This window comes from Corynebacterium silvaticum (genome assembly GCF_004382825.2).
In the GTDB taxonomy this organism is placed as follows: Bacteria; Actinomycetota; Actinomycetes; order Mycobacteriales; family Mycobacteriaceae; genus Corynebacterium; species Corynebacterium silvaticum.
The window spans coordinates 746,762-804,432 of the sequence record NZ_SDQO02000002.1; the positions used below are offsets into that span (position 1 = coordinate 746,762).

At 54.1% G+C, this 57,671-nt stretch carries 48 protein-coding genes, 1 tRNA gene and 4 pseudogenes (2 of these 53 running past the window's edge); 35 read left to right on the top strand and 18 right to left on the bottom strand.

Going from position 1 to position 57,671, the window contains the following annotated elements; translation table 11 throughout:
* From secA to ET810_RS07740, 6 genes are all read left to right on the top strand, one after another.
* A protein-coding gene (secA, locus tag ET810_RS07715; RefSeq protein WP_134316240.1) for a preprotein translocase subunit SecA crosses the window boundary here: on the top strand, positions 1–34 show its 3' end. The gene continues 2,510 nt to the left of window position 1, outside the view; the window shows 34 of its 2,544 coding nt (coding positions 2,511–2,544); its start codon lies off the left edge, out of view; the stop codon is at positions 32–34.
* Between the two features lie 88 nt (positions 35–122).
* A complete protein-coding gene (locus ET810_RS12030; protein WP_171483296.1) occupies positions 123–425 on the top strand; it encodes a hypothetical protein in 303 nt (100 codons plus the stop codon).
* 207 nt (positions 426–632) lie between these two features.
* The gene (locus ET810_RS07725) at positions 633–1,043 is read left to right on the top strand and encodes an HAD-IA family hydrolase (RefSeq protein WP_013241381.1); all 411 of its coding nucleotides are present in this window, start codon (positions 633–635) and stop codon (positions 1,041–1,043) included.
* A complete protein-coding gene (locus ET810_RS07730) occupies positions 1,043–1,549 on the top strand; it encodes a DUF6912 family protein (RefSeq protein WP_087453506.1) in 507 nt (168 codons plus the stop codon). The genes ET810_RS07725 and ET810_RS07730 overlap by 1 nt, the downstream gene beginning before the upstream one ends.
* Before the next feature lie 189 nt (positions 1,550–1,738).
* Positions 1,739–2,797: a ferredoxin reductase gene (locus ET810_RS07735; protein ID WP_087453507.1), complete on the top strand. Its 1,059-nt coding sequence runs from the start codon at positions 1,739–1,741 to the stop codon at positions 2,795–2,797.
* A gap of 16 nt (positions 2,798–2,813) precedes the next feature.
* Positions 2,814–4,088 carry a fatty acid desaturase family protein gene (locus tag ET810_RS07740; RefSeq protein WP_087453508.1) on the top strand — a complete coding sequence of 425 codons (1,275 nt, stop codon included), beginning with the start codon at positions 2,814–2,816 and terminating at the stop codon, positions 4,086–4,088.
* Between the two features lie 9 nt (positions 4,089–4,097).
* Here the strand turns inward: ET810_RS07740 and rsgA are convergent, their stop codons facing one another.
* Both rsgA and aroA read right to left on the bottom strand, forming a co-directional pair.
* The gene (gene rsgA / locus ET810_RS07745) at positions 4,098–5,114 is read right to left on the bottom strand and encodes a ribosome small subunit-dependent GTPase A (RefSeq protein WP_087453509.1); all 1,017 of its coding nucleotides are present in this window, start codon (positions 5,112–5,114) and stop codon (positions 4,098–4,100) included.
* Positions 5,114–6,388 (bottom strand): 3-phosphoshikimate 1-carboxyvinyltransferase, encoded by a 1,275-nt coding sequence (gene aroA / locus ET810_RS07750; protein ID WP_087453510.1) that lies wholly within the window; start codon positions 6,386–6,388, stop codon positions 5,114–5,116. Before aroA ends, rsgA begins: the two co-directional genes overlap by 1 nt.
* Positions 6,389–6,408: 20 nt before the next feature.
* Here aroA and ET810_RS07755 point away from each other — a divergent pair.
* Positions 6,409–7,076 (top strand): annotated as a pseudogene (locus ET810_RS07755) (SOS response-associated peptidase).
* Here ET810_RS07755 and ybaK read toward each other — a convergent pair.
* Positions 7,035–7,538, bottom strand: a complete 504-nt coding sequence (ybaK, locus tag ET810_RS07760; RefSeq protein ID WP_087453511.1) for a Cys-tRNA(Pro) deacylase — start codon at positions 7,536–7,538, stop codon at positions 7,035–7,037. The pseudogene ET810_RS07755 and the gene ybaK sit on opposite strands and share 42 nt — an antisense overlap.
* A gap of 47 nt (positions 7,539–7,585) precedes the next feature.
* Between ybaK and ET810_RS07765 the strand changes: the two genes are divergently transcribed.
* Both ET810_RS07765 and rsrA read left to right on the top strand, forming a co-directional pair.
* Positions 7,586–8,254, top strand: coding sequence for a sigma-70 family RNA polymerase sigma factor (locus ET810_RS07765; protein ID WP_134316241.1), 669 nt, complete (start codon positions 7,586–7,588; stop codon positions 8,252–8,254).
* The gene (gene rsrA, locus ET810_RS07770; protein WP_087453513.1) at positions 8,254–8,535 is read left to right on the top strand and encodes a mycothiol system anti-sigma-R factor; all 282 of its coding nucleotides are present in this window, start codon (positions 8,254–8,256) and stop codon (positions 8,533–8,535) included. Before ET810_RS07765 ends, rsrA begins: the two co-directional genes overlap by 1 nt.
* A gap of 72 nt (positions 8,536–8,607) precedes the next feature.
* On the opposite strand, the gene ET810_RS13345 is transcribed toward rsrA, so the two are convergent.
* The gene (locus ET810_RS13345; protein WP_014300525.1) at positions 8,608–8,682 is read right to left on the bottom strand and encodes a 50S ribosomal protein bL37; all 75 of its coding nucleotides are present in this window, start codon (positions 8,680–8,682) and stop codon (positions 8,608–8,610) included.
* Positions 8,683–8,762: 80 nt separating this feature from the next.
* Positions 8,763–9,023 carry a WhiB family transcriptional regulator gene (locus tag ET810_RS07775; RefSeq protein ID WP_013241391.1) on the bottom strand — a complete coding sequence of 87 codons (261 nt, stop codon included), beginning with the start codon at positions 9,021–9,023 and terminating at the stop codon, positions 8,763–8,765.
* 618 nt (positions 9,024–9,641) lie between these two features.
* On the opposite strand from ET810_RS07775, the gene ET810_RS07780 reads away from it, so the two are divergent.
* Complete coding sequence (locus ET810_RS07780) at positions 9,642–10,064, top strand: hypothetical protein (RefSeq protein ID WP_087453515.1); 423 nt, start codon at positions 9,642–9,644, stop codon at positions 10,062–10,064.
* A 66-nt stretch (positions 10,065–10,130) separates the two neighbouring features.
* Here the strand turns inward: ET810_RS07780 and ET810_RS07785 are convergent, their stop codons facing one another.
* From ET810_RS07785 to ET810_RS07795, 3 genes are all read right to left on the bottom strand, one after another.
* A complete protein-coding gene (locus tag ET810_RS07785) occupies positions 10,131–10,991 on the bottom strand; it encodes a GDSL-type esterase/lipase family protein (RefSeq protein ID WP_087453516.1) in 861 nt (286 codons plus the stop codon).
* A 105-nt stretch (positions 10,992–11,096) separates the two neighbouring features.
* Positions 11,097–12,302: an Rv3212 family protein gene (locus ET810_RS07790; RefSeq protein ID WP_087453517.1), complete on the bottom strand. Its 1,206-nt coding sequence runs from the start codon at positions 12,300–12,302 to the stop codon at positions 11,097–11,099.
* Positions 12,299–13,624, bottom strand: a complete 1,326-nt coding sequence (locus tag ET810_RS07795; RefSeq protein WP_087453518.1) for a DEAD/DEAH box helicase — start codon at positions 13,622–13,624, stop codon at positions 12,299–12,301. The genes ET810_RS07790 and ET810_RS07795 overlap by 4 nt, the downstream gene beginning before the upstream one ends.
* A gap of 286 nt (positions 13,625–13,910) precedes the next feature.
* On the opposite strand from ET810_RS07795, the gene ET810_RS07800 reads away from it, so the two are divergent.
* The 8 genes from ET810_RS07800 to ET810_RS07835 are packed head-to-tail and all read left to right on the top strand — an operon-like array spanning position 13,911 to position 26,189.
* Positions 13,911–14,138 (top strand): DUF3107 domain-containing protein, encoded by a 228-nt coding sequence (locus ET810_RS07800; protein WP_087453519.1) that lies wholly within the window; start codon positions 13,911–13,913, stop codon positions 14,136–14,138.
* Between the two features lie 2 nt (positions 14,139–14,140).
* Positions 14,141–15,031, top strand: coding sequence for a DUF3152 domain-containing protein (locus ET810_RS07805; RefSeq protein ID WP_134316242.1), 891 nt, complete (start codon positions 14,141–14,143; stop codon positions 15,029–15,031).
* Between the two features lie 54 nt (positions 15,032–15,085).
* Positions 15,086–15,925, top strand: a complete 840-nt coding sequence (locus ET810_RS07810; RefSeq protein WP_087453521.1) for a TIGR02569 family protein — start codon at positions 15,086–15,088, stop codon at positions 15,923–15,925.
* A gap of 3 nt (positions 15,926–15,928) precedes the next feature.
* Positions 15,929–19,093 (top strand): ATP-dependent helicase, encoded by a 3,165-nt coding sequence (locus tag ET810_RS07815; RefSeq protein ID WP_087453522.1) that lies wholly within the window; start codon positions 15,929–15,931, stop codon positions 19,091–19,093.
* Entirely contained in the window at positions 19,090–22,314 is a 3,225-nt protein-coding gene (locus tag ET810_RS07820) for an ATP-dependent helicase (RefSeq protein ID WP_087453523.1), read from the top strand. The genes ET810_RS07815 and ET810_RS07820 overlap by 4 nt, the downstream gene beginning before the upstream one ends.
* A 36-nt stretch (positions 22,315–22,350) precedes the next feature.
* Positions 22,351–23,430, top strand: a complete 1,080-nt coding sequence (locus ET810_RS07825) for a potassium channel family protein (RefSeq protein WP_013910978.1) — start codon at positions 22,351–22,353, stop codon at positions 23,428–23,430.
* A gap of 55 nt (positions 23,431–23,485) precedes the next feature.
* Positions 23,486–24,145: an NAD(+) diphosphatase gene (locus ET810_RS07830; protein ID WP_134316253.1), complete on the top strand. Its 660-nt coding sequence runs from the start codon at positions 23,486–23,488 to the stop codon at positions 24,143–24,145.
* A complete protein-coding gene (locus ET810_RS07835) occupies positions 24,138–26,189 on the top strand; it encodes an ATP-dependent DNA helicase UvrD2 (RefSeq protein WP_087453524.1) in 2,052 nt (683 codons plus the stop codon). The genes ET810_RS07830 and ET810_RS07835 overlap by 8 nt, the downstream gene beginning before the upstream one ends.
* Positions 26,190–26,194: 5 nt before the next feature.
* Here the strand turns inward: ET810_RS07835 and ET810_RS13195 are convergent.
* Positions 26,195–27,079 (bottom strand): annotated as a pseudogene (locus ET810_RS13195) (hypothetical protein).
* Between ET810_RS13195 and ET810_RS07845 the strand changes: the two are divergent.
* Complete coding sequence (locus ET810_RS07845; protein ID WP_087453525.1) at positions 27,078–27,593, top strand: M48 metallopeptidase family protein; 516 nt, start codon at positions 27,078–27,080, stop codon at positions 27,591–27,593. The pseudogene ET810_RS13195 and the gene ET810_RS07845 sit on opposite strands and share 2 nt — an antisense overlap.
* Positions 27,594–27,661: 68 nt before the next feature.
* Here the strand turns inward: ET810_RS07845 and ET810_RS07850 are convergent, their stop codons facing one another.
* Positions 27,662–29,050 (bottom strand): zinc-dependent metalloprotease, encoded by a 1,389-nt coding sequence (locus ET810_RS07850; protein WP_087453526.1) that lies wholly within the window; start codon positions 29,048–29,050, stop codon positions 27,662–27,664.
* 81 nt (positions 29,051–29,131) lie between these two features.
* On the opposite strand from ET810_RS07850, the gene ET810_RS07855 reads away from it, so the two are divergent.
* Complete coding sequence (locus tag ET810_RS07855; protein ID WP_134316243.1) at positions 29,132–30,187, top strand: YlbL family protein; 1,056 nt, start codon at positions 29,132–29,134, stop codon at positions 30,185–30,187.
* Positions 30,188–30,197: 10 nt separating this feature from the next.
* Here the strand turns inward: ET810_RS07855 and ET810_RS07860 are convergent, their stop codons facing one another.
* A complete protein-coding gene (locus tag ET810_RS07860) occupies positions 30,198–30,866 on the bottom strand; it encodes a hypothetical protein (protein ID WP_087453528.1) in 669 nt (222 codons plus the stop codon).
* A gap of 44 nt (positions 30,867–30,910) precedes the next feature.
* On the bottom strand, positions 30,911–31,414 hold the full coding sequence (locus tag ET810_RS07865) for a PPA1309 family protein (RefSeq protein WP_087453529.1): 504 nt from the start codon (positions 31,412–31,414) through the stop codon (positions 30,911–30,913).
* Positions 31,415–31,555: 141 nt separating this feature from the next.
* Between ET810_RS07865 and ET810_RS07870 the strand changes: the two genes are divergently transcribed.
* From ET810_RS07870 to ET810_RS07880, 3 genes are all read left to right on the top strand, one after another.
* On the top strand, positions 31,556–34,522 hold the full coding sequence (locus tag ET810_RS07870) for a UPF0182 family protein (protein ID WP_087453530.1): 2,967 nt from the start codon (positions 31,556–31,558) through the stop codon (positions 34,520–34,522).
* Between the two features lie 126 nt (positions 34,523–34,648).
* A tRNA-Met gene (locus tag ET810_RS07875) sits at positions 34,649–34,722 on the top strand.
* Between the two features lie 293 nt (positions 34,723–35,015).
* Positions 35,016–35,387, top strand: coding sequence for a PH domain-containing protein (locus ET810_RS07880; protein ID WP_014525451.1), 372 nt, complete (start codon positions 35,016–35,018; stop codon positions 35,385–35,387).
* Between the two features lie 307 nt (positions 35,388–35,694).
* On the opposite strand, the gene ET810_RS07885 is transcribed toward ET810_RS07880, so the two are convergent.
* From ET810_RS07885 to ET810_RS07900, 4 genes are all read right to left on the bottom strand, one after another.
* The gene (locus ET810_RS07885; protein ID WP_087453531.1) at positions 35,695–36,207 is read right to left on the bottom strand and encodes a hypothetical protein; all 513 of its coding nucleotides are present in this window, start codon (positions 36,205–36,207) and stop codon (positions 35,695–35,697) included.
* Positions 36,208–36,735: 528 nt separating this feature from the next.
* Positions 36,736–37,578 carry a hypothetical protein gene (locus tag ET810_RS07890; protein WP_225870254.1) on the bottom strand — a complete coding sequence of 281 codons (843 nt, stop codon included), beginning with the start codon at positions 37,576–37,578 and terminating at the stop codon, positions 36,736–36,738.
* Between the two features lie 17 nt (positions 37,579–37,595).
* Complete coding sequence (locus tag ET810_RS07895) at positions 37,596–38,963, bottom strand: heparan-alpha-glucosaminide N-acetyltransferase domain-containing protein (RefSeq protein WP_134316244.1); 1,368 nt, start codon at positions 38,961–38,963, stop codon at positions 37,596–37,598.
* Between the two features lie 33 nt (positions 38,964–38,996).
* On the bottom strand, positions 38,997–43,001 hold the full coding sequence (locus ET810_RS07900) for a Pls/PosA family non-ribosomal peptide synthetase (RefSeq protein WP_134316245.1): 4,005 nt from the start codon (positions 42,999–43,001) through the stop codon (positions 38,997–38,999).
* 693 nt (positions 43,002–43,694) lie between these two features.
* Here ET810_RS07900 and ET810_RS07905 point away from each other — a divergent pair.
* The 11 genes and pseudogenes from ET810_RS07905 (at position 43,695) to ET810_RS07955 (ending at position 55,634) form a co-directional block, all read left to right on the top strand.
* The gene (locus tag ET810_RS07905; protein WP_241656039.1) at positions 43,695–45,119 is read left to right on the top strand and encodes an Ig-like domain-containing protein; all 1,425 of its coding nucleotides are present in this window, start codon (positions 43,695–43,697) and stop codon (positions 45,117–45,119) included.
* On the top strand, positions 45,097–45,825 hold the full coding sequence (locus ET810_RS12685) for a DUF5979 domain-containing protein (protein ID WP_219588553.1): 729 nt from the start codon (positions 45,097–45,099) through the stop codon (positions 45,823–45,825). The genes ET810_RS07905 and ET810_RS12685 overlap by 23 nt, the downstream gene beginning before the upstream one ends.
* 92 nt (positions 45,826–45,917) lie before the next feature.
* Positions 45,918–46,352, top strand: a complete 435-nt coding sequence (locus ET810_RS07915; protein ID WP_241656040.1) for a DUF5979 domain-containing protein — start codon at positions 45,918–45,920, stop codon at positions 46,350–46,352.
* Positions 46,265–47,710 (top strand): annotated as a pseudogene (locus ET810_RS13200) (DUF5979 domain-containing protein); the annotation flags it as partial. The gene ET810_RS07915 and the pseudogene ET810_RS13200, both read left to right, overlap by 88 nt.
* 546 nt (positions 47,711–48,256) lie before the next feature.
* Positions 48,257–48,475, top strand: a complete 219-nt coding sequence (locus ET810_RS07925; protein WP_225870253.1) for a hypothetical protein — start codon at positions 48,257–48,259, stop codon at positions 48,473–48,475.
* Between the two features lie 421 nt (positions 48,476–48,896).
* Positions 48,897–50,320 (top strand): annotated as a pseudogene (locus ET810_RS07930) (amino acid permease).
* Between the two features lie 320 nt (positions 50,321–50,640).
* The gene (locus ET810_RS07935) at positions 50,641–52,122 is read left to right on the top strand and encodes a methylmalonyl-CoA carboxytransferase subunit 5S (RefSeq protein ID WP_013910997.1); all 1,482 of its coding nucleotides are present in this window, start codon (positions 50,641–50,643) and stop codon (positions 52,120–52,122) included.
* A gap of 15 nt (positions 52,123–52,137) precedes the next feature.
* A complete protein-coding gene (locus tag ET810_RS07940; protein WP_013910998.1) occupies positions 52,138–53,694 on the top strand; it encodes an acyl-CoA carboxylase subunit beta in 1,557 nt (518 codons plus the stop codon).
* A 9-nt stretch (positions 53,695–53,703) separates the two neighbouring features.
* Positions 53,704–53,967, top strand: a complete 264-nt coding sequence (locus tag ET810_RS07945; RefSeq protein ID WP_087453535.1) for a hypothetical protein — start codon at positions 53,704–53,706, stop codon at positions 53,965–53,967.
* 24 nt (positions 53,968–53,991) lie between these two features.
* Positions 53,992–54,354 (top strand): biotin/lipoyl-containing protein, encoded by a 363-nt coding sequence (locus tag ET810_RS07950; protein WP_013911000.1) that lies wholly within the window; start codon positions 53,992–53,994, stop codon positions 54,352–54,354.
* Positions 54,355–54,449: 95 nt separating this feature from the next.
* Complete coding sequence (locus ET810_RS07955) at positions 54,450–55,634, top strand: S1 family peptidase (protein ID WP_087453536.1); 1,185 nt, start codon at positions 54,450–54,452, stop codon at positions 55,632–55,634.
* A 74-nt stretch (positions 55,635–55,708) separates the two neighbouring features.
* Here ET810_RS07955 and hisN read toward each other — a convergent pair whose 3' ends face one another.
* Entirely contained in the window at positions 55,709–56,515 is an 807-nt protein-coding gene (gene hisN / locus ET810_RS07960; RefSeq protein ID WP_087453537.1) for a histidinol-phosphatase, read from the bottom strand.
* A gap of 44 nt (positions 56,516–56,559) precedes the next feature.
* Positions 56,560–57,444, bottom strand: coding sequence for an inositol monophosphatase family protein (locus tag ET810_RS07965; protein ID WP_087453538.1), 885 nt, complete (start codon positions 57,442–57,444; stop codon positions 56,560–56,562).
* Between the two features lie 190 nt (positions 57,445–57,634).
* Here ET810_RS07965 and prfB point away from each other — a divergent pair, with 190 nt between their 5' ends.
* Positions 57,635–57,671 carry the start of a peptide chain release factor 2 gene (prfB, locus tag ET810_RS07970; protein ID WP_134316249.1) on the top strand. It continues 1,067 nt past the right edge of the window, so the window shows 37 of its 1,104 coding nt (coding positions 1–37); the start codon lies at positions 57,635–57,637; its stop codon lies beyond the right edge, outside the window.

Genomic DNA, 57,671 nt, shown 5'->3' on the forward strand with positions numbered 1-57,671 from the left:
GGCGCCAGCCGTAGATGAGACCGTAGAGGCTTAACGAGCCACACTCTAGATAACCCGCAGGCTTCGCATTCGCAGCCTGCGGGTTGTTGCGTCGAGAGGCAAAAACTGGGCGAGGTAGCCGAGTGCTTGTTGTCTATGTTGGCGGAACCGAGGGCGTCGATAAGCTGCCCGCGCGGGCGCAGATGGAGTGCTTCCATGACGAGGCGCCCGCGTACGGCTGGCATCGAGCGTCGACGAGCGGCAATGAGCCGGTGCACTTGATCGTCGAATTGCTCGTGGCACAGTGGGGTGATCGAGCGGATGCCAAAGGCGGCGTTCAAGGCCATAAAAAGCAGGGACTTGGATTCTTTGTGCACGTAATCGGGCAGCTGCAGGCGTTGACAATCCGTTGGCGCGTAGGAAGACTCGCTGGAATGTTGCGATGAATCCACTGTGAAAGTTTTGAGATAGCTGAGTCCAGGAATCGGGACAAGCATGTAGTCTTTCCTTAAGAGAACACGATTCCAAGGCAGGCTCTGTGTGTTTTGCGGCCAAAAAAGACGCGTGGGCGTGCGTTTCCTTTGACTAATGTGAAACAATAGCCAAGGTCAATTCTTTTTTCCAGAAATAATTACGTGAGGTGTAGGCAAGCTGTGCGCGGCTTAATCGTCGATTATGTAGGTGTCCTTGATGGGCCGGTAGAAGACCAGCGACGCTGGCGCAATCTCTTATCCGCTGCGCGGGCGAATGGGATCGGCACTGCGGTGCTGTCGAATGATCCGGGCGGCCCTGGTGCAGACCCTATTCGTGTTCTTCAGACGCAAGGAATCGTCGATGCCGTCATCCTCAGCGGTGAGATCGGCGCAGAGAAGCCTGAAGAGGCTGCGTTCCAGGCCGCTGCTGATGCAATTGGTTTGCCTATGCGCGACTGCGTGATGGTTGATGATTCGATTCTGAACGTCCGTGCAGCAGTAGAGTGCGGCCTTGTGGGAGTCTTCTACCAGCAATTTGACCGTACCGTCGTTGAGCTTTCAGGGCTGTTTGGCCTAAGCGGTGACTTCTGATGCGCGTCTATGTTCCTGCGACTTTCTCTCTGCTCAAAGAACTGAGTGAGCAAGGGGAAATTTCTGCACGCTCGGGGTACGGATTTGCGGTGACTCCTGCGCTTCGGGAATTTTATACGTCGGGCGATGAAGACGAGATAGCTCATTCGGCGTTCGAGGATGCGGCCTTGGCTTCCATCAGGTTGCTCGCGGTCGGGGATGAGGAAAAATTCCCGCACCGTCGTGTCGTGATTTCTGCAGATATTGCGGATAAAAACGTCTCCTTAGAGCCAGAGCTAGGGGAGTCCGTGGTCAAGCTGTCTCCGTCCGCTGTGTCTTTGGATTCGGTAGCTGCGATCCACGTAGACGTTGAATCGTCTGAGGAGGCTACGGCTAAGGCTATCGAGGCCATCGATGAGGCTGATTTAGGCGTAGAGGATGCTGAATTGATCGTGGGGGACGCGCTGGATAATTTCCTTGCGTGGTATGACCCCAGTGAGTTGGGTGCTCTGGTTGAGCTGCTCTAACTTCTGAGAAAACCGTGTTATATCGGAGAATATAGCGGGTTTTAGTTTTTTCAACCGTTGTGTTGGTCCTTAAAAGGGCTGTACACAACGGTTTTTCTTTATTTTTTATGGATCAGTGGACAATGAACCTACGGATACGTAAGCTACTGCAAAGTAACTTTTTCTAGGAAAACAATCTGAGGTTTATCCATGGCACGTGACCGCCTAGCATCTCTTCGGGGAGTGCTCAAAAGATTCACCACACCGCTTTTGCCCGATGACTACTCTGTCCTGGTCAATCCTTTGTGGAGTACCCGCGAACTACGCGGACAAATCCAGGAAGTGCACCGCGATCGCGATGTTGTTCACCTCTCCATCATTCCGGGATGGGGAGTGGAAACAGATTTCCACGCAGGCCAGTACATCGGGATCGGGGTGGAAATTGATGGGCGCTTTGTGTGGCGCAGCTACTCTTTGACCAACGCGCCAGGCCCTCATGCGCACACGCTGAAAATCACTGTTCGCGCTGTAGAAAAGGGAAAGCTTTCCAACCATTTGGTGGGTTCTGTGCGCCCCGGCACCACGATTCGGCTGCTTGCTCCAGCAGGGGACTTTCATCTGAGTGAGCCGGTTCCCAGCAAGATTGCTTTCTTGGCCGCCGGGACTGGAATCACCCCGATTATTTCTATGGTGCGCACGATGGCTGAGCGCAAACAGCTAGAGCGGTGCCATGCAGTCTTGGTGTATTGCGTCCACGACACCGACCAGCTTCTCTTTGACCAGGAGCTCACACGACTGGAACAAGAAAATCCACAGCTTCAGGTCATTCGCCGGATTACGGCTCGCGAGGGACGCCTCACCCCGCAGGATTATGAACACGTTATACCCGACATCACGTCACGCGCGATCTTTGCTTGTGGTCCTTCGCGCATGCTTGACGACGCCCACGCGTGGGCAGAAGAACGCGGCGTCACCATCACCTCGGAGAGGTTTACTATCGACCGCGCCAGTGACGCACAGGGCGGGGTGATCACTTTTGGTGATCGAGGAAATACTCACGCAGATGGCGCGACAACCCTTTTGGAGGCTGGCGAAAAATCAGGGGTTAACCTTCCGTTCGGCTGCCGCATGGGGGTGTGCCATACCTGCGTCAGACCGTTGATTGAGGGGCATGCTCACAACTTAGTCACAGGGGAAACCCATGAGCCGGGCAGCCGCGTACGAACATGCGTATGCGTAGCGGCTGGCGATCTCACCATAGGCGTATAAAAGGAGTCTTGACACAGTGGCGATTGATAACATTCAGGCATACTCGCATCTCAGCGACGAAGACATCGAGGAAATCGGAAAGCGTCTCGACGCGATCAAACTAGAGGTCACCGAATCTTTAGGCGAACGCGACGTCGCCTACATTAGAAGGCTTATTCGGGTACAGCGAGCGCTGGAAGTCGCCGGACGCGTAAGCCTTATCTTTGCCGGCAATAAGAAGTGTTGGTGGGCCGGAACCGCTTTTCTTAGCACCGCAAAGATTTTGGAAAACCTAGAGATAGGCCACAATGTCTTGCACGGACAGTGGGACTGGATGAATGATCCAGAGATCCACTCTATGACGTGGGAATGGGACATTGTGTGTCCTTCCTCGCAGTGGATGCACTCGCACAACTATGTCCATCACACCTACACCAACGTACTAGGGATGGACCATGACGTGGGATACGGCGTTCTTCGCGTTACCCGTGACCGAAAATGGACACCGTTGCACGCCTTCCAGCCCGTGATCAACCCGGTGCTTGCCACGATGTTCCAGTGGGCCGTGGGGTACTACGATGTTGAGCTTGGAAAGTTCTTTTCCAAGCGGGCCGACTGGGATGAAACCAAAGGAAAGTTCTGGGAGACCACCTCTAAAGCTGCCCGACAACTATCGCGAGACTACCTCCTTTACCCCGCACTGGCAGGTCGGAATTACCCACGCGCCGTGGCTGCAAATGCCCTGGCCAACTTCACCAGGTCAGTGTGGGCGTATGCCGTGATTTTCTGCGGACATTTTCCCGATGAGACTGAAACGTTTACCAAGGAACAATTCAAAAACGAAGACCGCAATCAGTGGTATCTACGCCAGATGCTAGGGTCGGCCAACTTCCATGGTGGGAAGCTATTGACCCTCATGTCAGGCAACCTGAACTATCAGATTGAGCACCATCTCTTCCCGGATATGCCGTCGAACCGGCTCGCGGAGGTGGGGAAGAAAGTTCGTGCGATCTGCGAAGAATACGATCTTCCTTACAACATCGACTCTTTCCCCGTGCAATTGTTCAAAGTCCAAAAGACTCTGCTCAAGCTGGCCCTCCCCAATAAATATCTGGTGGCCAGCCCCGACAACGCCCCAGAAGTGAGGTCAAACAGGGCCTTTACGGAAAATCCTAATATCCAGAGACAACTAGGCGTGGACAGTTCGGGCAAGCGAGTGGGACTGAAAACTGGTCTGAAGCTGCTCAAACAGATTCGTCCAGGCATCCGCGATATCATACGGGCATATTCTGGCCGTTCCGCAAGGAAGTAGAAGAAACCGCTAATCCCATTCGGTGTTGGTGCGCAGCGAGGCTAACAGCTTGCGCACCGCGATCACGCGCCGACCCGTGGGGGAATCTGCGTCAAATTGGTCGAGCGCACATTCCGGGTCGGCAGGAGGACCTGCGTGGGTGCATCCGCGCGGGCAGTGTTCAGTGGCTGCGGAAAGATCCTCAAAAACCCTGACCACTGCGTCTGCGTCGACATGCGCGAGGCCGAAGGACCGGATACCTGGGGTGTCTACGATCCAGCCGCCGTCGGGAAGCCGCAAAGCTACTGCCTGGGTTGATGTGTGGCGGCCTTTCCCAACCCCTGATACGCTGCCCGTTTCGCGGAAAGCATCGGGGACGAGTCGATTGACTAGCGTGGATTTGCCCACACCAGAGTGCCCGATGGTTGCGGTGACCGACTGGGTAACAAGCTCGTGAACTGGCGCGATCGGATCGTCGATACCGCAGATGACCACGGGAACATTCAAGTAGCTGAATTCTTCCGCGAACTCGGTGGGGTCTGCAAGATCAGACTTGGTCAAACAGAGAATCGGCTGAAGATTGCCCACAAAAGCAGCGACGAGCGCCCGCTCAACAAAACCGGCGCGCGGTGGCGGGTCGGCAACGGCGCACACTATAAGCAAGCGATGCGCATTAGCGACGACGATGCGCTCATAAGGATCAGTATCGTCTGCCGTGCGCCTCAGAACGCTGGTGCGTTCTTCCAACTTAACAATCCGTGCGAGTGAACCTGCCCTGCCAGAAGTATCGCCCACTACTCCTACGCGGTCGCCCACCTCCACAGCAGTACGGCCCATTTCTCGGGCTCGCATGCAGACAATGGGTTCTGCCGTGGGGTCGGCGGAATCCAACACCACACCCCATCTGCCGCGGTCTTTGGTCACAACCATGCCAAAAAGGGCATCGTCATGACTCGGGCGGTCTTTAGTCCTGGGGCGAGAACCTTTACTTGGCCTGACTCGTACGTCGGATTCATCCCAGCGATGAGCTGACGACCTTCGTGCCATTAGCTGCTCACCATCTCAGACCACATAGTGTCAAAATCCGGCAGTGTTTTTGCCGTCGTTGCGATGTCTTCTACGTGTATGCCCGGTACTGCGAGCCCGATAATCGCTCCTGCTGTGGCCATGCGGTGGTCAGCATATGAGTGCCAGGTTCCACCATGGAGAGGACGGGGAGTGATGCGGAGGCCGTCGGCAAGCTCCTCGCACTGTCCACCGATTCGGTTGATTTCATCGGATAGTGCTTTGAGCCGGTCAGTTTCATGGCCGCGAAGGTGCGCGATGCCCCTGAGCTCGGAAGGAGTCGCAGCTAAAGCGGCAAGTGCTGCGACCGTGGGGGTTAGCTCGCCGATGTCCGCCATATCGAGGCAGAGCCCGTGAAGTGCTCCGGAAGGACCTGTGACCTGAAGAGCCGGTGCACCTTCATAGGAAGTAAAGGCTATGTCGCAGCCCATGCGGCTCAGGATAGAGCGGATTGCATCTCCCGCCTGGGTGGTCTGCTGAGGCCATCCTGGAATGGTGACAGTGCCGCCTGTGACTGCTGCCGCGGCGAGGAATGGAGTGGCGTTGGAGAGATCTGGCTCGATATACCAGGTACGGCCAGCGATACGTCCCGGATGAACCGTCCACTGACTATCCACGGAGTCGTCGACCTGCACACCTGCGCTTCTGAGCATGTCCACGGTCATCTCGATGTGCGGGGCGCTGGGAAGTGTTTCGCCTATGTGCCGGACGGTGAGGCCGTCACGGTAACAAGGCGCGGCAAGGAGCAGCCCTGAGACAAACTGCGAAGAACTAGAGGCGTCGATCTCAACGACACCACCACTGGGCACACCCGTGGAAGAGACGCTAAAGGGGAGCGAGTCTCCATGGACATCCACACCGATTCCGCGCAGTGCATCCAGTATTTGGTTCATGGGACGGGTGCGTGCTTGAGGATCGCCGTCGAATTCCACTGTGCCTTGAGCAAGCGCAGCTAGGGGAGGAACAAAGCGCATGACGGTCCCGGCGAGGCCGCAGTCGATAGCGCCGCCGTGAAGGGGAACTGGGGCGACAATGAACGCGTCGGGGGCGTCGATACGCACATCCGTACCCAAAGCTTGCAGCGCGCGGGCCATTAAATCAGTGTCCCGGCTGCGTAATGCGCCTTTTATCTGCGAGGATGAGTCCGCTAGGGCTGCCAACACGAGGGCACGGTTGGTCATCGACTTAGAACCTGGGACTGTTACCACTGCCGATACCGGCCCCGTAACAGTCGGAGCATCCCACAAAACACACATTCCACCATCATAAGGCCATAATGAGGTATATGTGCGGTCGATTCGTATTGTGTACCACCGATGAACAGCTTTTGCAGGTGCCTGGCTTTGCCGTGGTGCATGCTCCCATGGGGTTGCCAGCACCCAGATACAACACTGCCCCGACTCACAAGATCGCGATCATAAGAACTGGGAACGCGCCGGGGGAGGCCGTGATAGAGCCCGCGCGATGGGGGTTGCTTCCGGGCTGGAAGCAGGACGATTCTGGGACCCCACTCTTTAACGCGCGCGCAGAAACAGTGACAGAAAAACCGAGTTTTCGCGCTGCTTTTGCTTCTCGACGCTGCCTCATCCCCCTGGACGGCTACTACGAGTGGCGCAACAAACAACCCTATTGGATTACCACCGGATCTGTAGTGTGGGCAGCTGGTCTCTGGGACACCGGGGCGCAACAACTATGGCCACGATGATTACTACGGACTCGCTCCCACCGTTAGACCGCGTACACCATCGAATGCCGCGTTTCTTGGCTGCAGATGAACTCATGGTGTGGTTGCAGGGCAGTCCAGACCAAGCTGCTAGCTTGCTGTCCCCGGGAGAGGTCAGCGCGTTTTCTCTTAGCCCCGCGGATAAAGCGGTGGGCAACATTAGAAACGATTATCCGGAGCTAATCGGCTTGGACGTCGACAAGCTGCCCATCGACGAGTGACACGAGCGATTCCGCGCTAAGTTCTACGTCCATACCGCGTCGTCCCGCGGACACAAAGATCGTGTCAAAGAGGATTGCGGTTTCATCGATAACGGTAGGCAACGCAGTTTTTTGTCCGATGGGGGAGATACCTCCGGGGATATACCCGGACGACTTTGAGGCGTCACGAGGATCTGCCATTGTTGCCTTGGATGCATCCAGAGCTGCAGCGACCTTCTTCAGACTTAAGTGGGAGGTAACGGGCACACACGCCACCGCCAACTGGCGCTTGGGTCCTTTCCCGGCGGTGAGATCAACGACCAGTGTCTTAAAGATGCGCTCGGGCTCCACCCCCAGAGCCGCTGCTGCATGATCCCCAAAATGTTCGGTCCCGCCTTCAAAACTGGAGACCTTATAGTCCACGCCGGATGAAGCCAGCACCGCCAGCGCGGGGGTTGCTGCCGAATGCTTCTTCTTACTCACGGGGTACCTCCTACTAGACTTGATAGTGTCCAATTCTAAGGAGATCAGTGGCAACGAAAACAACTGAGCTAGAGAAGCGCTTTGAAGCCGAGGCCCTTCCGCTCCTCGATCAGCTCTATGGCGGTGCGCTGCGGATGACACGGAATCCCGCAGACGCCGAAGATTTGGTGCAAGAGACCTATATCAAGGCCTTTCAAGCGTTTGCTTCTTTTAAAGAGGGAACCAATCTCAAGGCATGGCTCTATCGAATCATGACGAACACCTATATCAACTCCTACCGCAAAAAGAAACGCCAGCCGGTGCAATCCTCTGCGGAAGATGTGACTGACTATCAGCTCCTAGCTACTGCTTCGCATGACTCCACAGGATTGGAATCCGCTGAGGTGGAGGCGCTGAAAAACCTTCCTAACCAGCGCATTGCGCAAGCGATGAATGAATTGAGCGAAGACTACCGGATGGTGGTCTATTACGCAGACGTGGAAGGCCTTGCTTATAAAGAGATCGCCGACATTATGGAGACTCCCCTCGGCACCGTCATGAGCCGATTGCATCGGGGAAGAAAACAACTCAGAGAAGCGTTGAAAGACGTGGCACGTGACCACGGAATTGGCATGAGCGAAACTGCGTCTGCGAATGAAGCCTCGGCGGCTTCTGACAGTTCTGGAACCATGGATAGAGCCGCTGGGAATCATAAAGTTGGAAAGGCGAAGGCATAATGTCGGAAAAGGACTCGCTCGATTGCGGCTGTAACTGTGAGGATCTGCACGTACACATGTATGCGCTTTTAGACCGGGAACTCACCGAGGTTGAATGCGCGCGGCTTAATGCACATATCGCTCAATGTCCGGAATGCGCGGAAATGATTGCGGCGGAGGAAAGCTTAAGGCGGCTGCTCAAGAAGTGCTGCTGCGGACCAGCGCCCGCGAGTTTGCGGGAAAGAATTTCCTATTCCATCCAGATCGAGCGGACTACCATTATTACTCAACGCGAGCAGTAGTTACTGTTTTGATCAAGAGCAAAGGGCGCTCACCTTAAGGTGAGCGCCCTTGACTAGTAAGAGACCGTAACTTTAAGAGTTGGGTCGTTTACCGTGGTTTGCTTTGTTCTTACGGCGATCCTTGCGCTTACGTCCACGCTTGCTCATGTGGTGCTCCTTCGCTAGCTAATTGTGAATAACAGAAGACCACTTTAGTAGGTGGCCGTAGGTCTCAGGAAATCGATGGATTAGAGAGAGATACGAGCGCGTCCACGTCCGCGGTTTTTCCGACGCTTGAGTGCACGACGCTCGTCTTCGCTCATGCCGCCCCAGACACCGGCGTCCTGGCCGGTTTCTAACGCCCATGCGAGGCACTGAGATGTGACAGGACAACGGTTGCACACAACCTTAGCTGCTGCTACCTGAGCTAGCGCTGGGCCGGAATTGCCTACGGGGAAGAAGAGCTCGGGGTCTTCGTCGCGACAAATGGCTTCGTGGCGCCAATCCATGGTGATCTCCTAACGTGCTACAAGTGTAAGAACAACGGGGCGCAAAGAAAACCCACTATAAAGCTGGCGGTAAAAATAGGGACACGTCTTTTATGCAAGCCATGGGGGCGTGGCTGCTCAAGCCTCAATGGGGACGTGTGGTTCCTTCGCGGTAACCCGAAGTATTGGCGAATGCGTTGCTCGCTCGCCTGAGGTACCTGCAAATAATGACATGTCCGCTCACGCTTGGCTAGGGGTTAAGGGCAAAATGTGCACAGGATCACACTTTAATTTCAATTGTGGACGTGTCTCATTTCTGGATTCTTGCAACTTTGCAGACGTCTGACGTGTCTTCTGCCTGCAGTTTTTATGTTTTTTGTGGGAGTGTGGGGGAATGGTCCGCGTCAAATTGGGGTGGTTGACAGTTATTGGGTGTTGACTGGCTAAATCTGAACGAAGGCTAAGTGCAATGCTTTGCGCGGGAATGTTTTCTGTGTGCCAGGAGTGATTTGTTAATTTAGCAAAGTGCTCCTTTGCTAAAAGAGTGAAGTAGTGCAGGCTTCCTATCGGTGCGGGGGATCGGGGTCCCTGGGGAGAAACTGATGATTTGAACACGGTGTTGGGCTACACTCAATCGCCGTGAACATGAACACCCATTTCCCTCCACGTCTAGTTCTCTACGCTGGTTGGGTTGCCGCCATTCAGTCCCTCATCGGAATTGCCTACGCGATCCTTCTTATTGTACGGGAAGCTGCAGGCTACAACGATGCGTCGATCGTCTATGAGTCTGACAATGCGCGTACATGGGCAGGGTATGGGACTGCGGTGTTCTTTATCATCGTCTTTGGGGCTGTTTTGGTCGGGGCGATCATGATGAACCGGGGTAAACGATGGGGGCGGGGTCCTGTGATTATGCTCCAAATTTTACTGCTGCCCATTGCGTATTACATGTTCAACGGTGGCGCGTTTATCTTCTCCGGGGTAACAGGTTTGACCGCGATTGTGGCTTTGGTCATGCTCTTTAGCCCGCGCGCAGTAGATTGGGCTGCACGTAATTATTAAAAAATAAAGATAAGTGTGGTGCCGGCAAGCGGAAAACTTGCCGGCACCACACTTATATGAGACCTGCTACTGCTGTGCGAGGATGTTTGCTACGTACTTGTGCCCGCGGTCGTTGAGATGGAAGGGGAGATTCGTGTGGCCTGCGGTGGCGTCGATAATGCCTGACCACATGCGTTGATTATCGGGAGCGCACATGTGGTTGTGCTTGGTTGGTCCTTTGAGATCGACAAACTCGGCTCCGGAGGCTGCCGCTGCGTCTCGGCCCATGTCCTGGGCGAGCTGCTCAAGATGGGCAATCTCTGGTGCGAATGTGCGGTCATGAAGATTGTTGCCAACGTGGAATAAACATACGGCGCTGTTATCTGTAATTTGCGGGTAGCCGATGAGCTGAATGCGGGCATGAGGCGCTAGCTTGCGGATTCGTGCAACATCATGCCTGATCTTTGCGGCAAACTCATGGCGGATGTGTTCATCGGTGCGACCGCGCACGAGTTGTGAATAAGTATCGTTAAACCCTAGTGAGATGAATACTCGCTTAGTATTTTTGTTGAGTGTTTGTTGGGCCTCAGCCTGGTCGATCTGGAGTGATACTGAACGCCGGCTAGCGGAGAAAAGTGACTTATTGCCAAGTGCTACGGCACCGGGGCAGGAGTAATTATCTGCCCGAAGATTGAGCCGTTCGGCGGCCATAATTCCAAAGCTATGGGGAGACGTGGGGCACTCTCCTCGCTCGGTAGCGGGCGGTGTTGTGGGGATTTTTAACCATGTGGCGCCGTAGCGGATAAGATCCGGGTTGGCTACAACGGAATCCCCAAAAATGACTGCGTTGTGGATGGGGGCACGTGCATACGCTGGAGCGATGGCGGCGGGAAGTGTCGCGATGAGTGAAAGAATCGCCGCCCCGGCTTTGAACAGTCTGTGTCTCATTTCACCAGTATACAAAATTTCTATCAGTATCCTTTTAGGATAAAAGAGGTTTTCTGGTTTTGGATGTGAGGGATGCGAGAAGAGGGAAATCTCTATAAAATCGCCTTAGCTTAACGCTAATCCGACGAGGTGATCGCCTCGCTTTTCCACGATATGGCTGCCCGCGAGCCCGAGGGAAACCGTACCGATGTGTGTCCCTCGATCAACGTCAAAGACAGATTCGGTCTCCCCGGTATCCCAGTTAATTACTGCGATTCCATTGAACACGGGTACGTAAAGCTTGTTGTTAATGGCAACGCCCGTACCAAGAACATTATCGATGACATGCTCAACATGCAGGGATGATGGGTTGAACAGATAAAGGCGTTCACCATCAAACCAGGTGATGTGATGCGGGAGATCTGCCACGGAAGGCCCGTGGTCCCACGCAGAGTCACCGACTGGCGGAACCTCGATAGAGGCAGTGCGCTCTCCGCTGTTGTTAAAGGAATCGATGCGGGGGTGCGGCGAACCTACAAAAACAGCTGCGGACTCTTGGCTGATGGCAATGATGCGTGCATCTTCACCAGAAATACGAATATCGTGGGTAATCTCCGGGACACGAGAGTCTTCCGGAACTGTTTTCTGAAACCGCAGCCACCAGGATTTCTCACATTTTTCGGTTACTCCCAACAAAGATTTTCGGGAAAGCGCTGAGGAGATTTCGCAGTCCTCATGCGGTTGTTGGTTCGCCTCTTGTTTGATGGGGACGTCACCGTATTCCACAGTACGCACAAGGTCGGAACGCCAAAGCTCCACCCGCTCAGAAGACACGGTGCCCACGTTGTCATTGGAGGAAATCGGAACCACAGCATCGCTAGCGCTGGCGCTTCTCGTTGCTTTATACGTTCCAGACGCTGCGTCGAGAGAGACAACATCGCCGCAGCCTCGCCCGGTATGGAAAGTCAAAACGACACTGGACCAGGCTTGACCTAATGAACATAACGGCTCTGTGCGAGCGTATGACCATACTGGAGTGCCCGTCGTGGGATCGATGGCGTTGACACTGTGCCCGTCGTAAGACATGGCTAAGCCTGCCGCGATAATGGGTTTGGTGGTTAATTGATCGGCGGACGTTTCCCATTGCTGGGTTAATGAATGCACAGGAACTGGCGGAACCGCTGGAGTCCTTAGGGGCTGTTCAGCAGGGGAATACGTGACATTGTTAATCGGGGCAGTAGCCCAGACAACACTCACACCGGTAATACTGATCCCCGCAATAATCGTGGCAGCGATCAGGTCCTTCCGCGTCTTGCGCAAACTTTTAGTCATCGTCGGCGGTGCCTTTGGGTTGCTGATGCGGCATCGTTGGAGCGCTGGCTGCCCGAGCGCCTGCTAGGTGCGGTGCTTCGGCTACTTCCTGCGACCTTAAGCGGCTGACCGACTGTTTCCCCGGCGGTTTCGGGGATCGAGAGGGCGTCGAAAAGCTCTGGGGAAGTGGAGAACCATTGTGGCGGGGTGGGGTTGTCCAGCCCCAATTCATCGCTAATGAGCTTCCACTTGGTGAGCTCGTCGTATCCCACGAGGGTAATTGCTGTGCCGGTATGTCCAGCGCGCCCTGTCCTACCAATGCGGTGTACATACGTCATGGGGTCATCAGGGGTCTGATAATTGATCACGTGGGTGACATCGTCGATGTCAAGACCGCGCGCAGCAACATCGGTGGCAACCAAGATGTCTACGCGGCCATCGCGGAACATACCCAACGATAATTCGCGTGCCGCCTGGCCTAAGTCGCCGTGCACACCTGCCACTCGGAAACCTCGACCAGCAAGGTCCTCTGCAAGTTCTGCCGCAGTGCGCTTGGTACGTGTGAAAATAATGGTTTTCCCGCGGTCTTTTGCCTGGAGCGCACGCGCGGTAATCGCGCTCTTATCCATCCTGTGGGCCTGGAAAACCACCTGCTCGATGGACGCATGAGTTTGGGATGCGTTGACTTCCTCCGCCCGAATATGGAGTGGGCGTGACATAAAAGTCCTGGCGAGAGTAAGCACGGGTCCCGGCATTGTCGCAGAAAATAAGAGAGTCTGATGCTGGTGCGTCAGTGCTCCCAGCAGCTTCTCAATATCAGGGAAAAACCCTAAGTCCAGCATCTCGTCGGCCTCATCAAGCACAAGGACGGCCACGTGATCGAGGATTAGGGGGCCTTGCTGGTGTAGATCAATAAGCCGGCCGGGGGTTCCCACTACAACGTCAACGCCATTATCTAGAGCATGAATTTGCTCTTCATAGGGTCGTCCGCCGTATACCGTGGCCACCCTCACTGGGGTGTGGCGTGCTGCCCGTTCTAAGTCTTCGCCTACCTGTTGCGCCAGTTCCCTAGTAGGCACGACGACGAGCGCACGTGGGGTCCCGTCGAGCTCAGCGACGTCCGCTGCGTCGAAGACTCTGTCCAAAAGTGGAACACCAAAACCGAGTGTTTTGCCCATTCCGGTGCGTGCCTGGCCGATGATGTCTCGGCCGTCGAGAGCTATAGGAAGCGTAAGCTCCTGAATTGCAAACGTCTGTGTGATTCCTTGTTCAGAAAGCGCGTCGACGATCTCAGCAGCGACACCTAATTCGGCGAACGTGGGTTTATGAGTAGAAACTGACACCCCTCCGATACTAACGGGAATGCGCAGAAAGAGGCCAAGGAGGTCCTCATACTGGGTGAAGTGTGAGGAGAAGAACGTTCTGCAAGAGACTAAACCGGCAGGATACAGCGATTGCCTCCACATTCACCGTGAAGCAACACTCAACAGGTATGCTTGGGGAGCTATTTAGGCACCGTTGAGATTTTGGTATTTACTAGTGCAAGGAAGCACGGAAATTCGTGTTCCAGGCACAAGAGCCAACGTAAAAACGGCAGGACCATCAGAACAATAATTTTTAGGAGCGAAGATGGACATTAAAATCGGGTTCTCTGATTCGCCACGCGAGCTCGTCGTCTCTAGCCGTGAGACCCAAGACGAGGTTGTGGCACGCGTATCTGAGGCATTAGCTAACGACGCCGGTCTTTTGACGCTTACCGACGAGAACGGCAACCGTTATTTGGTACGTAACTCTCGAATCTCCTATGTAGAGGTCGGGACCTCAAACACCCGCACCGTAGGTTTCTCTGGAGCCTAGAGTTGAGCACCCCACACGAGGAAAGCTTTTTTGTCCGATTCGCTCGCGATTACGGATGGAGAGCATATGCCATTCCCGTACTCGCCGTAATCACCGTGTGGGTACTTGTCGACGTTTTCGTAGTGCACCCCAGCGACGAAAAAACATTCGAAAACCCAGTTTCCGAGGCCACCACCCAGACATCGGAAACAGGACAGCCACCTCTCAAAGGCCCCAATCCAGCAGATCAAGAGCAGCCTAAGATTGCTGCAGTTGAGTTGCCTCCAGGAGCCGAGTTCACGCAAAAGGGCGAGGGAACGTATCGAGTAGTCGGCACCCCAGGCGCGAAAGCTGGGCAAGGAAAAGAAAAAAAGTTCACCTACGTTGTTGAGGTCGAAAACGGCATTAAATCGGAGACCTTTGGCGGTGACGATGCCTTTGCCACGATGGTTGACGCGACGCTGACCAATCCTAAGAGCTGGGCGCACGATGAAAAATTCGCGTTTGAGCACATAGCGAATACCCCGGATGCCCATCCGGATCTCAGAATCCAGCTCTCGTCGGTGGACACCACTCATGGGCTGTGTGGACACAATATTGCTATGGAAACCAGCTGTTTTTATTCCGACGGCAACCGTGTAGTGATTAATGAGTCTCGGTGGATCCGGGGTGCAACTCCTTTCCAGGGAGACCTAGGCGCATACCGGCAGTACCTCATCAACCATGAGGTGGGTCATGGCATCGGGTACGCCTCGCATGAACCATGCGGGGGAAACGGCCAACTGGCCCCCATTATGATGCAGCAGACATTAAGCCTGTCCAACACAGAACTATCCAAGATAGACGCTACGGAAGTGTACAAAGACGACGGCGCAGTGTGTGCCGCAAACCCTTGGCCTTACCCCTTTGGTTAAGAGTTATTCCCTATAACGCCCTCGTCGGCCCGGCATTCTATTAGGCTACAACTCATGGATTTCACGGCTCTTCCCCCTCACGTCCGCAATGTGTTTCACGCGCCGGATGAACCCGCTCGCGCCATAGGCGCAGCGTGGGATTACGGTTGGAAAGTCGGATCAGTGGTTTTTTCACAGGTCGCACACCCCGTGCGCGCGGCCTGGTCCTCTCGGATTAGAGAAAAACTGCAGCCAGAGGGCGTGCGGATTGTTCGCCCGATCAAATCTACCGACGGTAGATTCATCAACGCAGGATGGCGGGCATCGAGTTTTGCGCCGGGGATACTGACCCGACGTGTCGACGAAACCGTGGCAGCCGCATTACGCCTAGACCTGGCACTGAGCACCGTGGATGTGCCTGCTTCCTTCAAAGACGTGGATGCCACAGACATTTTTTCCATTGCAGACCATATAGCGTGGCATGCCTCTCCGACGTCGGCGATTGATCTGAAAGATTCAATCCCGCGCCACCTAACGGCCATCAACATCATGCCCAAAGTCGAACTGTTGTTACGCGACATAGACGCTCCGAACCAGGTTGTTCATGCTGACATGTTTGCCACGACGCTGTACGCCGGCGTGCAGGCACCCACCGTGACAGACGTGATGGGGGTAGCTCGTCCCTATGGTTATACGGCTGCACTCAGCATTATCGACGCCCTCAGCGTCGGCGCAGTAGACGAGGGCATTATTGGACGCTTTTCCCATGTTCCCCACCTTGACCAGCTACTCTTACGCGCGTTGGCGTATCGCACAGCAGTACATGCGCTTCATCCAGATGCCACATCGAATACAGGAACGAACTTAGAGTGGGTAGCCAAGGCCGTGATGTCAAGGGTATCTGTCACACTATGAGGCATGAACCTCTCAGCGACCTCGGAAACACCTTTGGCACCGGAAGCGGCGGCTACCTCGGGTTATCCGAATTCTCAACGAGCAGCTTTTAGGCAGCCACCTGCGCCGCAGGTACGCATCGTTTCTGCGCAGCATCATGTAGAGACACACGACTGGGACAATGATCTCTTTAAGAACCAAACCGGTATATGGCGCTTACTAGGTCCTGCCGGTTCGGGCGTGTCTACGCTGATCATGGATACTGTCGCAGAGCGTCTGCGCCGCGGAGTAGATCCCTCAAGCATTCTTGTCATTGCAGCATCAAAGGAAAGCGCTACTCGGTTGCGCGCCGGGATTGCCGCGCGTCTTTCGGGAGAGTCCTATACAGCGGCTACCACGATGGTGCGCTCTGTGCACTCGCTTGCTTTTGCCTTGCTCCGAAGCCTAAGTGGAGAAGAACTGAGGCTTATTACAGGTGCCGAGCAAGACGCGGTGATTCGGGAGCTATTACAAGGACACAGCGAGGACCCAGAAGCAGCCCACATCTGGCCACAAGAGACGCGTGATGCGCTAGGCCTTGTTGGCTTTGCTCGTGGTCTCCGAGATTTTCTCTTACGCGCAGTCGAACGAGGACTGAGCCCAGAAGACCTGGAAAGACTAGGGAAGACATATCGTCGGCCGATGTGGAGCGCCGCCGGGTCTTTCCTGCGGGAATATGAACAAACGATGGCCCTTGGCGGAGCGAAGAGTCTGAGTGCTTCTGAACTCGTGAGCACTGTGCTTGAGTATCAGATCCCGGATCAAGGGTGGAAGACAATCATCGTTGATGATGCCCAGCACCTTGACCCTAAATCCGCGCAACTTATGAGCGAGCTGTTACGCTACGCAGAATTTGGCATCATCGGTGGAGACCCAGAGCAATCGGTGTTTCATTTTCGTGGTGCAACCCCAGAGTTTCTGACTACGTATCCTGCAGATCATCAGCTGGTCTTGGAAACGACGCGGCGGCTACCTGAGACTACGGCGCGGATTGTTGAAAACCAAGGGCAACACTTTGAATACATTGCAGACACAATCCGTAGGGCTCATCTGATTGATGAGGTTCCGTGGGATGAGATTGCAGTGATCGTGCGTTCTACGGGGCTGGTCGCGCCTGTTCGGCGGGCGCTTCTGGCCGCAGGGGTTCCCGTGCAGGTTGATCCAACGGACATCATCTTGAGCGAGCAGCGCATTGTTTCCTCAATGATTCTTGCCGTGAGAGCGATATACGGGGAGCTCAACAACCGTGACATGGAAGACCTCCTTCTAGGACCCATTGGTGGCGCAGACTCTGTGACTCTGCGTCGGCTTTATCGTGGACTGCGTAAAGTCGAGATGAGACGCGGCGGTAGCCGGCGTGCCATAGAACTGTTAAAAATCCTCATAAGCCCCCGCCCTTCAGAAGAACAGGCTGCCCTAGCCGGGGAAGCTGAGGCGGTTCTTTCTGAAAGAGAACTGCAGATTCTGGAAAGAATCAGAAACGTGCTGTCGCGGGGTGCTCAACCCGGTAGCGTCGAAGAAATCCTGTGGGCGATCTGGCATGAGACCGGTTTGGCCAATCACCTTCAAGCAGTAAGTCTAAGAGGCGGTGCCGCAGGCTCGCAGGCGGATCGTGATCTTGATGCTGCGATGGCACTTTTTGACGCTGCGGGTGACTGGGTGGAACGACGCCCCACGGCAGGCATCGTGTCCTTTATGCGCCACATAGCGGAACAAGAGTTGCCCACAGGTGTGCGCGACCGCCGGCAAGTCCGCACACAGGCGGTACAGCTTCTTACAGCTCATGCGGCGCTCGGGCAGCAATGGCATACGGTGATAGTCGCGGGAGTGCAAGAGGGGAGTTGGCCTTCTCTTGGTGAAACCGGGACGCTCTTTGGTCAGGAAGAGCTGACGGATCTCGTTGATTCAGGCATCGACCCTAATACCATCGTCATGCGTTCTAAAGAGCGTCTGGACGAGGAACGCCGCCTCTTTCACGTGGCTAAGAGTCGGGCCACGCAGCGTCTTTATATCACCGCTGTAGAAGCACCTGAAGCTAACGACGTAGCCGAGCCATCGCGTTTTATGAACGAGCTTGATCCTTCTTGCTTCCAGCAACACGTGCAGGAGAGTGAAGCGTCGTACGCTGATCTTTCTGTACCTTTGGCACCTGAAGACACAGGCTTGGAAGACTATATTCGGCTCTTGAGCGTTCCGGCAATGGTGGCGGAGTTGCGTCGAGAAGTCCGCAACAGTGACTCGCCGCAGCGGCGTCGAGACCAAGCTGCTCGTCAGCTAGCACGGCTGGCAGCGGCAGGAGTTCCGGGGGCCCATCCTGAAGAATGGTGGGGTGAAGGAGGCCCCTCTACGGAGCAACCATTAGACCAACGGTCTATTTCTCCTTCCCTGATAGAGAAGGGCCTGGCGTGCCCTTTGCGTGCCCGACTCGATGCTGTTGTCGAGGAAGAAGAGACGCCATTCCAGATGCTCAAAGGTTCTTTGGCGCATGCATACGCGGAAGCACTAGCCCGGGGAGTGGACTCGGAGACAGCGAAGAAACTCACCACTGAGGCCTTCCTCCAGCTGCTTAATGCCCCTGCGTGGCGGCAAGAATCGGAAGAGACCGCGTGGACACACATAATTGAGCGGCTAGAAAAATGGATAACGGAATCTGCAGCCAAGTATGAGCTGGTGGGGGTGGAAACCTTAGTGAATACGCGGATTGCAGAAGGCATCACTATCAGAGGCCGCATAGACAGATTAGAGCGTACGAGCGACGGCGCTTATCGAATCATCGACTATAAGACGGGATCCAACGTCCCAAGCGCAAAGGACGTCTCAAATCACAAGCAATTGACGGCATACCAGCTCGCATTGAGCAACGGAAAGCTTAGCGATAATGGCGATGTGATCAGCGGAAGCGGTGAAGAATCGCTGAAAGTCGATCAAGCGGTACTGGTGTACCCAGGCTCGAAAACAAAGACGATCAGCACCCGCGAGCAGGCGACAAAAACCGCAGAGGAACTGCAGGAATTTGCAGACTTGTTGCCGCCGCTGGTCCAGAGCCTGACTGGCCCCAGCCTTGTAGCAATTGTTAACGATGGGTGCTCACAGTGCTCGATAAAAAATATATGCCCAGCGCAGCCCGAAGGAAGGATGACCCCGGCATGATAGATCCGATTGAACTATCGCGGTTACTCAAGCAGAAATTCCCTCCTACGCCTCAGCAAGCGGCAGTCATCGGTGCTGAACTCGGACCTATGTTGGTGGTAGCTGGTGCGGGTGCTGGTAAGACGGAAACCATGGCTGCTCGCGTGGTATGGCTGGTGGCCAATAACATGGTGGACCCCGATCGCATTCTGGGGCTGACCTTTACCAGGAAAGCTGCCCAGCAACTCTCTCAACGTATCCGAGGCAGGCTTGAACAACTTGCAGGTATGGATGCGCTGAAAGACATTGATCCAAGCGGGGAGCTGTCTCATAAGTTAGAGGCTATCGCCCCAACGGTCTCCACATACGATTCCTATGCCGGCAGTTTGATCAGCGAATATGGTTTGCTCTTGCCCGTGGAGCCCTCCTCACGGTTAATCACAGAGACTGAGCTTTTCCAGATCGCCTATGACATCGTTATCAACTATTCAGGAGCCCTAGACGCGCAGACCCAACCGGTGAGCGCGACGGAAAAGCTCTTGTCCTTGGTGTCTGACATGGACAACCATATCGTTTCGCCGCAGGACATTGTGGAAGAGACGGACGCATTTTTATCGGTGCTGGATGACGTGGAGGCGGCGTCGAAACGCGGGTTGAACCAGACCCTTGTCGGATGGAAACAACGGCAGATAATCCGCAAGCAAATGTTGCCCATGGTTGCGATGCTCAAGCAACACCTAGCCCAGAATAATCTCATGACCTTCGGGGAGCAGATGTCGCTTGCGGCTAGGCTCGCTGAGGAAAACCCGCAGGTGGGAGCTTCCCAACGAGATCGGTATTCCGTGGTGATGCTGGATGAATACCAGGACACCGGACACGCACAGCGGGTATTGTTGCGCAGTCTCTTCAGCGGCGCTGCAGTCACCGCAGTGGGTGACCCGATGCAGTCGATCTACGGGTGGCGTGGAGCTACTTCTGCCAATCTTGAGCGCTTCAGGGAGGACTTTGCTTTAGGCGATGACCTCGCTCAAAAGCGCGAGCTAACAGTGAGCTTCCGTAATCCTCCCGAGGTTCTTCAGTTGGCCAATGAGGTATCCAGGGAAGTCCTTGGTGCCCCGGATAATCCTCGTCGAACGGTACAGCCGCTCTCTTCCCGTGAAGGGGCTCCGCACGGGGAGGTGACCCTGGGATTTTTCCCTAGTGCGGAAAGAGAGCGAGAATTTATAGCCGACGAGTTGGCGGAGGCTTATAAGAACCGGGGCGAGAACTTTACCGCCGCTGTATTGGTCCGAAAAAAACGGCACTCTGCCCCCATAGCGTTAGAGCTGCAATCGCGGGGTGTTCCCGTGGAAATTGTTGGTTTAGCTGGGCTTATCGACGTCCCCGAGGTGGCCGACATGATCGCAGTTGCGGCGATGCTCATCCGGCCCCAAGACACACAATCTGCGCTGCGCATTTTAGCCGGTCCGCACGTGGGTCTGGGAGCAGCAGATATTCTGGCTCTGGCTAATCGTGCGGCTAACCTCGCGGGACGCGGAAAAGACGATAGAGAAGAGAAAAAGACTGATCCACTTGAGCGTCTGGAACAGATAATCGCCGAAACCCTTCCTAAGGCACCGGAAGCAGTTGTGGGACTGGCAGAGGCCGTCGCTGACCTTGACGCGCCTCGGGAAGAAGGCGGCTCAACTCGTTATAGCGATGAGGGACTGCGGAGGCTGCGCTTGCTGGCATCCGAGCTGAGGTATCTGCGTACCCACAGTTTGGGGCATTCGTTGCCGGATCTTTTTGCAGACATCGAGCGAGTATTCGGAATTCGCACCGAGGTGCTACAACGAGAAGATCCATATGCCGACGGGGCCCCTGGGACTGCGCATCTTGATCGCTTTGCTGAGGTTGTCTCGGATTTTGCTCGGGTTCCCCATGCCACGCTGAGCCAGTTTTTGGATTACCTTGAGCTCAGTAGAAGCCATGAGGATGGCTTAGAACCAGGAGAGGTGCAGGTTCGTTCTGACCGTGTTCAGATTCTTACTGTGCATAAAGCGAAAGGCCTGGAGTGGCAGATCGTGAGCGTTGCGCATGCAGACTCCAGCACCTATAAGACAAGAACGTCGACGTGGCTGAGTAACGAGTCCGCCGTGCCATCGGCGCTTCGCGGGGATGCACGAGAAGACGACTCTTTGGTGGGAGCTCCCGTTTGGTATATCGATTCCCCAGAATCCCCAGCTGACCTGAAAAAGCAGGGAGACGCCCACATAGCAGAATTTCGAGCTATGGAGGAGGAAGAGAATGCGCGCTTATTCTACGTGGCTTTGACCCGCGCGGAGCAGCGCGTTCTGGTTACTGCGTCGACTGATACCACCAAAGCTTCACCTCCGGGGCCTTACACACATCTTGATATGTTGCGCACTAAAGTGCCGGACTCCGTTGTGGAGTGGTTTGACGGTGATACCGATGATGCCCTCGAGCCGCCTCTTCCAGAAACCGGGGTTTTCCCGCAAGAGCTGCGGCCCGAGGGTGCAGATGCGGTTAAGAAAGCCATGGTGGAGCTTCCTGAGTTGATAAAAGACGGCGATCTTTTTGAGCGATGGGAACAAGAGGTCACCGCGCTTATCGAGGAACATCAGCAGCTGAGCACTCCGATTGTGCCTGTGGAATTAGGGCTTGAGCTTACGGCCTCAGACATTGTGAATCTTTCGCAGGATCCCCAAGCTTTTGCTAGACGACGCCGGCGGCCAGTTCCTTTCAAACCCAATAGCTATGCCAAGCGTGGAACCGCTTTCCACCAGTGGCTTGAAGACCGTTTTGGTTCCACGGCTCTGTTGGATGCCGATGAACTTCCTGGTATCGATGATGCCCTGGATGGAACAGAATTGGAGACCCTGAAAAACCGATTTTTGGACAGCGAGTGGGCGGACCGAACTCCTGAATATGTGGAGCATCCGTTTGAAGTGTCTATCGGTGAGCACATAGTCCGAGGTCGGATGGATGCTGTGTTTAAGAACACGGATGGACAATGGATTGTTGTTGACTGGAAGACAGGACAGCCTCCGACAGAAGCCGCGGAGCGTCGTTCTGTATCGCTGCAGCTGGCAGTGTATCGATTAGCGTGGGCTCGATTGCAGGGCGTTGATCCGTCAGAGGTACAAGCGCTGTTCCATTATGTGGGGCGCAATTTTAGCTATCAACCCAGTGAGCTTCCGGATGAGGCGTCGTTAGCTCACATGCTTACGTTGAACATGTAATCTTGATGAGCACTTTGAGAAGAACCTAGGAGCATAATGCCGTTGACCAACCGCGATGCGGGTCGATACCTCGGGGATGAGGAACTCACCGAGTTGCCAGAGCATACCCTGCTCAACGTTATTCGTATCCCCGGAAACCCGTTGATCAGCCCAGTGCGGTTGATTGCTCGGCGTTTTGGCTATGCGTTGGTGCTGATTCTCCTTGTGGCCTTGATTGTTTACTTTGACAAAGGCGGCTACAGCGAGCATCTGACTTTCATTGACGCTCTTTATTATTCGGCGGTTTCCTTGTCCACCACCGGTTATGGCGACATCACGCCGGTGACTCAGGGGGCTCGTCTTCTCAACATCATCATTATCACTCCGCTTCGGTTGACATTCGTTATCCTCTTGGTCGGCACGACGTTGTCGGTGCTCACAGAGGAATCGCGCCGAGCATGGAAAATCCAGCGCTGGAGGAAACGCATGCGAAACCACACCGTGGTCATTGGATATGGAACTAAAGGACGTTCGGCAGTTTCTGCACTGCTGGCGGACGGTGTGTCTCCTAAAGAGATCGTTGTGGTGGATACCGATCCGGTAGCGCTGGAGACTGCGAATACCGCGGGGCTTGTGACGGTTAATGGTTCTGCCACTAAATCAGAGGTGCTCAAACTTGCCGGTGTGCCCAAGGCGAAGGCCGTCGTGGTAGCACCCAATATCGACGATACCGCGGTGCTCGTGACGCTTTCTGTGCGAGAGCTGGCACCAAGCGCATGGGTTGTGGCTAGTGTGCGGGAATCCGAGAATCAGCACCTCTTAGAGCAATCCGGCGCAGACTCAGTGGTGATTTCTTCTGAGACCGCAGGCCGCATGCTTGGTTTGGCCACGGTGACGCCTTCGGTGGTGGAGATGATGGAAGATCTGTTGTCCCCAGATGAGGGTTTTTCCGTTGCGGAACGCCCGGTGGGAGAAGATGAGGTGGGCGCTAATCCTCGGCACTTGGCAGATATTGTCCTTGGCGTTGTGCGCTCTGGTGAGCTCTATCGGATCGATTCTCCAGAGGCGGAGACCGTGGAACCTGGCGATCGTCTGCTCTATATCCGACGAGTTTTTAGTGAGGATGTTTCAGATTAAGAAGTGCCTGCTGGTTGATCTCGCTGGACGGGTTCCTGTCCATAAGGGTAATCCAGTGCTGTCTTCTCCTCGTCCGGATACACCTGCCTTTCACGTGACGGATCAGCTGCTAGTGCAACGAGTCGCCCCTGACGTGGTGGACTCGATAACAGGCACAGCAGCGCGGCTTCATATCCCATGGGTAACAACGGCTCTCGCTGTTCTACGCAACCGCGAATTAATGGTGTATGACCCAGCGTCTGGGAAACGACTGGAATATAGCACGCCCACCATTGGCCGGACGCCCGATGGAAAAGAGGTATTTCCCCGCATTGATCCGGCGGTGATTGGCCTGATTACGTCAGAGTCTGATGAGTATGTGCTTGTAGGGGAGAACGCTCACCGCCGCGGGTATTTCTCCTTGATCGCCGGATACCTGGGAATGGGGGAGACGTTTGAACAAGCGCTGACCCGAGAAGCGTGGGAAGAAACTGGAAGACGTATCTCTCATATTTCCTATGTAAAGAGCCAATCGTGGCCTTATAGTGGGGCCATTATGGTGGGGATGACAGCACGGACAACGGATATGGATGCTGTGGTACAACCCGATGGTGAGCTCACAGAAATTCGCTGGGTAACACGTAAAGATATTGTTCGAGGCACCATCCAGCTTCCAGCTCCGGGCAGTATTGCGCATGACATGATGTGGGATTGGGTAAAGAAAAACGATGATTGATCTCAACGATCTGGACAGCGATCAAAGGGCCGCCGCTAGTGCTCCTCGCGGGCCAGTAGCCATTCTTGCGGGTGCTGGAACGGGTAAGACTCGAACGATTACCTATCGGATCGCCAACCTCATTGATCGCGGCATGGCTAGTCCTAACCGCGTGCTTGCGGTGACGTTTACACGTCGCGCTGCCGGGGAAATGCGGCACCGGCTAGGAGTCATGGGAGTGGGGGGAGTGCAGGCGCAGACGTTTCACTCAGCTGCGATGCGTCAGTTGTCGTATTTTTGGCCGCAAGTGGCAGGGAATCTGCCGTGGAAATTGCTGGATAACAAGTTTCCGCTTGTCGGCAAGGCTGCGCGCTCGGTGGGAATAGAAACGACTACGGAAAACGTGAGAGATCTTCTAGGCGAGATCGAGTGGGCAAAGGCTACGTTGATAACGCCTGATCGTTATGTGGCGCATGTGAAGGATCGTAAGATTCCTGCAGCCGCAGATAAAATCGCTGAGGTATACCGCAGATATGAGCAGGCTAAAACAACAAGTGAGGGCATGCTCCTAGACTTCGATGACCTGTTATTGCACACGGCGGGAGCCATTGAGAACTCGACTGCGATTGCAGAGGAATTTCGGGAGCAATATCGCACTTTTGTAGTCGATGAATACCAGGACGTTACGCCGCTGCAGCAACGAGTGCTTGATGCTTGGCTGGGGGAGCGCGATGACATCACCGTGGTGGGAGACGCTAACCAGACCATTTACTCTTTTACGGGAGCGACTCCTAATTATCTTTTGGGGTTTTCGCGTAAGTACCCTCACGCAACGGTGGTCAAGCTACAGCGAGATTATAGGTCGACCCCCCAGGTAACAGACCTCGCCAATACGGTGATTGGGAAAGCACGGGGCCGAGTGGCTGGTACTCGATTAACGTTGGAGGGAATGCGCCCGCCTGGCCCGGAGCCAGAATTTTGCACTTTCGACGATGAACCCGCTGAGGCACGCGCCGTAGCGAGCAGGATTAAAGAGCTCCTGAGCAAGGGAGTCGCAGCCTCGGAAATCGCGGTGCTTTATCGAATTAACGCGCAGTCGGCGGCTTTTGAACAAGCTCTTGCGGATGCCGGGATTGTTTACCAGGTGCGCGGTGGCGGTGAGTTCTTCCAGCGCGCGGAGATTCGTCAAGCAATGTCTCAGCTGGTTCGTGTCGCACAGCGCGCAGGAACGGAGTCGATCCACGGTTCTGCCCTGGAGACCTTGGTGCGCTCGGCGCTAGCCCCTGTGGGATTAACCCCGGAAGAGCCGGAAGGTACTCAGGCTCGCGAACGGTGGCAGTCCCTAGAAGCGCTTGCGGAGCTCACCGTGGAATTGACGCACGCTACGCCGGATCTGGACATCCAGGGGCTCCTGGAACAACTCAATCAGCGTGCCAGCGCAAAGCATCCTCCGACGATGCAAGGAGTGACATTAGCGTCTTTACATGCGGCTAAGGGCTTGGAGTGGGATGCGGTGTTCCTTGTAGGGCTTGTCGACGGCACCCTCCCGATCACCCACGCCATCAAAGGGGGAGACTCTCACATTGAAGAGGAACGCAGGCTTTTCTACGTCGGCGTCACCCGCGCCCGGGAGCACCTTGTGTGCTCGTGGTCAAGAGCTCGGCAGGAAGGAGGCCGTGCGACTCGGAAGAGAAGCCGATTCTTTGACGGCATCGTGGCAGAGCCTATCGACGTCGCCGTCCCGCCACGTGCCAAGCACTCACAGCGCTGTCGCGTGTGCGGTTCGCCCCTGGGTTCCCCCTCAGAAATTGTGATGAGAAGATGCGCCGATTGCCCGTCGGGCGTTGACGAGGAGGTGTTTGAGACTCTGAAAGCGTGGCGTCTGGACATGGCCAAAGAAGACGGTGTGCCTGCCTACATAGTCTTCACAGACGCGACCCTGCACGCCATTGCCGAGGCCTGCCCAACGACCACAGATGACCTACTAAAAATTTCCGGTATTGGTCAGATGAAAGCGGAGAAGTACGGCAGTAGCTTGCTGGAAACTTTGGCTCAATTTCGCTGATTCTCTTACTCCCAGCAGAACGGGCACTGAGGGCGAGCGGAAAGACGAGGGAGTTTTTCTGTGGCATAAGCAGAAACTTGGAGGCTGTCGCCGGGCATAAGTGATGGCGAGATAACGGCGTAGGCGTTGTCATGCTGTGCGAGAAGGCTTTGAACCACAAAGCTGGTGTGCGCAGCGGTGGCTGCGATGAGGTGCGGGGGTGCGGGAAAAGGGCGACCAGAAAGCATCGATTGGGTGTGAAGCGCCGGCCACTCTGGATCGGAATCAGTGCGGTAGAGATCGCCGCAGGCGAGACAAGGACCGCTTTCTTCTAAACGGACTGGGCCGACGATCCCGTGGGCGTCGATAAGCCTCACAGGGAGGAGAAAACCCGTGCGTGCTCACGTGATCCTCGACGCAGGAGTCTATTCCGCGAGGATTGCACACGATGATGAGGGTTCGGCGTTGGATATGATCCATAAACTCCTCTGTGCTAGGAAAATTGGTTGACCGCACTACGCGCATCCCACTTTTTTCTAGGAGGTCGGAGACAGCGTCTGCCAGTGGGTCGTCGCCGATAACCGCACTAGTGCGGGGTTTGCTCTGTGCCCTGATGACGCCGTGGGCGAGGAGGTCTTCCATGAGTCCTCGCGCGGCGACAGGATGAAGCCCTGCGGACGTAAGTTCAAAAATTATCTGACCTTTTGCCCGCGGCTCGCGTAAGCTGCGAAGTATCGGAACTAGTGCATCGATAAGCTCGCGTGGTGCTGGGAAAATTCCTGCACGCGTTGAGTCGAGCCCAAACTGAATCCCCTGAGCCCGCACCAATACTTGATGACTGGGACTGAGAACTACGTTTCCCCCCCCGTGTTCATGACGGTAATTTCAGCACAGAGAGCCATTTTTGTCATGCCCCGTAAAAACACCCCTGAGCTTCCTGTGGAAGTGATCCGCTCGAAGCGTCGGGTACGCACCGTTTCTGCTCGGCTTATCGACGGGCGCGTGCAAATCCGAATCCCGGAGTCAATGAGCAAAAGCGATGAGCAGCGCGTTATCGCTGAGATGTCTGCAAAAGTGAAACGAAAAACCCAATCCACCGCAGAATCGAATGATGCGCTCTTCCAGCGCGCTCAGTATCTGAACCGACGCTACCTGGATGGGAAAGCCAACCTAAGCTCCATCAAATGGGTTACCAATCAACGGCGGCGCTGGGGGTCGTGCTCACAAAGCACGGGAGAAATACGAATTTCTCATCGCTTGCGAGAAGTCCCCGACTACGTTGTAGATTCTGTGATTATCCATGAGCTCGTGCACACGTTCATCCACAACGGTCACAGCAAAGAGTTTTGGGAATGGGCAGACCGCGCGCCCTATGCGGAGCGGGCCAAGGGATTCCTGGAGGCCATGCAGCGGGTGAGCGGTTAAAACTACAAGAAACCCCCGAGCTAGCGTGGCAGTCTAGGAGGCTAGCTCGGGGGTTTAGTGGTGGTGGTTTAAGGCTTCTTGGGATCTTGATCGTCGGAATCGTCTTCCGGCTTGGGGTTTTCCTTGCTCTCGGGGTTTTCGCCCTCAGAAGCGAGCATTTCCTCCAACTTGGTGATCTCTGCGATGGGATCAAAGTCGGTGCCAGCGGAGTCGTCGAGAAGCGCGTCGATGAACTCAGCGGAAGATTCAAGGTCCTCGGCGGTGGGTAAGAAGTCTGGGTGATCCCACACGTGGTCGCGGCGCTCAGTGCCCACGGCGACTCCCACTCGGCGCCACAGCTCTTGGGCCTCGGCGACCTTGGGGGCAGCGAACTCAATCCCTACGACTTTGGCGAATGCCTGCTCCGCAGAACCACCGGTGGCGCGACGACGACGCCATGCCTCGTTCAGGGCGGCTGTCGACGGGATGCGGTCTCCCATGGCCTCAGTCACCACTATCTCCACCCAGCCCTCGATCAGCGCGAGGAGAGTCTCTAGCCGAGACGCTGCGTGGGAGTTACGCGAGGTAATGCGAGGGCTCATATCCAGTCCCTGGAGCTGCTCCATAGCGTTTTGAATCGCGGTGGGGTCGCCGGACTCTAGGTTCAAATCACGCATGGCTTCTTCGATATGAGACGTGTCGATGACGAGGCCTGCTGCGTATTCCTCAACGGAAGAGACGAGTCGCTCCCGCAGCCACGGCACGTGCTTGAACAACCGTTGACGAACAGCCTCACGTGCGCTGAGATAGACCATGATCTCGCGGTCCTCAATTTTTAGACCAGAGGTTTCTTTGCGCAGGTTAGCGGGTAGTACGGCGGTGACACCTGTCGGGGCGATCGGGAGGCCGAAATCTGTGCCAGCAATAGTCTGAGTGGCAAGATCACCTAGGGCGTGGCCTAGCTGCATGCCAAAATTCATGCCGGACATCTGATTCATGATCTGCATCATGGGGCCCACCATCTCGCGAGCCTCTTCGGGCAGCGAGTCCACCTGAGCCTGAGCCATGTTCTCGGCTACCGGGGTGACGAGTCGTTTCCACATAGGAAGAGTCTTCTCTAGCCACAAAGAAGCATCCCATGCAGCCACGGTATTGCCGGATGCGGGCAAAATGGTGGCGTCGTCAAGCCATATTTCCACCAGGCGCACGGCTTCTTCTACCGCAGTGGTGTCGTTGGCCGACACAGCGGTAGAGGAACCGATCTGCTGCTGTGCAATCCGCTCGGCGAGCGCATAGTTCACCGCGCCCTGTCCTTCGGGAGAGTTCATCGTGGAACCCATTCCAGAGAGCATTTGCCCGAATTGGTTCAGCATGTCTCCCAAACCACCGGCGCCAAAGGGGTTGTTGTTGCGGCCGTTGTTATCATCATCGCCATTGCCGCCGAAGTTGAAAGAAAAACCGAATCCATTGGTATTCATGCTTCATAACCGTACCGATTCTTGTGCTATTTGTGCCATGTTGGAGGCAACGCTGTGAGCGAACATGTACCCTAAGGACTCGTGAAACGTCGTCTAAGCACTCTTACACTGGGAGCCCTTCCCATCGTCGTCTTGGGAACTCTTGTCACCATCGATCACGTTCCCGGGACTGATATTGATTTAACCGTGCCATATGCGGCGGAAGGCCCAGGTCCTACGTTCAACACGCTCGGGCAGATCGATGGGCAAGATGTTGTGGAGATTGGTGGTGCAGACGTTGATAAGACTCGCGGCAACCTCAACATGACAACGGTATCTATCCGCAGCGGGATGACCCTGGCTCAGGCGCTTAGCCGATGGCTCTTCACGGATGACACGCTTATTCCTTTGGAACGCATCTATCCCAAGAACAAAACTCCGGATCAGGTTAATCAAGAAAACCAGATTGCTTTCTCATCCTCGGAAGCCTCTGCGACCATCGCTGCGATGAATCATCTAGGTCGCCCGGTGGAAACGGAGGTCGCGGGGATCGTCGAGGAGTCTGCGGCGCATGGGATTCTTCAAGAAGGCGACGTGATAGTAGCCATCGACGGCACGGCTGTTGGTGGCCCCAAACAAGTCCGCGAGACGGTTCGGAAGAAAAAGGTCGACGATAGCGTCACCATCACGTATCAACGCGACGGACAAAAACACGATGCCACGGGGAAACTGGGCAAGAATCCCAGTGACTCCATAATTCCGTTCTTAGGGGTGAGCATGGCGGCTAAACCTGCTGGCGGAATCACGGTCGATTATCACCTTAAAGACATTGGTGGCCCCTCGGCTGGACTCATGTTTTCCCTGGCCGTGGTGGATAAACTCAGTGGGGGTGATCTCAACGGCGGAAAGTTTGTGGCCGGTACTGGAACCATCGACGACGACGGCACCGTGGGCCCTATCGGCGGAATCGCGCATAAAGTTCAAGCGGCTAAAGATGCTGGCGCAGAGCTATTCCTTGCTCCTGCCAAGAACTGCTCGGAGGCCGTAAGCAGAGATCACGACGGCATGACCGTCTTGAGCGTTGATTCTCTGGATGATGCCATCAAGCAAATGGACGCCTATAATACCGGCGGCGAGTACACGGCGTGTAAAAAGTAGCAGCTAGGGCTTAGCTTTTCGCAGGCTCTGTAGCGGCCGGAGTCTCCATAGTGGAGCTCTCTGTCTGAGGGCGCTGCGCTAAGCCCAGCGCATAGATCTGTTCCGCTGGGTCCTTGTCATCGGTAGAGACCATTTGCTGCATAACCAGGCCCTCATTGTTGTCTACCACCGTGATAACTGCGGTGCTACCCAGCGTAGACCAGCCCACAACGCGACGCCCGGTATCTTCTACCACCCGTGAGCTCCTAAGCTCCGTGAGCAGCTGTGTTGTCGATGCGGCTTTGGAATCGGACTTAAAAAATTGGAATTGGCCAATTTTTTCCCCAGAACAAGCCATCGAATTTTGAACCCCGTTTGCATCGCAAGAGTCAAACTGATCAAAAAACTCCTTAGGCGCTAGTGCACCAAATTGCTTGCGGGCCTTCTTCAGATTGGGATTCTTATTGGCCTTTTCCGAGCTTGTCGACGCCACCCCGCTGGTCTCGTGCTCACTAGGCAGAGCAGTCCTCGTAGTCTCTGTCGCAGACTGCGAGGACGCTTCTGATGCCCCAGGAGCCGGAGCCTCCTGATCGCTGCCACACGCCGTCACCCCTAGAAGACCGCACAGCGCGAGGGCACATGCTGGGCGTCGAAAAGCACGAATACTCAGCGGCATGCGGAGAAGAGTGGAGGAAAGCACAGAATCAGCTCCTGAGGCATAAGTCGGGCGGAAACAACTCGATTCTAATCCAATGTCATGCGAAGAGCGGCGATAACGCCAGGTGCGACCCCCGGCCCGCCTCTAAGCTCGATCTCATCGGCGGCGAAAGGACCGCGCGCTTCCAACTCTTCTTCCAAGGGGCGCATCTGCAAAAGGGTCAACTCATGATCGCCCTGGAGAACGCCGGAGAAAAGGCGCGCCGGGCGGGGGCCTGCGGTGGGATCAGAGGAATCTCTAAACATGATCTCTTGAGCCAAAACAGCGCCTATCACTTGGCTTGGCCAAGATATGCGGGAGATATAATCTCCAAGTTCTTCTGAACCCGGTTGTATATGTTCCGGGAGATTGTCTTGGACCACGAGGGCGAGGGGAGAGTCGTCGTCTTCTGGGATTGCTGAACCCACTAATTCCGCTGGGACCAGAGCAAATAGCGTAGGTGAGGCGTCCCATCCTTCGGCGTGAATGAAGTCGACTGCCTCAAGCATTGCCTTATTTAACGCTTGGATGGGGTAGTCAGGAGTGCTCATTAAAAAATCCTTTACATTCACCTGTGAAGAAACTGCCGTAGACTAGGACATTACCTTGTCCATCGTAGAAAACTTTTGCATGGGATCCCCGTTGATTTCCGCGAATGTGTCCCTACAAAGAATGAAATAAAGGAGTTCGAGTTGGCGAACGGCCTTACGCCTCCGTCCCCCTCGATCGGTCGTCCACCTAAGTTGTTCACCCGGATTGTGGTCCTTCTGGTGATTTTGGGTGCGCTGGTCCCCACAGCAATTGGTCTGTATACCAATTGGCTGTGGTTTGGTGAAGTTAATTTTAGGGGGGTGTTTAACAAGGTCATACTGACTCGAATTGTGCTGTTCGTGGTGTTTGCGCTGTTTGCGGGAATCATTACATGGATTGCCGGATGGCTCACTTACCGTGGGCGCCCCGACGAACTCGATGTTCTTGACCTAGAGGGACCCATCCCGCAGTATCGCGCGGTGGTCGAACGCAGTGTTAAACGCTTCTTGACCATTATTCCTATAGTCATTGCTCTTGTTGCAGGCTTCCTGGGGCAACAGAGCTGGCAAACTGTTCAGCTGTTCCTTAACCGCCAAAGTTTTGGTGTGTCGGATCCCCAGTTCGGAATGGACTATGGCTTCTACGCCTTCATGCTTCCGGCGCTGCGTCTGGGATTGGGCACACTATCGATCCTTATTGCAGTAGCGTTCCTTCTCTCTTTGATTGGACATTACCTTCTGGGGAGCATCCGAGTAGGTAACCAAGCGGCTGGGATCCGAGGAAACATTTCCTCCTATGCTCGCGTTCAGCTTTCCGTGACCGCAGGGTTGTGGATGCTTCTCAAGGTGGCCTCTTACTGGTTGGACCGTTATGACTTGCTCAATAACCGCCATGAGACCTTTACCGGCGGTAGCTACACGGACATCAACGCCGTTCTCCCTGCCAAGATCGTGCTGCTGGTTATTGCTGCAGTGGTAGCGCTCTGCTTCTTTTTGGTTGTTGTGCTTAAAGATCTCCGAATCCCGGCTGCGGCCACCGTTCTCATGGTGGTCAGTGCGGTTTCTATCGGAAGTATCTGGCCGCTCATGGTGGAGCGTTTTTCCGTGTCCCCGAACCGCGCGGAGAAAGAGTCGGAATATATCTCCCGCAATATTCAGGCGACTCGATTTGCCTATGGCATCACTGATGACCAGGTAAGTTACTTGAATAACTGGGGTGTCCAAGGACCTAACTCGGAGAAGGTAGCGTCGGATTCCGCGACAGTGAGCAACATCCGACTGCTGGATCCAGAGATTATTTCCCCGACTTTTACCCAGCAGCAGCAGTTGCGAAACTTCTATGGCTTCCCTAAGTCACTTGCGATGGACCGCTACGTTATCGACGGGGAACTACGCGACTTTGTTGTCGCAGCCAGGGAACTTGATCCGAATGCGCTTCAAGAAAACCAGAAGGACTGGATCAACCGGCACACGGTGTACACCCACGGAAACGGCATCGTTGCGGCCCAGGCTAACCAGGTGGACGAGGTAGCTCGCGACGTTGGATCCGCACGTGGTGGCTATCCTGTGTACACAGTGTCAGATTTGCAGTCTACAGATGCTGAAGCAAAAGAACTCGGCATTGTGGTCAAAGAACCTCGCACGTACTACGGGCCGGTGATCGCGTCTGCTCGCGACGGCGCAGATTACGCAGTGGTGGGTTCTGACCAGGGCAACCCTGTGGAATATGACACCGACTCTTCTACCTACACGTATAAGGGTGAAGGTGGAGTTAACATCGGTAATCTCTTTAACCGCTTGGCATTTGCTGTCCGCTACCAGGAACTCAACCTCGTTCTGTCGGATCGCGTTAATAAAAACTCGAAGCTCCTCTTCAACCGTGATCCCCGCGAGCGCGTACATAACGTGGCCCCGTGGCTGACGACGGACTCCGCGACATATCCTGCAGTAATCGACGGACGCATCAAGTGGATCGTGGACGGATACACCACGCTTTCCTCTCTGCCGTATTCGGAGCGAACCTCTATGTCAGAGGCGACCACCGATACCACCGCACAGGTTGGCAACAGCGCACAACGCCTTGTCACCGACAACGTGGGATACATCAGGAACTCTGTGAAAGCCGTCGTAGATGCTTACGACGGCAGCGTGGATCTCTACGAATTCGATGAGCAAGATCCCGTGCTCAAGGCATGGAAAGGAGTATTCCCAGACTCCGTGAAACCAAAGTCGGAGATCTCCGAAGCCCTGATGAACCACCTGCGCTACCCGGAGGACATCTTCAAGGTGCAGCGTAAGATGCTGGCTCGCTATCACGTCGATGACGCTCGCGACTTCTTTACCAACGACCGCTTCTGGTCAGTGCCAAGTGATCCTTCTGCGTCCGAAGGTCAGCAGAACATAGCGCAGCCTCCGTATTACGTGGTGGCCGCAGACCCGCACACCAAGAAGCCAAGCTTCCAGCTGATTACCCCGTTCCGTGGTCTTCAGCGTGAGTATCTAGCTGCACACATGTCTGTGAGCTCAGACCCTGACAACTACGGCAAGATCACCGTGCGCGTCCTGCCCACGGATACCCTGACCCAAGGCCCCAAGCAGGCTCAGGACACGATGATGTCTTCAGATCAGATCGCCTCTGACCGCACACTGTGGCGGGATACAAATGATCTCTTCAACGGCAACCTCCTGACGCTTCCGGTCGGTGACGGCGAGATCCTCTACGTGGAGCCTTTGTACTCCCAGCGTAAAGACCAAGCCTCGGCGTTCCCCAAGCTCCTCCGTGTGCTTGTTTCTTACCAAGGAAAGGTCGGCTACGCCCCAACCATTTCTGAGGCACTATCGCAGGTAGGAATTGACCCCAAAGCTGCGCAGGATCTTGGCGAGGCTCGGAACCTAGGCAAGGTGCCAAAGGCGGACGACGCCAACAAGGATCAATCGAATCAGAAGGAATCGCCTAAGCCATCAGCGCCCGCCTCTGGCGCCGGCGCAACAGGAGATGCGATCCAGAAGATCAATGATGCACTTAAGGGCCTGGAGGCCGCTAAGGGCAAGTCCAATGAGGAGTACGGTCGTGCTCTCGACCAGTTGGATAAAGCTGTCCAGGATTATCGCCACACCACAGGCGGATAGTCCGGGAAGTTAACAAGATCCCCAGTACTCGGTTATATGGCCGCTGTACTGGGGATTTGCCTGTTTGGTCAGTTCTATGTATAGTTACTCCTCGTTGCACAGGACAGCTTGTTCTAAAGCAATCGTCGCGGGGTGGAGCAGCTCGGTAGCTCGCTGGGCTCATAACCCAGAGGTCGTAGGTTCAAATCCTGCCCCCGCTACTAGTATCCCTCCTGTTCTTTAGAAATAAAGAACAGGAGGTTTTTCTTTTGCCCAATGTCTGGACTAAGTGGACCCGCAAAAGAACTATCCCGTACTGAGTCGCTAGCCTAATCTAATAGCTACTTTTCTCACGGCTAACGCCGGCGATAGTGTACGATGAATCCGTTTCCTCTTCAAAGGTGAGCCTCGCTTCAGCATAGACATCAGCCATAGCGTGTCTGCATCTTTGAGCACCAACCACATGAGAACATGATGGGGCTATCAGTTGTTATAAAAGGTGAAGGGGCTTGTTATGGAAACTTCTAAGATCACAGAGTGGATCTTCTTCGAAGAAATCCCAATTCCCGAGGACGTTGTCGGAGTTCTTGTACAAGGGGAACAGGCCTATGCGGCGTACAAAACTCTGCGAGACTCGGCGATTTTCACGTCCAAACGTCTGATCGTTCGCGATGCTCAGGGAATTACCGGCAAGAAAGTGGAAATCTATTCGATCCCGTATTCCTCGATCATGATGTGGTCGACTGAGGACGCGGGGCGCTTCGACTTCAACGCGGAGGTTGAACTATGGACAAGAGCTGGAAATCTCAAAATTAAGCTTGATAAAAAGATTGACGTGCGGCGCCTTGACCATCTCATAGCGACGTGTTTGCTCGCCTCCAATTAACTTTGGAGCTCACGATGACCCCGGATCACGGGATACTGTCTCGGTACCTTGCAGCCCCAATCGCCCTTTCTTGCGAGCACCTCGGGTTAAAACGACCCGCTGCTCCCACAACACTGATTCCGCGCCCTGAGCAATGTGGGCAGGTGGTGTGAGAAGAATACATCGCGTAGTTACATGAATCGCCTGTTGGGAATGAGAACGTGCCAGTACAGCTTCCCCTCAGGTTTGCCTCACGCGAATCGACGAACACGCCATTGTGGACGTTTGATCCAGCCCAGTGCCTCCGGCGTCTTCATTCAATGGAGGGCTACTGATGACGGCCCTGCACTTCTCTCAATCTGGTCAGTATACGAATCTGCAGTAGGACCGGATAAAGGTGGCCGACGACCCCGACCACCAAGAGAATTATAGGGAGCATCCACCCTCTGGCCACACCTGCCCAGAACGCAGTGGCGGTATGAAGTAGGAACGCCCACGCATGACCTGCTGCCGCTGCCCTCATAGGCCGTGAGTCCCAGTCTTTACCTGTCCCGGATGCTCGATCTCCCCGCATGGCGACGATGAGTCTGTTCCACCCGATCCATGAGAGGACGGCGTTGAATAGGTCCACTCCCCATCGATGACTGGACTCACGAGAGAGGGAAATACGATCCCACTGGGAGCATGGGATATGGCGCTCCAGTGATTCGCCGACGAAGAGAGCAAGGCCAAACCCCATGAGAGTTACCGTGATGACGAAGCCTGCAGAGTCAGCGCCAGTCGCATCGGCCACGATGACGAGGCCCTGGATGGCGGCGACCGTTAGTAGCAGAGCGACCATGTAAGGTCACCGCTCCGGAGGGCTCGGAAGCCCTCCGTGCCTGCAGAATTGTTGGGGAATACCAGCGGCTCGGTGGCATCGATCTGATCCATCTGATCCTCACACTCTCTGCAGTGATACTGCCGCTTCGGGTATGAACAAGTTAGCACGGAATGACGACTCATCGTCACGAGGTCGGCCTTCCCCCTCAACGATTTCAGGCGATTTTCTACCCTCAGATGACCATGACGCTAGCAGGTTTGATACTGAAATATAACAGACACAGGCATTAGCGTCTTGAACCACCAATAGGAGAGACCATGGTGGAGAACGACAGGCATCCCACAATCTGAGTGTTTCGAGAGTCGACCGTGCGCGAGTACATGCAGGGGCGTCAGGACTCGGTCCTACTCGTATTCACCGGCAGTGTATTCATCCGAGCCAGGTGTCTCATCAGACGTCCGTAACGATGGTGGACCACTAAGCCGATGTCCTGGTCTCCATACTGTCCGACGGGAGCGGCGGCCGAGGGACAGTTCACGGGGACAATCAACTCCAATAGAGCGATTCACGAGATTTCTCGCCAGACTGATCCCAGTCAAAGCGGACAGACTGCGCTTGCTTGTTGTCCTCCGAGTCTTGATTTTTAGGGAATACTCCGATGCTTCCGCGTGCATAGACATGGTTGACCTTCAGCTGTGACTCCGATGTCGGTATGCGGTTGGACGCGGGGATGCCGCAAGCGTTGTCTGCACCACCGTTGAGATGGAGGGCATTGTCACCCGATCCAGTTGCTGGCATCAGGGTAGGGGCGGTGACGGCCGTGTGCTCGGCGTCGGCAAGCCCGGAGAGTGCGAGAGGATCGTCGGAACCTTTGGGGATTGCTCCTAGGAATTCAACGTCGTAGGCATAGCACATGAAATGTGAAACCTCGTCGGTCTCACTGGCGTTGAGGAGGCTGACCCGCTCTGATGGTAGGCGAACGCCGTCGTGAGCAGTGACAGCCCAGACAAGATAGCGGCCTTCGGTGTCTTCAGTGACTACATGTGCGGGTTCACCGAATTTGAGTTTGGCCCCCAAAGGAGTCATTTTGACTTCTTTACCGTTGGGGTAGAGCAATACCGTTTGCTCAGAAAGCTCTTCGGAAGGCTGCTCAGTGTTTGCCTTGTTAGGTTCTGGAAGGTCCTTCTTGCTTACCATATCGTTATGGCTGTGGGCGGTGACCTTTTTCTCCAACTTTGGCTTATCTTTGTTGGACGGATGGGGATGGAATCCGGCTCGCTCGTCTGCTCCGCATGCTGCGATCAGCATGGTAAGCGTGGCGACAGCAGAGAGCTTAAGAGCTGATGCTCCGAACGAGCGGTGTGTTCTAGCCCAGTGAGACTTTGACATGTTGTTCTCTTTCTCAGTTAGTTTTCTGCAGCACTGACGGTTTTGGGACGAACCGGGATGAGAATCTTGCTCACCCGTTTGGAGATTTTTGACACGATCTCCTCTAGAGGCCCGCGGCCTCTAGCAAGCTGCCATGCCGTGCCAAAGAGCAACGCGCCTAGGACATGAAGAATGAACCACAGCGTGGGTAGCGCCTCAGTAGATTCTTTGAGCGCCGCCATCAGGAGCATGTGAGAGATATACAGCGTCAGCGTCATTGCTCCGGTGGAAATCAGCGGAATGAAGAGGTTCTTAAGCATCCGGGTGATTACTAGGAAAGAACCAAGCGCCAGGGTCGCTGCCCCGAGAGATGTAAGCAAAGAGAATGGTGTGTTGACGTGGGGACCATTAATTGCCAGCCACCACCATGTATCCGTGGGGATATGAATCTCCGGGCCGAAGTCGATAACCCGGAGAATATCCTCTACATCGTAATTATCGGTGTGGTAGTACAGCTGGGTGAACCCACCTGCGTAATCAATAAGGAAAGTCGAGCTAAGGAACCCCGTGATAGCGGCAACCGCACCGAGCGCGATGAGCCTAGTTTGGGTAATTAACCACTGCAGATTCATACGCCCCAGAGCTATACCCACACAGATGTACGCCATCCAGGTGACTACCGGGTAGGTTCCACCGACAAACAGCGTGATGATGGTGTCAACAGGCAGGCTGATCAATGAAGAGAAACTGGGATTAAGCGTGGTGGTATATCCGCCCCAGGAATTGACCGCGAAAATCGCTAGGGGACCGGCCACGATGAACCCCGCTGCGAGGATGAGCAGAGTACGAATCCGCAGGGAAACAAGCCCGACAGCCAACAGAAACAGCAGACCGTAGTAAGGCAAAATGTTGGATACAGGCAGATTGAGTTCGTCGAGGGCTAGCCCCAGGACAAAGACGATAACTGCGCGGACCGCTAGCGACACCCGATCACGTTGAATCACCCTACCAACGTGGGGCATATTTCCACCGGTAAGAAGTGCGATAGTCACTCCTGCGAGTAGCGCAAACAAAGCAGAAGAATGCCCACCGAATAACTGCCAGATCAAGGTAGGCTGGTCGGTGTATTTGTTGTAGGCCGGCAGCACATGGATTGCGATCATTCCTACTAAAGCGAATCCACGGGCTGCATCGATACCAGTGATTCGACGTGGATCGGCCGACGGACCAAAGGCAAGTTCTTTGTTCCATCGTGATGGTCGAATCTCTGGTTCTGGTGGCGGGCTATACGGCTGAGGTACTACCTCGGCTTCGCCATCCCAGATGGGGCGGACACGTGCTGGGCCTGGTTGTGGCCTGGTTGCAGCATCCGATGTTTGAGGCTGCGTAGAGATCTGTGATGTCATTGTCGATTCCTTGGATGTGGTGAAATCAATCCACTAGCTGGTGAGAACGGCTTCTTTAGGGAGAGTGCGTGGAGTGGTGTTATCAAAATCGGTGATAGTTTTGGGGTCCTCGACGTAGGAAACAGGGTTTCCCGACCAGACGCTGTCATTGGGAATGGCATCTTGGCGCAAGATCAAAGATCCCGGGCCGATGGTGGCGCGATCGCCGATCGACGAGCCAGGAAGAATGAAGCTGTTGGGGCCAAGCGTGGCACCTGTACCCAGAGATACTGTCTCCAGAGCCATAACGCGGTCATGGAACAAATGGGTCTGAAGGACAGTGCCTCGGTTAACCGTGGACCTATCTGAAAGGGTGATCAGATCGAATTCCGGAAGCCACCAGGTTTCGCACCATACGTCGCGGCCAATGCGTGTACCCATGAGGCGCAGCCACCAGTTATAGAGTGGCGAGCCGAGCGACATTCTGATTAGCGAAGGCACAGCTAGAAGCTCAGCGATATTATCGATCAGCTCGCCGCGCCAAACAAAGGTGGAAAACAGCGTTCGATGTCCTGCGGTAAAACGACCTATGAGCAGCCATTTCAACACGATTGGTACAACACTGGCGATAATCCCGGCTCCGAGAACGATGGGGAAAGCCCAAAGCACAACTGCTTGGATTCCTCCCCACCCACGTCCGCCCGACATGTATGCCAGTGTGCCTAGCCAGACGATGAGAAGATCCAGATAAGCAGTGACGATGACCGGCAGCAGCCGGAATAATTCGACGAACGCCCGGGCTACTTTGAGACGGGTAGATGGATTAAAGGTGCGTGCGACGTCGGCGTCGATATGCGCGCGCGGGATTTGTCTCGTCGACCTGCCAAGCCATGATGTGCCTTTGCCAGGGCGTTCGGGGGTCGAAGAAAGGACTGCAACCAAAGACTCAGCGGGGAGATCGTGGTCAGGACCGACGATCCCGGAATTGCCCACGAATGAACCATCGCCAAGGACAGTCGTACCGACGTGGACCCAGCCGTTGTTATAGCGTGCCGATGTACACATGGAATGATCTGCAAGGAAGCAACGGTCGCCGATGGCCGTCAAGTGCGGAATCGTCTCGACTGTAGAGATCTCAGTGTCCTTGCCAACGCGAGCTCCTAAAAGCCTAAGGAAAGCAGGGGTGAGCCAACCGGCATACACGAAATACGTGGAAGTGAGCGTTTTCTGTAGCAGAGTGTGCGTCATCCACAGAGCCCAGCCAGTGCTGGAGTGAATCGGGAAATAACCTGGCCGGATTAACAGTGAACACAGACGAACCAAGATGATGACCAACGCTAGCCAACAAACGATGGTGAGAATCGCGAAAACTGGCGTCCATGCCGCCAAGATCAGGAAGACCTCTTGGTACTGGAAGTTATTGATTACCGTGGGCAAGATGAGGAAGGTCGCCGGTAGCACTGCGAGAACAGGCAGTACGTTCAACAATGACAATCCGAGGATATACAGCAGATGGTGGGAGAAGAATCCCAACCCGGTGACCATGCCGTCGGTGATAGCTTCCTTGGGTGTTTGGCTCGGCCAACTGGTTCTGCTTGGCCCATTGTCGCTGAGCGGATTTCCGCTGTAGCACCGGCCTTCGACGACTGCTCCGGTGACGCAGGATCCAGGGATGATTTCTACGTCGTCGCCAATAGTTGATCCCGGGGAAACGAATGTTCGCATACCAACGCGCACCCGGTCACCGATAGTGATAGGCCTGAGATAAAAGGTGTCGCCATCGATCCAGTGTCCGTTGATATCGACTTCGTTTTCTAAAACTGAACCCTCGCCGATTGTTGCCAGTCCGGTGACTGGCGGGAACGTTGCCAGCGTGGTTCCTTTACCTACTGTGCAGCCAAAGAGACGGAACAAGAGCGGAGCTGATGGAGTATCGAGGAGTGGTTCTAGACGCAGATAGGCCAAGAAGCGTTCGGCCGACCAGATTCGCAGGTGAGTCCACCCGCCACGAGGATAGTCGCCAGGCCGGATACGGAAAGTAGCGACGCGAGCCACAAGCGCAGCCTGCAGAATTTTTCCGGGAGTGGAAAAGATCACGATCATACCGATGAAAACCGGCCAGAACGGAACGGTGGGTACCCATGCTGCAGAGAAGAAGAATCCGAGTGCCCAGACAACGAAAATCGTTCCGACGACATAACGAGCAACGTTGACGGTGTAGATACTGCAGACGACCAGGAACTGGACGATACCGGACCACCACGGGATTTTCTGGGGTAACGGTCGCTGTTCGGTGTCGTTATAGAGCGTATCTACATAGGCAGCCATAGTGGATAAGGTGGGATTATCGTATAGGGCTCCGATATCCAGCGCGGGATGGGATTCCCTTAACGCGATGGCTAATTTTGCGATAGCAACGGATGAACCGCCAAGGTCGAAGAAGCTGGAGTCCGCTTCGATTGGAACAGGACCAAGCTGATCGATCCATTTATCGGCAAGCCAACGCAGGTGTTGAGGCAGTGCTTCAACAGAGTCGCGGGAATCCGGTAACGGCCAAGGAAGAGCTTTGCGATCAACTTTGCCGGAGGTCTTCATGGGGAGCTCGTCGACAATGCACAACGTGGGTGCGATTCCACCAGGTAGAACAGTGGACAGATGGGTGCGGGCTTTGTGCAGATCGATAGTGCCGGGCTTGCCGTTGTCTTCTTCGGGGACAACATAGCCAACAATCACATCTGACCCCGCTGTCGTTGTTTGCTTAGCAGCTGCTGCAGCCGCCACTCCAGGCACGGATGCAAGGGCTCGATCGATTTCACCGAGCTCCATGCGACGACCACCGAATTTGATTTGATCGTCGGCACGGCCAGCGAAGATGATTCCCTCCTGATCTGCCACAACAAGGTCGCCGGTTCGGTAGGCGCGTTCCCAGCCTAAAGACTCTAGAGGTGCGTAGGCCTCTGCATCTTTTTCTTGGTCGAGGTATCGCCCCAGGCCAACACCTGTTACAAGAAGTTCGCCAGTTTCTCCCCAACGCACGGGTTCACCGGTTTCTGGATCTACGATGGCTAACTCCCAGCCGGGAACTGGTCGGCCGATTCGGACGGGTTCCTTATCCGTCATTGGTTCCATGAGATGGCCTGAGCAGATGATGGTTGCTTCTGTTGGACCGTAGGTGTTCCATAGCTCGCGCCCTGGGGCTGCGAGTCGGTTGACAAGCTCTACGGGAAGAGCCTCTCCACCAAAGATCAATAGGCGCACTGCGGCCAAAGATTCGGTAGGCCAGAACGAAGCGAGGGTCGGTACCGTGGAGACGGCGGAGATTTTGTTTTTTGTAATCCATTCGCCGAGCGCATCCGCAGAACGGACAATATCGCGAGGCGCAGGAACTAGGGCGGCTCCGTAACGCCAGGCCAGCCACATTTCTTCACAAGAAGCGTCGAAAGCTACGGAGAGACCGGCCATGACGCGATCTTGAGGACCAAGTGGGTCGTTGACTAAGTACATGCGTGCTTCTGCGTCGACAAGCGCTGCTGCAGAGCGGTGGCTCACTGCCACGCCTTTGGGTTTGCCGGTGGAACCGGAGGTGAAGATGATCCATGCATCGCTTGCGACCGTTGGCTCGCAAGGTTCGACCGGTGCAAGATCGTTGCCTCGGAGATCGAGGGAAAGCTCCGCTCCATAGACTGCGGTGACGTTGGCTTCTTCCCAGACTGTGTTTGCACGAGAGTCCGGGTCATCCCAATCAACAGGCACATACGCTGCCCCCGCACAGAGCGTCGCGAGGATCGCTATGTACAGATCGGTGGTACCTGAGGGCACCCGAATACCGATACGCGCTCCGTGGCCGACTCCGAGCTTAGCCAAGCGCTCTACTTGATTGTTGACACGTCCCTCTAGCTGGCTATAAGTCAGAGATTCGTTTGTGCCGACGAGAGCTGTGGCATGGGGATAGCTGGTTACAGTCTCACGGAAAACGTCAACGAGTGTGCGTGGTTCGGGGACTGTCTCGACGCCGTAGATTGCGTAGGTGCGGTCGTCGGATGGGGATGGATTTCCCACCGAAAGAGTTCCTTTCAAATAGTGTGAGAATGCCTCCAAAAACGTTATGGAGACCCTTATGTCAGTGCGTTTTCACCCCAGTTGTAATCTGTATGCTTTGCATGATTACTGGTGCTCAATGGGGTGATAAGAATGATCGGGTCTCAATCTAATAACATCTTCAGCTTAGGTGCAAATTAGTAAAAATTGGGTCTTTTTATTGGTTGCTATAATTAATTTCTTATTTATGTGGGCTGTGCAGGGACTTTTATTTATTGGGACATATGAGCTTTGCGAGATTCTATAATGTGAGTTTGGACACATTTGCGGGGGTCCTGCGAAAAGTGCCGTTGCGACTTTGAAAGGGATACTCGTATTTCAGGTACGGCGGGCATCCGGCTCTGTCGGATTCTTGCAATTTCCGTGAGGAAAGCGGTGGTGTTGGTTTGGGGCACTAATGAATTATTTCTGGGGCTATAGATTCAGTGTGGGGGATTATTTTCGGGTCGCCGTTTTCTGAAAGGAACCCGCGCTTGAGCTAAGGGGTTAGGGGCGCTTTTGGCTTATGGGGATCAATAACCCTGCGCGAAAATATTAGAACTTTTAAATAAATAAGTTTCAGGGCCAGTTTTTGAATACTTTCACACAGTCAAGTTAAAGTTACTTGTTTGTCATTTTAGAAAATAAATTGAGAAAGATCTCAGCTTATTGCTAGTGACCTGGTTTTTTAGCGAAATGAGAATAAGAATGTGTAAGGAAGCCTCGCGTAGCTGGCGAGCACTTTTGAAGCGTTTAATAAAAGCTGCACACATATCACAGGGGATATGTGTAGCTGCAATTGTTGCCCTGGTGTTTTCTGTTGTAAGCGTTGTAGCTGAAACACCAACTGCTCATGCACAGAATGATGAGTGCGCAGGGACTTGGGAAAACCTGAAGTGGGTTGATGGCAATGGTGTAAAGAATGGCAGTTACGATAACGCAAGTACGTTTGCTACAGCTGAGTTCACATGGTCGATTCCTGATAGTGCTCAGCCGGGCGAAACTATTAGCTTTACGCTTCCAAAAGAACTTAAACCTGCTTCTGGAACTCAGCATTCGTTCAAACTCTATGATCCACAAAATCAGGAAGTGGCTGTAGCAACATGGTCAGGAAAAACTCTTAACATTGTATTGTCCGAGTATGTTTCTCGCCATTATGAAGTTTCGGGTGAAGCCAAGATCTCGCTTGAATGGGATCGTAGCAGCATAAACATCCAGAACGGTTACGATAGTTCTCGTGACGGCAAGCTTCAATTTAGGGGATGCGGCACAGGAGACCTTGATGGGAAATATCCAGCAGACGGCCCGGCTGGTAGTACTCACGAGTCCAGTAAAGTCGGAAGCTACATAGGAAAGACCATCGTTGATGGAACCTTTGTATATATAACTCACTGGGCAGCTTATATTGGTAGCGATACTAAAGGAACTGAGACCACAGATGGCGGGTTCCGGATAGAAGATACTGCACCGGCCGGGCATAAATTCGCCTGCGATTCGAAATATAATGGTGGCTATGATGTTGTTGATCTCTTTAGTTACTACAGAGGTCAACGATATCCGGGGGCTATTTACGATGCATATGGGAGATATGGGCAAGGACAGTACAACGGAGTGAACCAGCCTACCTCTGGATTACGGGGATACAATTTTGAAGTATTTTGCACTCCGGAAAAGTTGATAGTTACTTTTCCTTATGGAATTTCACCCCAGTCTGGTCCAGCTGTGAGCTTTTATACATACACAGAAGTGCCTCCAATCCCATTTAGTAGACAGCAAAATACTGTTTATATCAATGGAAAACCGTATGTTGGCGAAGTACAAATTCCTGGTGCTGAGGGGAGCGGTTCAGGAAAATTCGGTGGATTCGCTATCCGCAAGCTTGTTAAAGCAAGCGAAAGCGTTCAAACTCCGCCCTCTTTCACCTTTAGCTATAGGTGTACGAGTGGGACCATTACAAAAAGCGGAACGACGGATGTTCCTGCAAACGGAGATTTTGTCCACGTCAAAGACATCGAAAAAGGTATGCGCTGTGAGGTAACGGAAGTTTCCCCCAGAAGATGCAGCACCGAAGCCACGCTTGACATGGGAAATAGATGGTAAACTCGCAGACAAAGCTGAATTTGAAGCGCGCTCTCCGGAAGAGAAATCCATCGACCTCATCGCAATTAACAACTATGATGCAACTCCTAAAACTGGAACTTTCACTATCACCAAGAAAGTTTCTGGCTGGGATGAGGAAAAAGCGAAAGGCAAAGAGTTCACGTTTAACTACCAATGTGAAGCTGCTGGACAGGCCGAAATTAAGGGAGAAATCCAGGTAAAAGGCAATGGTCAAAAGACGTCCGTCTCACAGCAGATTCCTGTTGGCGCAAAGTGCAAAGTCACTGAACAATCTGACAGCGCGCAGATCGAGGGGTACTCGTTAAAGACGATGGTCACTCCGGCAGAAGTGACTATCACAGACTCTGAGGGCGATAAAGCGGTCGGTTTTGAAGCTGTTAACCAGTACGAAAAGACTGCAGGAACTTTCCGGATTGAGAAGCAGCTGGTGGGTGCGGATGATGTCGTTAAGCAGCTAGAAGACCGTGAATTTACCTTCAAATACACGTGTGGTAACGATGCTGAAGCTACGGCAAAGGTCTCTAAGAATAAGCCGTTTGAATCACAAAAGCAGTATCCCCTGGGTACCGAATGCACGGTGAAGGAAGAAGCTACAGGTACTGAGTTAAAGGGCAAAAGTGGACTCATACGCTTACCCCTGCTGACGGAAAGATCAAGATCGGTGCGGAACACACCGCAAAGGTAGTGGCCTCGAATACGTACACCCCGGTTCCTAAAGGCCGATTCACTGTGAACAAGAAGCTTGAGGGACCAGCTGCTTTGCTTGCAGATGAGGCTGTGCAGAATCGTAAATTCAAGGGACAGTGTCGCTGCGGTACTCAAGACTGGACTCAGTTCGAGTTTTCCGTGAAGGAACCTTTCGTTTCTCCTGAATACCCAGAAGAAACTTCATGTCACATAGAAGAGCACACCAACAGTACGGAAATTTCTGGTTTCACGTGGTCAGGGGCAAATGACAACAATGTAAACATTCAGGTTGACCTGATCAATAAGTACACCCAGAAAGTTGGTGGTTTTAAGCTCATCAAGTTTGTTGATGGCCCCGCGGCTTCGCTAGCAAAAGACTTGAGTACAAGTTCGATTATGTCTGCGGCGAGAAAACAGGCTCGCTCAAGGTCAAGGAAGGCCAGACCGTTGATGGTCCCACCGACATTCCTATTAACACGGAGTGCACTATTACGGAATCGGAAGTTGATGCCCCAGCCGGTGTGACATGGGTAGGTAAGCTTCCTAACGGTGGAAAGTTCACCATTAAAGAATCCGAGACTATTGATATCCACGCCAAGAATACTTTTGAGTATTCAAAGGGCGGGTTCTCAATCCTCAAGACCGTAGGCGGCGATGCTGCTGATCTGAGTACGTTTAAATCGAAACAGTACGAGTTCACCTATGTTTGTGAGCAACCAAATGGTCAGCAAGCTAAAGGCACTATTAGCGCAACTCCTGGAAAGAGCGTTGTTGTTAAAGACATACTCGTTGGTTCCAAGTGTGAGGTAACGGAGACTCAGTCTGTCTACCCGAACGTCGACTGGTTGGTTGAACTTTCGGGTGAAGGCGTGGAAGCCGAGGGAAACAAGGCAAGGTTTAAGATTGCGGATCACAATAAGCCCTCAGTCAATCTGAAAGCAAAGAACACTTTCACCCAATATAAGGGCGGATTCTCTATTGAGAAGACCGTCGCGGCGGAAGAGGGGATCAAGACTCCGCAAGAGTTTGACTTCACATGGACATGCGGCAATGTGAACGGTGAGGTTAAAGTACCCGTTAAAAATGGCAAGGGATCCGTGGATGTTTCTGAAGAGATCCCTGTTGGTACTTCATGTGTAGTGGCGGAAAAAGACGCTAAGGTTGCTGGAACAGAGCTAGTGACTGAGTGGAAGAACCAACGCTTCACGATTGGAAAGCAGTCAGAAATTGTTCAGGTCTCTGCGAAGAACATCTATAAGCATGAGACCGGCGCATTCCTCATCGAGAAACAAATTATCGGTGGTGCTAGGGATAAAGCACTCGATAAGACGTTTACATTCAATTACGTCTGTACCAAGGACGGCAAAGAAATAAGAAAAGCATCCACGCAGATTAAAGGTGAAGGAAGCTCCGAGCTTATCGACGCCCTACCTGTGGGCGCCGAATGTCGCATAGAGGAGCAAGATGCCAAGATCAGTGGAACGCGTTGGAAGCACACTATCTCTGAGCATGGAAAGTTCAAGATTTCTAGTACGAACGTGATCTACCAGATAACGGTGGTCAATGGTTATGAATCACCCAATTTCCTTTCGATTCTCCCATTGATACCGCTCATCCCGTTGATACCTTTTATTGTCGGGCCGCCGCAGCCGCCAGTGATTACGCCTGTTGCGCCGATAATAAAGAACCCTCCAAACGAGAAACCTCGTGAGCAAAAGACCGCTCCTAAGCGTGACAAGCCTTCGTTGGCAAGGACGGGCGCAAATACGTTGGGAATCGCTTTTGCTGCGGTGTTGCTAGTCGGAATAGGGCTGTTGTTGGTGCGCCGTAACCGGAGAAGCTCAATAACGTCACAAGAACGAACCGAGGAGGCTGGAAATTAATCCACCTTTCTAGTAGTCGGAAATAACTGAAGCATGCCACTCATAATGGCATGCTTCAGTTATTTTATGCTGCGTCACCTTGTGGGAAAAGAAGCTCAAATATAGAGCGATTAGCAGGGTTAAACGTGGCCAAAAAATAACTATTTTTGGGTAGAAAACTATAAAAATAATGAACTGTGGTATTTCACACTTAATTAAATGACCCCCATTTCGTACGAAATGGTGAACGGGTGGAATGCGTGTCGAAAATATAGATCTAACTGCGTGGATATTCCCCTTTTTTAAAATTTAATACCCATGACGTTTCAAAGGAACGGTCTAAAAGGTGACAAAAAACTCAGGTTTTTACAGAGTCTTTCTTAGTTTTATTTTAGTTTTGCTAGAAAAAGTGTTAAGTTCCTAAGTACACTGATCGGATGCATTCATTTTAATTTCCACTTCTATCTAAGGAGAGTTTTATCTTGAAGATTCGTAAGATCACCCTCACTATTGCGGGCGCTACCATGCTGGCAGGCGCAGCAGCGGCGATCACTTCGGCACAGGCAAGTGGCAAGTACTCATTCGCCAGAACGGCACCCGCATGCGTGGTGTCATACAACCTTTGGTGATGGTCAGCATGACCTTTGTAACTACTACAACTGGGCTAAGGACGCCGCTCACGAGCTGAGGAAGAGCGGGGAGATTGCGGATGCTGAGGCCTATGAGAGTCAGGCTGCCAAGGCGCTTAGCCGTCTTCTTTATGCTGAGCAGAAAAAGGGTAGCTAAGACCATACTTTCGTAGCTTTGGCTATTGTTTCGTTACTTGTCATCAACACCCTTACGGTTCTTTCACCGCCAACTGGAAGAGCCGTAAGGGTTTTGCCGTCGCGGGAGGCCAAAGAGCGACATCTGCAAGCTCTGCTGCGATCGTATTGTGAGACTGCGAAAAAGTGGCGTATTTTGGTTTCTTTACTGGCTTTTATTGGGCCGATAAAAATTTTAGTTCGATTGTGATCTTCATTGCAGCGTTGCTGCTATGGGGTTTTGGTGAAAGTGGCCTTTAGCTGCGCAATGTGGTGCGGGGTTGCGTGAGGGCGTCGAAAAGCTTTACCGATAACTATTACTTGATAGCTTTCACCGTGTAGTTTCTCTTTATCGCTTAGTGCACAATGTGCTGGGCTTGGTCCGAAAAGGTCGGTCAGATTTTATGACTCATACAGACTCCTCATTTCTTACAGCGGATCAGGAGGGATACAAAACAACACTGAGTTCACGTCATATCCAGATGATGGCGCTTGGTTCCGCGATTGGTACGGGACTCTTTATGGGGGCCGGGGGGCGTTTGGCCACTGCTGGGCCATCATTGGTTTTGGCGTATCTTATCTGTGGTTTTTTTGCTTTCTTTATTCTGCGTGCCGTCGGTGAGCTTGTTTTGTACCGCGCCTCTTCCGGTGCTGTGGTGTCGTGGACCCGCGAATTTATGGGGGAGCGAGCAGGATTTGTAGTGGGATGGGTCTACTTCATGATGTGGGCTTTGACCGGAATTGCGGATACAACGGATATCGCGATCTATCTGAAGTTCTGGAACCTTTTCTCGGATATCCCGCAATGGGTGCTTGCGTTAGCTGCGTTGGTTATTGTTTTTGCTTCTTAATCTCATCTCTGTTCGGGTGTTCGGTGAGATGGAGTTTTGGTTTTTGGTTCGCCATGATCAAAATTGCGGCGATCTGCTTGTTCATGGCCGTTGCAATCTTTTTTGTGGCAACGGGTCGCATCGTGGTGGATCAGCCGGCGGGCTTTGCCAATATTCTGGAACATGGTGGAGTCTTCCCCATGGGATTTTTGCCTTTGATCGTGGTTATCAGCGGTGTGGTCTTTGCTTACTTTGGCATTGAGCTGATTGGTACTGCGGCAGGGGAGACCAAGGACGCTGAGAAAGAGATGCCTAAGGCTGTAAACAGCGTTATTTGGCGCATCATTGTGTTCTACTGTGGCTCGGTCATGCTGCTGGCTTTGGTGCTCCCGTATACCGCATATTCTGCAGGCGTCTCGCCATTTGTGACCTTCTTTGACTCGATAGGCGTTCCTTCTGCTGGCACGATTATGAATCTGGTCGTTATTACTGCGGCTTTGTCTTCATTAAATGCTGGTCTGTACTCCACTGGTCGTACTATGCGCACCATGGCGCGCGCTGGAACAGCTCCGGAAGTGCTGGGTGCCTTTAATAAGCGAGGCGTGCCTTTTGGCGGCATCGCGTTGAACTCTGCAGTGGTACTAGTGGGTGTGGTCATCAATTACCTTGTGCCGGGCAAGGCATTTGATATCGCCCTCAATATGACGGCAATCTGCGTGGTCATTAACTGGGCCTTCACCATCGTCTGCCATATGCGGATGATTAAAACGGTGGAGGAGCGCCCTGCTTTCCGGATGCCGTGGGCTCCCGTGACCAACTGGATAACCTTGGGCTTCTTGGCGTTGATTGTTATCTTGATTGCTGCTGGTTCCTGGGATGGATTCCTCACTGTTGTAGCATCTGTGTGCATGGTCCCGCTGTTTATAGTGGGGTGGTATGCGACCCGCGGCCAGGTAGAAAAGCGCCGCGCGGAGCATGCACAGGAAATTGCGGCATGACGAGAGAGCGTCGTAGAAGTTTAAGCTTGTCGACGCCCACCGGGTCGCGCGGGAGCACCATGCTGCTGTGCGACCCAATCTGTATAAGCATAGTCACTTCAGTGAAATATTGTGACAAGTTTATGATTTTTTCAATTTAGTGAAAAACTTCACAGGTGATTTTCGGGATATTTGATCGGACATTCTCGAGCGCAAAAAGCCGTTTTACCTGAGATAACAACGGAATCCTTCTGTTTTTTATTTGGGTTTTGTTGGTTTTGTGATCTATTCCGTGCGAATCTGCCGTGCAACCGAGCTCAAATCCGCATAGATTGTGAACTATGAGCCCAAGAAAAATTGGAGTGACTGAGGTCGCTTTACGCGATGCGCATCAGAGTTTGTTTGCAACTCGTATGGCCATGGAGGACATGGTCGACGCATGCGAGGACATAGATAAAGCAGGATTCTGGAGCGTCGAGTGCTGGGGTGGTGCAACGTTTGATGCGTGCATCAGATTCCTTAACGAGGATCCCTGGGAGAGACTTCGCACTTTCCGTAAATTAATGCCAAATTCCAAGCTCCAGATGCTGCTCCGTGGGCAGAACCTTCTGGGATACCGCCACTATGAAGACCTGGTGGTGGACAAGTTTGTTGAGAAGTCAAAGGAAAACGGCATGGATGTATTCCGTGTCTTTGACGCCCTCAATGACCCACGCAACCTAGAACACGCTATGCGTGCGGTGAAGAAGGTCGATGGGCACGCTCAGGGAACCATCTGCTACACCGTTTCACCACTGCACACTGTCGAAGGCTATGTTGAGCTTGCAGGTCGGCTTCTAGACATGGGGGCAGATTCCATCGCGCTGAAGGACATGGCAGCGCTTTTGAAGCCTCAGCCGGCGTACGACGTTATCCGAGCGATTAAAGAAACCTATGGCGAAGAGACTCAGATTAACGTCCACTGCCACTCCACAACCGGTGTCACACTCGTGACCTTGATGAAGGCCATTGAAGCCGGCGCAGACGTCGTGGATACCGCCATTTCTTCGCTCTCCCTCGGCCCAGGCCACAACCCCACCGAGTCCCTCGTAGAGATGCTTGAGGGCACTGACTACACCACCGACCTAGACATGGATCGCCTGATCAACGTGCGCGATCACTTCAAGGCAATTCGCCCGAAGTACAAGGAATTTGAGTCCAAGACGCTGGTGGATACTAACATCTTCCTCTCCCAGATTCCTGGCGGCATGCTTTCTAACATGGAAAGCCAGCTCACCGCCCAAGGCGCCGGAGATCGTATTGATGAAGTGATGCGTGAAGTCCCAATCGTCCGTAAGGATGCCGGATATCCGCCGTTGGTCACGCCGTCTTCCCAGATCGTGGGAACCCAGGCTGTCTTCAACGTCCTTATGGGACGCTACAAGGTCATGACTGCAGAGTTTGCGGACCTCATGCTTGGCTACTACGGCGAATGCATTGGTGAGCGTAACCCTGAGATCGTTGAACAGGCAAAGGCTCAGACCAAGAAGGAAGCCATTACTGAGCGTCCGGCTGATCTCCTTGAACCAGAGTGGGATCACCTCGTGGAAGAAGCTAACAAGCTTGAAGGCTGCGATGGCACAGACGAAGACGTGCTTACCAATGCTCTGTTCCCAGGCGTTGCTCCAGGGTTCTTTAAGAACCGCCCCGAAGGGCCAAAGAATGTGGGTAAGGACCCATCAAAGATCAAGACCCGCGAGAATGAGGCCGTTCTCGAACCGATTACCTACAAGGTCACCGTGGGCGGTCGCAGCCAGACCGTCAAGGTCGAGCCCGCCGAGTAAAGGAGAACCGAAGACATGTCTCAAGAACCTACTATGTCTGAGCGCCTAGACCAGCTCGCTAAGGCTCGTCATGAGATCGAGCTAGGCGGCGGCGAAGCCAAAATCGAAAAGCAGCATGAAAAGGGCAAGCTAACGGCTCGTGAGCGCGTCGCAGCGCTTCTCGACGAAGGCACATTCCGCGAAATCGGCATGTTTGCCAAGCATCGCACCACTCACTTCGGCATGGATAAAGCAGTCGCGCCGGCAGACGGCGTTGTCACTGGCTCAGGAGCGATTTTTGGTCGTGCCGTCCACGTAGCATCGCAGGACTTCACCGTGATGGGTGGATCAGCTGGCGAGACGCAGTCCAACAAGGTCGCAGCGATGATGGAAGCTTCTGCTACCACTGGAACTCCTTTCATCTTCATCAACGACTCCGGTGGAGCGCGCGTACAAGAGGGAATCGATTCCCTTTCGGGCTACGGCAAGGTGTTCTACCAGAACGTTCTCCTTTCAGGACTCGTCCCACAGGTTTCGATTATCTCGGGACCATGCGCTGGAGGCGCTGCATATTCGCCTGCTTTGACTGACTTCATCATTCAGACTCGCAAGGCCAACATGTTCATCACTGGCCCTGGCGTGATTAAGTCGGTCACCGGTGAAGAAGTCACCGCAGACGCTCTAGGCGGCGCGGACGCTCATATGTCCAAGGCCGGAAACATCCACTTCATTGCTGATGATGATGAGCAGGCGATCCTCATCGCCCAGAAGCTCCTGAGTTTCTTGCCGCAGAACAATACGGAAGAACCTCCGGTTGTTGAACCAGATCCAATCGTTACTCCCGATGAGGAGTTGCGGGAGATCGTTCCGGTCGACGGGAAACGTGGTTATGACGTTCGCGACATTATTTCGCGTGTTGTGGACCGTGGCGACTTCCTTGAAGTACAGGCTGGGTATGCACAAAACCTCGTCGTGGGATTTGCCCGCATCGTAGGCCGTACCGTGGGCATTGTGGCTAACCAGCCAAACGTTATGTCTGGTGTGCTGGACATCAACTCCTCGGATAAGGGAAGCCAGTTCATCCGCTTCTGCAACGCCTTTAACATCCCGCTGGTGACTTTCGTGGACGTTCCAGGCTTTATGCCGGGTGTTGCTCAGGAGCATGGTGGCATCATTCGACATGGCGCCAAGATGCTGTACGCATACTCGGCAGCCAGCGTGCCAAAGATCACGGTGGAGCTGCGTAAATCTTACGGCGGAGCGCACCTAGCTATGTGCTCAAAGGATCTGGGAGCCGACCGCGTCTTCGCATGGCCCACTGCAGAAATCGCAGTGATGGGCGCAGAAGGTGCAGTTAATGTGGTCTTCCGAAAGGAGATCGAGGCCGCAGAGGATAAGGAAGCCAAGCGCGATGAGCTCATCCGCTTGTACAAGGAGACCTTCTCCACTCCATATATGGCTGCCTCCCGTGGCTTGGTCGATGACATCATCGATCCTGCAGAAACCCGCCTGCATATTGCAGACGCGCTTGAGGTCTTGACCAACAAGCGAGTCGTTCGCCCTGCCAAGAAGCACGGCCTAGGCCCGGTATAAGGAGCAACGGTGAGCGAATTAAACAGCGAGCAACTTGCTCAATTAGTCGCGAAACTCTCAGCGCGGCTTGATGCGGCGGAAGCTGAGCTTAAGGAGCTGCGCAAGCGTTCCGATGCTTCCATCCCAGAGGACGTCATCATTGCTATCTCTGCAGCGGTGTCAGCCTTTATGGGTAATCGCGGCACGATTAAGGCAGTCCACTACTCCCGCGAGAGAACGTGGGCAGCGCAGGGACGTCAGAAGGTCCAGCATCACATTCCGGGTCAGCTGTAGGCATCCGAAGGTAGAAGGTAAAACATGAAACTTAACGTGACAGTCAACGGGATCGCCTATTCTGTCGAGGTCGAGGTGGAAGAGGAGAAGCGTCAGATCGCTCCCATCTACTTTGGTGGCGGCTCAGGCGCAACTCACTCTGAACCAGCCAACGCGAGCGTCTCCGGCGTATCGGCAAACGCTGTCGTCGCTCCGCTCGCCGGATCGGTCTTCAAGATCTTGGTTGAAGAAGGCGAAGAGATTGAGGCCGGCCAGGTGCTCCTGATCCTCGAAGCAATGAAGATGGAGACCGAGATTACGGCTCCTAATGCGGGCACCATCAGCAGCGTTCGCGTTGCCGTCGGTGATTCCGTTCAGGGAGGTCAGGCGCTGATTACCATCGATTAAATTCGCGTCGGTGTGGCGGGCTATGCGTACGCTCAAATACATGGTTATATGAGTGGGAAATGCTCGTCTGAATAGCGAAAAGGAAGCCTCGGTACATGCGAAACCGCAACCACCATACCCGCCGTTTGTTTATCACAGCAGCAATCACAGGGATGGCGGTCTTCGGTTCGCCAGGTGCCGGGGCTTCTGACATTATGCCGCAGCAGGCTCCGGTTTCCACGTGGGTGAATCAGGTGGCTGAGCAGCTGCGCGGAGCGGGCATCGTTGCCCCTCCAGTAGATCCCGCAGCGGTCGCCTCTGCAGACGCAGCGGTCGCTCGTATGCAATCTGACATGGACGCTTTTAACGCGAATGTTCAAGCAGCAGGGGCGCAAGCGCAAGCGGCTCTAGGCCAAGCGTTACAGCCTCATAAGCCACAAGCTATTCATCAGACACCGACCCCGCGTGCAGATACCCAGCCAGTGCACAAAGATGCACAGGGCCGGACGATTCCTGAGGTCGTGCAACGGGAAAAGACCTTTGAACCCATTATCGATGGCCCTAACTATCACTGGCGCACGGATCTTCTTTCGCAGTTCATGGCACAGCACCCCGGGAAAGTTCTCAATCGGGTAGCCGGTAGCTGGTTCAACTCGCCGGATATCCCAGCTGAATCCTTAGCAGCAGAACAACGCGGAATGTCCCTGTATGGCCCAGGAACCCCTGTGTATGTGGGAAAGCATTCTCTGTGCACTGTCGCTGCGACGGGACACGATGCCGCGGGGCGCGCGGTCGCTATTACCGCGGGGCACTGTGGGGCAGTGGGACAAAGCGTGGAATCTGCTGATTCTTGGTGCATCGGTCCAAGCGGAACGGTTGCCGTTCGAGGTGAACATTTGGACTATTCGGTTATTGAGCTTGGTTCTAATGCGCAGGTAACCAATGAGTACAACGGGATTCGCGTTAATTCGGTGGGGGGCCACAACCCTAACACTGGAGAAACAGCCTGTAAGCAGGGCGTAGCCACCGGACACTCCTGTGGCCATATCTGGACTAAAGACGCGCGAACCTCAATGTCGCAGATCTGTGCTCGACAGGGCGACTCTGGCGCACCAGTGATCGTGGGAGATCGCGTCGTGGGAATTATCAAGAGAGGGGCTATCAACAACCAAGCTCTTGCCTGCCATACCCCATGGCAGGGCCCGATGTTCATGCCGACGATTTCCACCAATATGGATGCGGTTCTCGCAGACATAAACGCAAAGAATGGCGTGGGTGCTGGTTTCAAACTAGTAAAATAGAAGCCAAAACATAAGGCAGGTGTCCGCTAGAAAATCAGCGGGCACCTGCCTTTTTAAGATTTAATCCCGGGGGATTACGTGTGTGGCTCTTGCGCCTTTGTGCCCAAAACGTCTAGTGCCGGGGTGTGGAGTAAGCCGTTGGACGCAATCGCACTGCCGCCGTGCGGTCCCCGTTCACCCGCGAGAGAGGTGAAGGTACCACCGGCCTCTTCTACCAATACGGTTAAGGGAGCTAGGTCCCATAGTGAGACCTCCGGTTCTGCAGCGATGTCTACCGCGCCTTCTGCGACGAGACAATAAGACCAAAAATCTCCAAAACCGCGCAGTCGCCACGTGCGCTCGGTTAAATCAATAAAGCGCTGGTCCAAACCTAGGGTTTGCCAACCGCTAAAGGAAGAAAACGAGAGGGAAGCATGGTCTAGATCTGCAACGCGAGAGACCGACATCTTTGTGGGGGTTCCGCCGTTGAAGGTGCGCCATGCGCCTTGACCGGAAGCCGCCCACCAACGGCGCGCTAGAGCCGGCGCGGTGACCACGCCGACTACCGGAGTGCCGTCGACAAGCAAAGCGATAAGCGTTGCCCAGGCAGGAACCCCTCGCACAAAGTTCTTTGTGGCGTCAATGGGGTCAATGATCCACTGCCGTCCCTTCAGCTCCACGTCACCGCCGAATTCTTCCCCGAGGATGGCATCGTCGGGATAGCGTTCGGTGATGAGCGCTCGGAGGGCCTTTTCGCAGGCGAGGTCGGCATCGCTTACGGGAGTCATGTCCGGTTTGGAATTTACAACCAGGTCGCTTGAGTCGAAGCGCTCGAAAGTTATTGCATCGGCGGCGTCGGCAAGTGATAGAGCGAATTCAAGATCAGAATTATAAGAAGTCATACACACCAGCTTTCCTGAGATGCGTTGCAAAAACTAGGGTCGGATTAATTCGCAGGAGGTAAGTTGCGGAGAATCGTTGCGATTTCATCAGCGGCCTGCGGGTTTGCGGCAATACACCAGGTCACACCCGCGGCTTCAACTTTGATGCAGGTGCCGCCTACGCCTTCGACGAGGGCACGGCCGGGGAGCCAATCCCAGTCCTGGACAGTGTGTTGGACGTAAGCGCCTAAAGTGCCGTCAGCGACTCCGCCCAGGTCCACCGAACCTGCCCCGATCATTCTCCAGCTGAGGAAGCCCTGCGCAAGGGAGAGCCATGCGTTAAGCAGCGCCGGTTCAGCGATGAAAGGAGGGTTGAGATACGTGGCCATGCTGATGAGCTCAGTGGATGTATTTTCCAACGTCGGCAGGGCTTTGCCGTCGCGGGTCGTAGGGATGTCTTTGCCGCCAAACCAGGTGTATCCCATCGCAGGCCTGTGTACAGCGCCGAAACAGACCTTATCCGGATCCGCGGGATCGCCTTCTACCAGTGCAAGGGCGGAACACCAGTAGTCTGAACCGCTAATAAAGTTGTAGGTTCCATCAACTGGGTCGATGACCCATGTACGCCCGGAGGTTCCAGGTTTGTGGGTGCCTTCTTCACCGAGGACGCCGTCTTCCGGCCGAAGCGCACTAATCACGCCCGTGACAAATTGCTCGGCTGCACGGTCGGCATCCGTGACTACGTCGGAGAGGGATGTCTTAAAGTCCGTAGATACTCCCTGCTCGCGCATTCGCCACGCCAAGCGGCCCGCATTGAACACCAGCGCTTGCGCTAGGTGCTCATCAGAATCTTGATCGTGGGCGATAACAAAAGTCTTGGTGATCGTTGCGATCATGTCAGCTAACGAGGAATGTAATGCAGTATCCCGAGGTTGATCCATATCCACCATTGTCACCTTTTCCCAGGAGAGTTGCCAACCATGGCGGAGTAACAGCCCCACAAAAACATGGGGAATAGGTTCTTGGATCTGGCTTCCTCGCTGTTCATCGCAGCAAAGTGCCTGCTTGTATGCTAAAAAGTAGCCGGAACAGCGGGTGCAAAGCAGAAGATGGATATGTATCCCGCTAAACTAGTTCTTCATGCGCCCGGAAATTCTCGCTTCTCTCAATGAACTTG

Bases quoted from the DNA above. Each gene is read 5' to 3' on its own strand.
- ET810_RS07785 (WP_087453516.1), bottom strand. From the start codon at position 10,991: ATGAGACACAGACTGTTCAAAGCCGGGGCGGCGATTCTTTCACTCATC.
- ET810_RS07835 (WP_087453524.1), top strand. From the start codon at position 24,138: ATGATTGATCTCAACGATCTGGACAGCGATCAAAGGGCCGCCGCTAGT.
- ET810_RS07800 (WP_087453519.1), top strand. From the start codon at position 13,911: ATGGACATTAAAATCGGGTTCTCTGATTCGCCACGCGAGCTCGTCGTC.
- ET810_RS07885 (WP_087453531.1), bottom strand. From the start codon at position 36,207: ATGGTCGCTCTGCTACTAACGGTCGCCGCCATCCAGGGCCTCGTCATC.
- ET810_RS07940 (WP_013910998.1), top strand. From the start codon at position 52,138: ATGTCTCAAGAACCTACTATGTCTGAGCGCCTAGACCAGCTCGCTAAG.
- ET810_RS07880 (WP_014525451.1), top strand. From the start codon at position 35,016: ATGGAAACTTCTAAGATCACAGAGTGGATCTTCTTCGAAGAAATCCCA.
- ET810_RS07865 (WP_087453529.1), bottom strand. From the start codon at position 31,414: ATGAGCACTCCTGACTACCCCATCCAAGCGTTAAATAAGGCAATGCTT.
- ET810_RS07895 (WP_134316244.1), bottom strand. From the start codon at position 38,963: ATGACATCACAGATCTCTACGCAGCCTCAAACATCGGATGCTGCAACC.
- ET810_RS07845 (WP_087453525.1), top strand. From the start codon at position 27,078: ATGCCCCGTAAAAACACCCCTGAGCTTCCTGTGGAAGTGATCCGCTCG.
- ET810_RS07955 (WP_087453536.1), top strand. From the start codon at position 54,450: ATGCGAAACCGCAACCACCATACCCGCCGTTTGTTTATCACAGCAGCA.
- ET810_RS07735 (WP_087453507.1), top strand. From the start codon at position 1,739: ATGGCACGTGACCGCCTAGCATCTCTTCGGGGAGTGCTCAAAAGATTC.
- ET810_RS07775 (WP_013241391.1), bottom strand. From the start codon at position 9,023: ATGGATTGGCGCCACGAAGCCATTTGTCGCGACGAAGACCCCGAGCTC.
- ET810_RS07825 (WP_013910978.1), top strand. From the start codon at position 22,351: ATGCCGTTGACCAACCGCGATGCGGGTCGATACCTCGGGGATGAGGAA.
- aroA (WP_087453510.1), bottom strand. From the start codon at position 6,388: ATGTGTGTTTTGTGGGATGCTCCGACTGTTACGGGGCCGGTATCGGCA.
- ET810_RS07965 (WP_087453538.1), bottom strand. From the start codon at position 57,444: ATGGTGGATATGGATCAACCTCGGGATACTGCATTACATTCCTCGTTA.
- ET810_RS07935 (WP_013910997.1), top strand. From the start codon at position 50,641: ATGAGCCCAAGAAAAATTGGAGTGACTGAGGTCGCTTTACGCGATGCG.
- ET810_RS07890 (WP_225870254.1), bottom strand. From the start codon at position 37,578: ATGTCAAAGTCTCACTGGGCTAGAACACACCGCTCGTTCGGAGCATCA.
- hisN (WP_087453537.1), bottom strand. From the start codon at position 56,515: ATGACTTCTTATAATTCTGATCTTGAATTCGCTCTATCACTTGCCGAC.
- ET810_RS07950 (WP_013911000.1), top strand. From the start codon at position 53,992: ATGAAACTTAACGTGACAGTCAACGGGATCGCCTATTCTGTCGAGGTC.
- ET810_RS07790 (WP_087453517.1), bottom strand. From the start codon at position 12,302: ATGACTAAAAGTTTGCGCAAGACGCGGAAGGACCTGATCGCTGCCACG.
- ET810_RS07820 (WP_087453523.1), top strand. From the start codon at position 19,090: ATGATAGATCCGATTGAACTATCGCGGTTACTCAAGCAGAAATTCCCT.
- rsrA (WP_087453513.1), top strand. From the start codon at position 8,254: ATGTCGGAAAAGGACTCGCTCGATTGCGGCTGTAACTGTGAGGATCTG.
- ET810_RS07850 (WP_087453526.1), bottom strand. From the start codon at position 29,050: ATGAATACCAATGGATTCGGTTTTTCTTTCAACTTCGGCGGCAATGGC.
- rsgA (WP_087453509.1), bottom strand. From the start codon at position 5,114: ATGGCACGAAGGTCGTCAGCTCATCGCTGGGATGAATCCGACGTACGA.
- ET810_RS07730 (WP_087453506.1), top strand. From the start codon at position 1,043: ATGCGCGTCTATGTTCCTGCGACTTTCTCTCTGCTCAAAGAACTGAGT.
- ET810_RS07810 (WP_087453521.1), top strand. From the start codon at position 15,086: ATGGATTTCACGGCTCTTCCCCCTCACGTCCGCAATGTGTTTCACGCG.
- ET810_RS07815 (WP_087453522.1), top strand. From the start codon at position 15,929: ATGAACCTCTCAGCGACCTCGGAAACACCTTTGGCACCGGAAGCGGCG.